This is a genomic window from Actinoplanes palleronii, from assembly GCF_016862315.1.
GTDB lineage: Bacteria > Actinomycetota > Actinomycetes > Mycobacteriales > Micromonosporaceae > Actinoplanes > Actinoplanes palleronii.
Genome location: NZ_BOMS01000015.1, coordinates 1 through 57,482, shown reverse-complemented (window position 1 = coordinate 57,482; position 57,482 = coordinate 1). Strand labels below are relative to the sequence as shown.

Below are 57,482 nucleotides of genomic sequence, written 5' to 3'. Positions count from 1 at the left end.
ACCCTGACCGAGCAGCAGGCGGTGGCCCGGGACTGGTGCCACTGGCTGCGGGTGGCCGGGATGGACCCGATCCGCAGCAAGATCGAGGTGGCGCCATGGGCCGACGGCGTGCCACAGCACGACCGGGACGCCCGCGACGAGCCGGACGACAGGTACTTCGAACACCACCTCAAGCTGCGGCTGCCGGCCGGGATGACCGACCTGATCACGGTCACCGACCTGGTCGAGCCGCACGGGGCCCGGCTCTCCCGCAACGCCCGGTCCCGGTCCGCCGACGGCGCCGAGACCCGCTTCGTCAACCAGCGCTGCCACCGGGTCGGCCGGTCCACCGCGTCGCTGCGGCTGGACCGGCTGGTCACCGCGCTGCGCGAGGCCGGCCACGAGGTGGTCTCGGTCGAGCAGGAGTACGTGGTGCAGGACACCAACCTGGGCCTCGACGCCGGCTGGCTGCCCGGTACGACGTTCGGTGTCGCCCGCCCGGCACGCCGTAAGGTCCAGCTGGCGCCGGCCACCCCGCGCGGCTACCCGGCCACCTACCGGCCGGTGCCCCAGCCGAAACGGACGCTGCGCCGCAGGTCACCGGACGTACGGCAGGAACTGGTCTTCGACCCGGCGCTCAAGCAGCACGCGAACGCCTACCGGGCGGGTGAGCCGGTGTTCGGCGACCCGGCGGCCGGCGAGCGCTGGCGGGCCGCCCGGCGGGCCGCACTCGACCACGTCTTGGCCCAGCTGACCGGCGAGTCCTGGAGCCGGCACCTGGTGCTGCGCGGCAGCGTCACCATGCCGGCCTGGGTCGGCGCCGCCGCCCGCGAGCCCGGCGACCTGGACTTCGTGGTCACGCCGGCGTCGGTGACCAGCGACGGCGAGGCGGGCCGCCGGCTGTTCGACCGGATCGTCCGGGCACTCGGCGAGCGGCCCGGCGCCGGGCTGCGGGCCGACCGGATCGAACAATCCGAGATCTGGACGTACGAGCGGGCCGACGGCCGCCGCCTGGTCATCCCGTTCGAGGTCGAGAACGTGCCGGGCGGCATCGTGCAGGTCGACGTGGTGTTCGGTGAGAACCTGCCGGTCGCGCCCGAGCCGATCACCCTGCCCGGGGTGACCGGCCCGGTCCTGGCCGCCACCGCCGGACTGTCGCTGGCCTGGAAACTCCAGTGGCTGGCCACCGACTGCTACCCGCAGGGCAAGGACCTCTACGACGCGGTGCTGCTGGCCGAGCGGGCCACCGCCGACCTCGCGCTGGTCCGGGAGCTGCTGCGGCCGGAGCTGGGCGCGACGGCCGACGACTTCACCGCCGAGACCGTGCTGAGCTGGACCGACGTCCAGTGGGACAACTTCGCCCGGGACTACCCCGGCCTGGTCACCGAGCCGCACGAGCACCCGTGGCTACGGCGGCTGGCCGTGGCCCTGGACCGCGCCTGGCGGGTGTGACGATCAGTGCTTGGACCACTCGCGGAGCTGGACGGCGACCTCGCGGTCGCCGTCGATCCGGACGTCCTCCAGCGGGATCCGGCGGTAGAGGTGCAGGAGCAGGTCGCTGGCGGTGCCGTGCACCCGGGTGACCGGCTCACCGCTGGCCGCCGGATCCGCGGTGGCGCCGCTCGGTGACAGGTCGAGCGTCCAGGACGGTCCCTCGATCGCCTGGAACTGCACCCGGGCCGGGCGGTGCGGCCAGGCCCCGAGCGAACCCATCACCACGGCGAAGAACTCGCTCATCCCATCGACGGCGACCGCGGCCGGCAGCGGTTCGGGTTTGCCGAGGGCCTCCATGGCGTCGTAGGCGTGCACCGCCGACTCCTGCACCTGGTGCCGGGCCACCGCGCCCGAGGTGTGCGGACCGGCCGACTCGGGCCACCAGGCCCAGCACGGGGTGTCCGGCCCGGCGGCGCGCAGGGCGGCGTCGAGCATCCGGGTCGACCCGGAGAACCACTCCAGCAGGTCGCTCTCCGGCAGGGTGCTGCCGTGCCGTTCCTTGGAGGGTGGGCCGGACGGGTCCGCCTCGGTCACCACGAGAGCCCAGAAGCGCTGCACCTCACCGAGGTGCGCGATCAGGTCCCGCAGCGACCAGTCGGGGCAGCCGGGAACCCGGGCGTCGAGGGCCGGCGCCAGCGCGGCGGCCTCCCGCAGTGCCGCGGAGCGCTCCTCGACCAGCGTGATCAGCTCGGGGAAGGGCGGAGTCGGTGTCATTCCCGGTTTCTACCATCCAAATACGACAAAGGGCGGCACGCTTGTCGCGCACCGCCCTTTGGAGACACTTATCAGACGTTGAAACCGAGCGCCCGGAGCTGCTCGCGTCCATCGTCCGTGATCTTGTCGGGGCCCCACGGCGGCAGCCACACCCAGTTGATCCGGAAGTCCTGCGTCAGGCCGCCACCGGGGCCGGTGGTCAGCGCCTGCCGGGTCTGGTCCTCGATCACGTCGGTCAGCGGGCAGGCCGCGGAGGTCAGCGTCATGTCCAGGGTGACGACGTTGTCGTCGTCCACGTGCACGCCGTAGACCAGGCCGAGATCGACGACGTTGATCCCGAGCTCGGGGTCGACGACGTCCTTCATGGCCTCTTCGACGTCGTCGGTGGACGCCTTCTTGACCGGTGCTTTTTCAGCGACCGGCTCTTCCTCCGCGACCTCAGCCGGGGCCGACAACTCGGTCTCCGGCACCTCGACCACGTCACCCGCGGCCTCGGCGGCGTCGCGCTCGGCGGCCAGCCAGGCCGGTACCTCGTCGGTCTTGTTGTCCGTCATGCCTTCACCTCCGGGCTCGCGCCCACGTCGACGCCCGCGCGAACGGCCGCGTCCTTGAATGCCATCCACGGGAGCAGGGCACACTTCACCCGGGCCGGGAACTTCGCCACCCCGGCGAAAGCGACCCCGTCACCGAGCACCTCTTCGTCCGGCTCGATCTGGCCGCGGCTCTGCATCAGCTCCACAAAAGCATGGTGGATCCGTGCGGCGTCGTGCCGGTCCTTGCCCTGCAGCAACTCGTGCAGGACCGAAGCCGAGGCCTGGCTGATCGAGCAGCCCAGGCCGTCGTACGAGATCTCCGACAGATCGGCGGAGACCCGCACGGTGATCTCGTCACCGCAGGTCGGGTTGACGTGGTGCGCCTCCCCGTCGTACGGGTCGCGCAGTCCACGCCCATGCGGGTGCTTGTAGTGATCCAGGATGATCTCCTGGTACAGCCCGTCGAGCATCATCAGCCGAACACCTTCCGCACCTGGTCGAGACCGCGCGCCAGGGCGTCGATCTCTTCCGTTGTCGTGTAGAGGTAGAACGAGGCCCGGGTCATCGCCGGCACCGCGAAGCGTACGCAGACCGGACGGGCACAGTGGTGGCCGACCCGCACCTCGACGCCGAGCGCGTCCAGGATCTGCCCGACGTCATGGGGGTGTACCCCGTTCACACCGAACGACACGGTACCGCCGCGGTTCTCGGACGACGTCGGGCCGAAGATCCGGACGTCCGGGACCCCGGCGAGCTGGTCCAGCGCGTACCGGGTGATCTCCTGCTCGTGCCGGTGGACCTCGTCCATGTCCAGCGCGGTCAGGTAGTCGACGGCCGCGCCGAGACCGATCGCCTCGGTGATCGGCGGGGTGCCGGCCTCGAACCGGGCCGGCGGCGGGGCGAACGTGGTCTTCGCCATCGACACCGTCTCGATCATCGACCCGCCGGCCAGGAACGGCGGCATCGCGGCCAGCAGCTCGAACTTGCCCCAGAGCACGCCGATACCGGTCGGGCCGAGCATCTTGTGCCCGGTGAACGCGATGAAGTCGACACCCAGCGCGCGCACGTCGACCGGGAAGTGCGGCACCGACTGCGAGCAGTCCAGCATGACCAGCGCGCCGACCTGACGGGCCCGCGCCACCAGCGCGGTCACGTCGTTGATCGTGCCGAGCACGTTGGACATGTGCACCACCGAGACCAGCTTGGTGCGCTCGTTGACCAGCTCGTCGAGCCGGGACTCGTCGAGCCGGCCCTCGTCGGTGATGCCGAACCAGCGCAGCGTGGCGCCGGTCCGCTCGCAGAGCAGCTGCCAGGGCACCAGGTTGGAGTGATGCTCCATCTCGGAGATCACGATCTCGTCGCCGGGCTTCAGGCCGAGGAACTGACCGGCCGAGTGCGCGACCAGGTTGATCGCCTCGGTGGAGTTCTTCGTGAAGATCACTTCATCGGGACTGCCCGCACCGATGAAGCTCGCCACCTTGGCCCGGGAGCCCTCGTACATCTCGGTCGACTCGGTGCCCAGAGTGTGCACCGAGCGCGACACGTTGCCGTTGTGCTTCTCCTGGTGCGCGCGCATGACGTCGAGCACCTGCACCGGCTTCTGCGAGGTGTTGGCGCTGTCCAGGTAGACCAGCGGGTGGCCGTTCACCTCCCGCTCGAAGATCGGGAAGTCCTTGCGCACCCGTGCGACGTCGAAGCTCATGACTCGTCCTCTCAGGCCTTGGTGAGGAACTTCTCGTAGCCCTCGGCCTCGAGGCGGTCGGCCAGCTCGGAGCCGCCCTCTTCGACGATCTTGCCGCCGACGAAGACGTGCACGAAGTCCGGCTTGATGTAGCGCAGGATCCGCACGTAGTGGGTGATCAGCAGGAAGCCGGTGTCGCCGTTCTCCCGGACCCGGTTGACACCCTCGCTGACGATCCGCAGCGCGTCGATGTCGAGGCCGGAGTCGGTCTCGTCGAGGATCGCCATCTTCGGCTTGAGCAGCTCGAGCTGCATGATCTCGTGCCGCTTCTTCTCACCGCCGGAGAAGCCCTCGTTGACGTTGCGCTGGGCGAACGCCGGGTCCATCTGCAGCTTCTCCATCGCGCCCCGCAGCTCGCCGGCCCAGGTGCGCAGCTTCGGCGCCTGGCCGTCGATCGCGGTCTTCGCGGTACGCAGGAAGTTGGCCACCGAGACGCCGGGGACCTCGACCGGGTACTGCATGGCCAGGAAGAGGCCGGCCCGGGCGCGCTCGTCCACGCTCAGCGCGAGCAGGTCCTGGCCGTCCAGGGTGACCGAGCCACCGGTGATCTGGTATTTCGGGTGACCGGCGATGGAGTAGGCCAGCGTCGACTTGCCGGAACCGTTCGGGCCCATGATGGCGTGGGTCTCGCCGGCTTTGATGGTGAGGTCGACCCCGGCCAGGATCGGCTTCAGCTCTCCATCGGGCAGCTTCACCGAAACCTGCAGGTCGCGGATCTCCAGGGTGCTCACGGCTCTACTCCATTGCTCGGTGTCGTCGAAACGTAGATGTCTCCGTCGCGAATCTCGACGGGGTAGACCGCCACCGGTTCGATGGCGGGCGGTCCGGAGGGCTCACCGGTGCGCAGGTCGAAACGGGAACCGTGCAGCCAGCATTCCAGCGTGCACCCGTCGACCTCGCCCTCGGAGAGCGCCACCGAGGCGTGACTGCACTCGTCGCGGACCGCGTAGAAGTTGTCGTCGTCGGCGTGCACGATCGCGATCTCGACACCGTCGACCTCCACCTGGAGCGCGGTGCCCTTGGCCACGTCGGCCACCGGGCCGACGTTCTCGAACGTCACTATGACCCGGCCTCCACCAGCCGAGCCTCGATGGCGTCGCCCAGGCGCTCGCGCAACTCCGCGACCGGGATCTTGTTGATCAGCTCGGCGAAGAAGCCGCGGACCACCAGCTTGCGCGCCTCCCCCTCGGGGATGCCGCGGGCCATCAGGTAGAACAGCTGCTCGTCGTCGAACCGGCCGGTCGCGCTGGCGTGCCCGGCGCCGGCGACCTCGCCGGTCTCGATCTCCAGGTTCGGGACCGAGTCGGCGCGGGCGCCGTCCGTCAGCACCAGGTTGCGATTGATCTCGTACGTGTCGGTGCCGGTCGCCGCCGCCCGGATCAGCACGTCGCCGACCCAGACGGTGTGCGCCGACGCGCCCTGCAGCGCCCCGCGGTAACCCACGTAGCTGCGGCAGTCCGGCACGCTGTGATCGACCAGCTGGCGGTGCTCGTGGTGCTGGCCGGCCGCCGCGAAGTACAGCCCGAACAGCTCGGCGTCGCCGCCCCGTCCGGTGTATTCCACACTGGTGAACTGGCGGACCAGGTCGCCACCGAGGGTCACCTGCACGTGCTGGATCCGGGCGTCCTTGCCGACCCGGATCTTCACGTGCTGGGCCTGCACCGCGTCACGGTCCCACTCGGCGAGCGTGACGAAGGTGAGCTGGGCGCTGTCGCCGAGCACCACCTCGATGTTGTCGGCCAGGGTGACCGAGCCGGTCTGGTGCAGCACCACGGTGGCCTTGGCGAAGTTGCCGACCTTCACCACGGTGCGCGCGGCAGCGGCGTCGCCGCCCTTGCCGACCAGACGGATCACGGCCGCCTCGGCCGGTACGGCCTCGGCCGCCACCTCGATCACGGTGACGCCCGCAGCCGAGCCGTAGGCCAGCGCGCTGACCCGGTCGAACGGGGTCAGCACCGGCTCGACGTCGTCGGCTGTCGACACCGTCACGCCGACCGGTAGGTCGGCGTACTCCACGGACGGGGCCGCCCCGGTCAGCGTCGTGGCCGTGACCAGGTCACGCAGGCGCTTGAGGGGGGTGAAACGCCACTCCTCCTCCAGGCCGTTGAGGGCCGGGAAGTCGGCGACGTCGAAGGAGCGCAGCACCTGCGACTTGGTGCGCGGCGGGGCGATGACCTCGGTTGTCATTTCTTCCTTTAATCCGCTTGTGATTGGGCCCGGGTGCTTAACCCACGGCCCCTTCCATCTGCAGCTCGATCAGCCGGTTCAGCTCCAGGGCGTACTCCATCGGGAGCTCCTTGGCGATCGGCTCGATGAAGCCACGCACGATCATGGCCATCGCCTCGTCCTCGGTCAGACCACGGCTCATCAGGTAGAAGAGCTGGTCCTCGCTGACCTTGGAGACGGTCGCCTCGTGCCCCATGTTCACGTCGTCCTCGCGGATGTCGACGTACGGGTACGTGTCCGAGCGGGAGATCGTGTCGACCAGCAGCGCGTCGCACTTGACCGTGCTCTTCGAGTGCGCGGCACCCTCGAGCACCTGGACCAGGCCGCGGTAGCTGGTGCGGCCACCGCCCCGGGCGATCGACTTGGAGATGATCGTCGAGGAGGTGTGCGGTGCGGCGTGCACCATCTTGGCGCCGGAGTCCTGGTGCTGGCCCGCGCCGGCCATGGCGATCGAGAGCACCTCGCCCTTGGCGTGCGCGCCAGTCATGTAGACCGCCGGGTACTTCATGGTGACCTTGGAGCCGATGTTGCCGTCGACCCACTCCATGGTCGCGCCCTCTTCGCAGGTGGCGCGCTTGGTGACCAGGTTGTAGACGTTGTTCGACCAGTTCTGGATGGTCGTGTACCGGACCCGCGCGTTCTTCTTCACGACGATCTCGACGACCGCGGAGTGCAGCGAGTCGGACGAGTAGATCGGCGCCGTGCAGCCCTCGACGTAGTGGATGTAGCTGCCCTCGTCGGCGATGATCAGGGTCCGCTCGAACTGGCCCATGTTCTCGGTGTTGATCCGGAAGTAGGCCTGCAGCGGGATGTCGACGTGCACACCCTTCGGCACGTAGATGAACGAGCCGCCGGACCAGGTCGCGGTGTTCAGCGCGGCGAACTTGTTGTCGCCGACCGGGATCACCGTGCCGAAGTACTCCCGGAAGAGCTCCTCGTGCTCGCGCAGGGCGGTGTCGGTGTCCAGGAACAGCACACCCTGCTGCTCCAGGTCCTCACGGATCGCGTGGTAGACGACCTCGGACTCGTACTGCGCGGCGACGCCGGAGACGAGGCGCTGCTTCTCGGCCTCCGGGATGCCCAGCTTGTCGTACGTGTTCTTGATGTCCGCGGGCAGGTCGTCCCAGGTGGCGGCCTGCTTCTCGGTGGAACGCACGAAGTACTTGATGTTCTGGAAGTCGATGCCGGTGAGGTCGGCGCCCCAGTTCGGCATCGGCTTGCGGCCGAACAGGCGCAGGCCCTTGAGCCGCAGGTCGAGCATCCACTGCGGCTCGCTCTTCAGAGCGGAGATGTTGCGAACCACGGCCTCGGACAGGCCACGCTGAGCGGTGGCACCGGCGGTGTCGGTGTCGGACCAGCCGTACTCGTACTTGCCAAGTGCGGCCAGGTGCTCTTCCTGAGTGACGATCTGGTCAGTCATGTATCTGTCCTAACCGTGGTGGTAGAAAGCATTTCGTCCGCTTTAGGGTGGCGGGCGGGGCGGTCGGATGGGGTGTGCGCAGGGCGGTGAGGGATGTGCGTGGTGCACACCCCGTCGCCGTGCGCGATGGTGGCGAGACGCTGCACGTGGGTGCCGATGAGGCGAGAGATGACTTCGGTCTCGGCGTCGCACAGCTGAGGGAACTCGGCGGCCACGTGGGCCACCGGACAGTGGTGCTGGCACAACTGTCCGCCGGACGCGATCGTGGTCGCGCTGGCAGCGTAGCCTTCCGCGGTCAGCGCATCGGCGAGCGCCTCCGCCCGGGCGATCGGATCGGTGCCGGCCTCTTCGAGAGCCGCACTGCAGCGGTCCTCGAGGGCCTGGATCTGCGAGGCGGCGAACGCGGTGACCGCCTGCGGGCCGTTGTTCTGCGCGATCCAGCGCAGCGCGGCGGCGGCGATGTTGTCGTAGTGGTGCGGGTTGAGATCCTCGCGGGCGGCGGCGGTGAGCACGAACGCCTTCGCCGGGCGGCCACGGCCACGCGGGCCGGTGCGCCGCACCTCGCGCGTCTCGACCAGGCAGTCGGCGAGCAGGGCGTCGAGGTGCTTGCGGATCGCGGCGGGGCTCAGGCCGAGCTGCGCGCCGAGCTCGGCGGCGGTGGCGGGGCCACGGCGCAGCAGCTGGGCGACCCGGTCACGGGTGCGGCCGTCCGACACGGCGGCTGACGCCTCCGCACCGTTGCCGACCAGCACCTCGTATTTCACTACGCCAACGTTACGTATTTCCTCGGGCACCTGCAAACCGGGTTCCGGTGATCCGTCACACCGGCATCCGGGGGACGCGATTTTCAAGATCAAATTCGAGCGTACGATCGTCCGCGTGAAGTCCTTCGAGCCGCTGTTCCGCCCGTTCACCGCCGTGCTGCGTCCACTGGCCCTCGCGTCCCTGGTCGCCAACGTCGCGCTGATCGTCACCGGTGCCGCGGTCCGGCTCACCGACTCCGGTCTGGGTTGCCCGACGTGGCCCAAGTGCACCGACGGGTCATATACGACGACGTCCGCGATGGGCGTGCACGGCGTGATCGAGTTCGGCAACCGGATGCTCACGTTCGTGCTCGTGGCTCTCGCGATCGCCTGCTTCCTCGGCGCGATGGGCCGGCCCCGCCGCCGGTCGCTGGTCCGGCTGTCGATCGCGGTCGGCCTCGGCATCCCGATGCAGGGCGTGATCGGCGGCATCACCGTGCTGACCCACCTCAACCCGTGGGTCGTCGGGCTGCACTTCCTGCTCTCGATCGCGCTGATCACGGTGGCCTACGCGTTCTGGCGCCGGATCGACGAGGGTGACGCCGCCCCGGTCCTCCTGGTGCCCGCTCCGCTCCGTGCCCTCGGCGCGCTCACCACGCTGGCCAGCCTCGCGGTCGTCGCGGTCGGCGTGGTGGTGACCGGCAGCGGCCCGCACTCCGGCGACCGCGGCGCCAAGCGCAACGGCCTCGACCCGGCCGCCATCTCCCAGGTCCACGCCGACCTGGTCTTCCTGCTGATCGGCCTGTCGGTGGCGCTGTGGTTCGCCCTCCGCGCGGTCCCGGCCCCCGCGGCCGCCGTCCGCGCCGCCGGGGTGCTGGTCATCGTGGAGCTGTCGCAGGGCCTGATCGGCTTCGTCCAGTACTTCACCCACCTCCCGGTGATCCTGGTCGCCGCCCACATGCTCGGCGCCGGCCTGGTGTGGTGGGCGACGCTCGGCGCCCTGTGGTCCTTGCGCGAACGCCCGGTGGTGGCGGACTCCACGCCCGCCGGCCAGACGCCGGCCCCGGCACCGTCGAAGGATCCCGTTCCGGCCGCTTGACCGCGCCGGCCCGGCGTCGCCGCCGCGCCCTGCCCCACTCACGCCCTGCCTCACTCGCGGCCTGCCTCACTCGCGGCCTGCCTCACTCGCGGCCTGCCTCACTCGCGGCCACGATGGACCGGGTCAGGGCGGGAGGGGTCGGCTGCGGGCTCGCTGGGGGTTGCTTCCCAGGCGAGGGACCTGGTGGTCACGGCCCGATACGCCGGTCACCGGTCGCGTTCGGGCACTGCCGTCCCCAGAGGTGGGTGCCCACTCCGGGCAGACGATCCGGTCCAGACCGCTGATCCCGTTCCACCTGCACGGGGTACGCCGTGGAGCCCGCGACGTTCCCGCTCCGGACCGCGCCGCAACGCGCGTCACGGCCCAGCTGGCCCTCACGGCCCTTTTCCGACCCTCATAAGGGCCGCCAGGGCCAGCCGGGCCCACGCGGCTGGACGCCACGGCCCGAATCCGGCACCCATAAAGGCCGCCAGGGCCAGCCAGGCACGCACGGCTGGACGCCACGGCCCGAATCCGGCGCTTATAAGGGCCGTTGGGGCCAGCCGGGTGGTGGGCGGGGCAGGTGCTTGGGTTGGTGGGGTGAGCGGGACCACCGGTACATCCGGGAGGCGCTGGGCGGTCCGGGGTGGACGGATGTCGCGGGGCGCCGCCACGAGACGGGCTGCTGCGGTTGGGGGCGGCCGTGCCCGTACAAGAAAAAGAAACGGACCGCGCCAAGAGGCGCGGTCCGCAGCAAGCAGGTGGGGTTAGAGGCGGGCCAGGATGCCGTCGGCCAGGCGGGTGGCGGCGGTGGGGGCTTCGCGGAGGAAGAGGGACGGCTCGGTGAGCTCCAGCTCGATCATCATGGGGCGGGCGTCGGGGCCGGGGATGACGTCGACCCGGGCGTAGAGCAGGCGCTTGGAGCCGCCGGGGATCGCGGCCAGGGCCTGGCGGGCGATCTCCAGCTCGGCGGCGGACGGGGTGCGTGGGGTGATGTCCTCGCTGCCCGGGTTGATCTCGTGCTCGCCGGTGCGCAGCAGCATCGGTCCCTTGCGGATCGCGTGGCTGAAGGTCAGCTCGCCGGTCGCGTCGGGCAGGCACAGCAGGGCGGTCTCGCCGGCGGTGGCGACGGCGGCCAGGTACGGCTGGACCATGGCGGTCCGGCCGGCGGCGGTGAGCCGGCTGACGTGCGCCTCGGCCTCCGCGCGCTGGCCGGGCAGGGCGTAGCGGGCGGTGTCCTGGCTGCCGGCCGAGACCGTGGGCTTGACCACCCACTCGCCGTCCGCCGGCGCGGACCAGGACTCGCCGGGGCCGACGAACGTGGTCGGGATGATCGGGACGCCGGCCGCGGCGAGTTCGCTGAGGTACCGCTTGTCGGTGTTCCAGGCGATGATGTCGGCCGGGTTGGCCAGCCGTGGCACGCTGCGCGCCCAGGCCACGAACTGGTCGTGGCGGGCGACGTAGTCCCACGGCGAACGGATCACGGTGAGGTCGTAGCGGGACCAGTCGGCGCCCGTGTCGTCCCAGCTCACCGCGTCGACGGCCACCCCGCGCGCGACGAGAGCGTCGCGCAGCGGGTGGTCGTCGTCCCACAGGTCGGGGAAAAGGTCGCAGGTGACCAGGGCGACCCGGGCGTCGGCGGGCATCAGCGCGCCATGCTCCGGCGCGCCATCGACCGCCACAGGTCGTTGCTGGGACGCATCTGCTCGAGGAGCTCGCGCTCCCACTCGTTCTCCACCTGGACGCCGGCGTGCTCACACGCCTGCCGGGCGACACCGGTGTCCTGGGCGAACTGGTCGGACCACTCGCCGTCCTCACCGACCAGGACGATGCGGGCGCCGCGCTTACCGACGTACTCGATGACCGCCTTCGCGCCGCCGTGACCGGCGGCGAAAGACTTGATCTCTGAGGTCAGCGTCATTACGGAACCTTCTGCCATGACTCGCAGCCTAAGCAGTCCGCGAGGGATCGTGGGGTACTCCGGAAGCCTTTTGTGACCGCTGTTACCAGCAGGTTTCCCCGCGCGAGGGATAGTTATGCACCAATTACGCCCGATTTGCCCGGTGACCAGAATCAGCCTAATGAGTGACGGACAGTAGTTGACACTGATCACAATCCGGGCATTGTGTGCGACTCACCCGTAACCAGATCACCGAGGGCGATCTCAGATGAGAGCGTCCACCGCGACCGCCAGGAACAGCAGCGTCAGGTACGTGATGGAGAGCTGGAACAGCCGCATCGGCTTCACCATCCCGCCGTTGCGGGTCTGGTAGACCAACCGGATCGACTCGCCCAGGAACAGCGCGCCGGTGACGACCGCGGAGACGGCGTAGATCCAGCCCAGCCCGAACTCGGCGCCGAGCGGCCACGCCACGACCGCCGAGGACACCACGGTGAGCACGGTGTAGAGCAGGATCTCGAAGTTCACCCGGGCGACGGAGCGCACCACCGGGAGCATCGGGATGCCGGCCCGCGCGTAGTCGTCCTTGTACTTGATGGCCAATGCGTAGAAATGCGGCATCTGCCAGAAGAAGACGACTGCGAACAGCGCCCAGCCCATCGGCGCGATCGATCCGGTCACCGCGGCCCAGCCGATGACCACCGGCGCGGCGCCGCAGACACCGCCCCAGAACGTGTTCGCCGGGGTGCGCCGCTTCAGCCAGAGCGTGTAGACCACGTCGTAGTAGAAGATCGAGAACGCGGTGAGCGCGGTCGCCAGCCAGTTGGTCAGCACCGCCATCAGCACCACCGACACCACCGCGAGGGTGAGCCCGAAGATCAGCACCGCGCGAGGGGTGATCTGGTGGGTCGGCAACGGACGCCGCTTGGTCCGCTTCATCAGCACGTCGATGTCGCGGTCGATGTAACAGTTCAGCGCGCTCGCCGCGCCACCCGCCAGTGCCCCGCCGACCAGCACCGCGAAGAAGGTGACCAGGTCCGGCCAACCTCCGGCCGCGAGCAACATCGTGGGCACCGTGGTCACCAGCAGCAACTCGACGATGGCCGGTTTGGTCAGTGCCACATAGCCGCGGACCACCGCCATCCGGTCACGTCGTGACTCGCGTGGCGCAGGCTCCGCCACGCCGGGCGACCGTCGCTGGACGGAACGCTCGGTGATCATGCTCACGGACAGCCACCTTCCGGCATTTGGACCAACTCGCAGCCGCGTGCCGGGTGTCCCATCGACCCGGCCAAGCCGCCCGGACAGCCTACGCGCCACCATCTCCGCTGCTCGGGGCACCCAGCACGGGTGGAGACCATCACACCCCTCAACCGTGTGTCCGCTCACAGCGTATGTGCCTACGGCGTTCGCTGCGCAGACGTTTAGCCCTACTGGATAGGGTCAAGCCGAAAAGGGTTCCACATTCCCTGCCCCGAGGAGCACAACAGACGTGGGTGCCACAGTTCCTGCTCTCAATTGGTCCGACCTCGACCGCAAGGCGGTCGACGCGGTTCGGGTGCTGGCCATGGATGCCGTCGAGAAGGCCGGCAACGGCCACCCCGGCACGGCCATGAGCCTGGCCCCGGCCGCCTACCTGCTGTTCAACCGCGTGATGCGGCACGACCCGACCGACCCCCACTGGGCGGGCCGCGACCGGTTCGTACTGTCCTGCGGTCACTCCAGCCTCACCCTCTACATTCAGCTCTTCCTCAGTGGTTACAGCCTGTCGCTGGATGACCTGAAGTCGCTGCGCCAGTGGGACTCGCTGACCCCGGGTCACCCGGAGTACGGCCACACCTCCGGCGTCGAGATCACCACCGGCCCGCTGGGTCAGGGCATCGGCAACGCGATCGGCATGGCCATGTCGGCCCGCCGCGAGCGCGGCCTGTTCGACCCGGACGCCGCACCCGGTGAGTCGCCGTTCGACCACCACATCTACTCGATCGCCTCGGACGGCGACATCGAGGAGGGCGTCAGCCACGAGTCGAGCGCCATCGCGTCGGTGCAGAAGCTCGGCAACCTCACGGTGATCTACGACGACAACCAGATCTCCATCGAGGACGACACCCGGATCGCCAAGAACGAGGACGTCGGCGCGCGGTACGCGGCGTACGGCTGGCACGTGCAGACGGTGAACTGGAGCGGCGCGGACCCGTACGTCGAGGACGTCGACGCGCTCTGGGACGCGATCCAGGCCGCCAAGGCGGTGACCGACAAGCCGTCGTTCATCGTGCTGAAGACGATCATCGGCTGGCCCGCGCCGAAGAAGAAGAACACCGGCAAGATCCACGGTTCCGCGCTGGGCGCCGACGAGATCGCCGCGACGAAGGAGATCCTCGGGTTCGCGCCCGAGCCGTTCGCCATCGACGACGACATCATCAAGTACGCACACCAGACCGTCGAGCGCGGCAAGGCGGCGCACGCCGAGTGGGACAAGGGCTTCCAGTCCTGGGCCGCCGGCAACGCCGAGCGCAAGGAGCTCTTCGACCGGCTGGCCGCCAAGAAGCTCCCGGAGGGCTGGCACAAGGCGCTCCCCGAGTTCCCGGCCGACGAGAAGGGCCTGGCCACCCGGGCCGCGTCCGGCAAGGTGCTGGAGGCGCTCGCGCCGGTGCTCCCCGAGCTCTGGGGCGGCTCCGCCGACCTGGCGGAGAGCAACAACACCACGATGAAGGGCGAGCCGTCCTTCATCCCGGCGGAGTACGCCACCAAGGAGTTCCCGGGTCACGAGTACGGCCGCACGCTGCACTTCGGCATCCGTGAGCACGGCATGGGCTCGATCCTCAACGGCATCGCGGTGCACGGCGGCACCCGGCCGTACGGCGGCACGTTCCTGGTCTTCAGCGACTACATGCGCGGCTCCGTCCGGCTGTCCGCGCTGATGAAGCTGCCGGTCATCTTCGTGTGGACGCACGACTCGATCGGTCTCGGCGAGGACGGCCCGACGCACCAGCCGATCGAGACGGTGACCGCGCTGCGCGCGATCGTCGGCCTCGACGTGGTCCGCCCGGCCGACGCCAACGAGACCGCGTGGGCCTGGCGTGGCGCGCTGGAGCACACCGACCGCCCGACCGCGCTCGCCCTGTCCCGGCAGAACCTGCCGACCCTGGACCGGACCAAGTACGCGTCGGCCGAGGGCACCCTCAAGGGCGGCTACGTGCTGTCCGAGGCGTCCGACAGCAACCCGAAGGTGATCCTGATCGCCAGCGGTTCCGAGGTCTCCATCGCGCTCACCGCGCAGGAGCGCCTCGAGGCGGAGGGCACCCCGACGCGGGTCGTCTCGATGCCCTGCCAGGAGTGGTTCTTCCAGCAGGACACCGCGTACCAGCAGGAGGTCCTGCCGAGCGGGGTCAAGGCCCGGGTCACGGTCGAGGCCGGCATCCGGATGAGCTGGGACCGCATCCTCGGCGACGCCGGCGAAGCGGTCAGCATCGAGCACTACGGCGCCAGCGCCCCCGCGAAGATCCTCTTCGAGCAGTTCGGTTTCACGCCTGACAACGTCGTTGCCAAGGCCAACGCCTCGCTGGCCCGGGCCGGCGAGATCACCGGTCACAAGACCGGCAACTGACAGGAGTTGAAGGTAATGACCGACAGACTGGCAGAGCTCTCCGCCGCGGGTGTCGCGGTGTGGCTCGACGACCTCAACCGGGTGCGCCTGACCAGCGGTTCGCTGGACAAGATGCGCCGCGATCAGCACATGGTCGGTGTGACCACCAACCCGAGCATCTTCCAGAAGGCGCTGTCCGACGCGGACGCGTACGACGTGCAGCTGCGTGACCTGGCCTCGCAGGGCGTGACGGTCGAGGAGGCCGTCCGCCTGATGACCGCCGCCGACGTACGGGCGGCGTGCGACGTGCTGCGCCCGGCGTACGACGCCTCCAACGGCGTCGACGGCCGGGTCTCCATCGAGGTGGACCCGCGCAAGGCGCACGAGACCGACCCGACCGTCGCCGAGGCGAAGACGCTGTGGTGGCTCGTCGACCGGCCGAACCTGTACATCAAGATCCCGGCGACGCTCGCCGGCCTGCCCGCGATCACCCAGGTGCTCGCGGCCGGCATCAGCGTCAACGTCACCCTGATCTTCTCGCTCGAGCGCTACCGGGCGGTCATGGACGCGTTCCTGGCCGGTCTGGAGCAGGCGAAGGCGAACGGCCACGACCTCGCCAAGATCGGTTCGGTCGCGTCGTTCTTCGTCTCCCGCGTGGACAGCGAGGTGGACAAGCGCCTCGACAAGATCGGCACCGACGAGGCCAAGGCGCTCAAGGGCAAGGCGGCGATCGCCAACGCCCGCCTGGCCTACGAGGCGTACACCGAGGTCTTCGGCACCGAGCGGTGGACGGCGCTGTCCGGCGCCGGCGCGCACCCGCAGCGGCCGCTGTGGGCCTCCACGTCCACGAAGAACCCCGACTTCCTCGACACGATCTACGTCGAGGAGCTGATCGCGGCCGGCACGGTCAACACCATGCCGGAGTCGGTGATCTTCGCGTACGAGGACCACGGCACCACCAAGGGTGACACCATCACCCCGAACATCGGGCACGCCAAGCAGGTCTTCGCCGACCTCGCGGCGGCCGGCATCGACTTCGACGACGCCGTCAAGGTCCTCGAGGAGGAGGGCGTCGAGAAGTTCGAGTCCGCCTGGAAGGAACTCCTCGTCGACGTGGACAAGTCGCTGAAGGCGGCCAGTGCCGGCGCGGCGAACCCGAGCGACGCGGCCAAGTAACGAGCAACAGGTAACAGGGTTGTGCGGCCTGTCGTGAACACTTCGCGACAGGCCGCTCCATTCGCGAAAAACTGGCAGGATGACAACGTGGGTAATCCGCTGCGTACCGCACAGGACCGACGGCTCCCGCGGATTCCGGAGCCCTGCGCTCTGGTGATCTTCGGGGTCACCGGTGACCTGTCCCGAAAGAAGCTCATCCCGGCCGTCTACGACCTGGCCAACCGCGGTCTGCTGCCACCAGGTTTCGTGGTGGTGGGCTTCGCCCGGGCTGACTGGGGCGACGGCGACTTCGAGTCGCTCGCCTACGCCGCCGCCAAGAAGGGCGCCCGGACACCGTGGCGTGAGGACGTCTGGCAACGGCTCTCGAGCCAGTTCCAGTTCGTACCCGGCTCGTTCGACGACGACGCCGACTTCGACAAACTCTCCGAGACCCTGGACCAGCTGCGTGAGCGCAACGGCATCCAGGGCAACACGGCCTTCTACTTCTCCATCCCGCCGGCCGCCTTCCCGCTGGTGCTCAACCAGCTGAACCGGACCGGTCTCGCGGACAACGCCAAGTCCGGCGGCTGGCGCCGGGTGGTGGTGGAGAAGCCGTTCGGCAACGACCTGGCCACCGCCATCTCGCTGAACCAGCTCGTCGACGACGTGTTCAACCCGGACGACGTCTACCGGATCGACCACTACCTGGGCAAGGAGACGGTCCAGAACATTCTGGCGCTGCGCTTCGCGAACAACCTGTTCGAGCCGGTGTGGAACTCCAAGTACGTCGACTCGGTGCAGATCACCATGGCCGAGGACGTCGGCATCGGCACCCGGGCGGCGTTCTACGACGCGTCCGGCGCCGCCCGCGACGTGCTGCAGAACCACCTGCTCCAGCTGCTCGCGCTGGTCGGCATGGAGGAACCGACGAGCTTCGACCCGCAGGAGGTGCGGGCCGAGAAGCTCAAGGTCCTCAAGGCGATCGCGCTGCCGGCGGACATCGCGGCCGGCTCGGTCCGCGGGCAGTACCTCCCCGGCTGGGTGGCCGGTGAACGCGCCGTGGGTTACCTCGAAGAGAAGAACATCCCGGCCGACTCGACGACCGAGACGTACGTCGCGGTCCGCCTCGGCATCCAGAACCGGCGCTGGGCGGGAGTCCCGTTCTACGTCCGGGTGGGCAAGCGGATGCCGCGCCGGGTCACCGAGATCGCGATCCTCTTCAAGCAGGCGCCGCACCTGCCGTTCGATCCGGCCGATGTGGAGATGCTGGGCAACAACCAGCTCGTCATCCGGGTGCAGCCGGACGAGGGCGTGGTGCTCAAGTTCGGTTCCAAGGTGCCGGGCACCTCGATGGAGGTCCGCGACATCGCGATGGACTTCCAGTACGGCGAGGCCTTCACCGAGTCCAGCCCGGAGGCGTACGAACGCCTGGTGCTGGACGTCCTGATCGGCGACCGGACGCTGTTCCCGGACGCGGCCGAGGTCGAGCAGTCCTGGCGGGTCATCGACCCGCTGGAGGCCGCCTGGGCGAGCACCGCACCGGAGCCGTACCGGGCCGGTGAGTGGGGCCCGCGAGCCTCGGACGAAATGCTGGAGAACGAGGGCCGCGCCTGGAGGCGAGCATGATCGGGCTGTGGGACACCACTGGTAACGAGGTCGTGAAGGCACTCGCCGCGGAACGCCGCAGTGCCGGGGGCGTGGCCTCCGGGCTCGCGCTGACCCTGATCGCCGTGGTCGAGGAGAAGAAGGTCCGGGAGGCCGAGGCGGCCGCCACGATAGCCGCCTCCGCGCACCCGTGCCGTCTGCTGATCGTGGTCCGCTCCGATCTGGACGGACGCAGCCGGCTGGACGCGGAGATCGTCGTCGGTGGCCGGCTGGGCCCGGCCGAGGCGGTCGTGATGCGGATGTACGGCCGGCTCGCGCTGCACGCCGAGTCGGTGGTCATGCCGCTGCTCGCCCCGGACGTCCCGGTGGTCTCCTGGTGGCACGAGGAGCCGCCGAACATGATCGCCAACGACTTCCTGGGTGTGGTGGCCGACCGCCGGATCACCGACAGCGCGCAGGCGCCCGACCCGGTGGCCGCGCTGCGCCAGCGGGCGATCGACTACGCGCCCGGTGACACCGACCTCACCTGGACCCGGATCACGCTCTGGCGGAGCCTGGTGGCCGGCGCGTTCGACGCCACCGAGGCCCGGGTGATCGGCGCCAAGATCGTGGCGCCGGCGAAGGACCCGACCGCCTGGCTGATGCTCGGCTGGCTCAAGGCCCGGCTCAACATCGAGCCGACGATGGAGCACACCGACCGCTCCCCGCGGCTGCACTCGGTCGAGCTGCAGTGCGAGAACGGCGACTACGTCCGGGTCACCCGGGAAGAGGGCACCGCCCTGTTCAGCCGGTCCGGTCAGGAGGATCGGTACATGCCGCTCCCCCGCCGGGCGGTCGGCGACGAGCTCGCCGAGGAGCTGCGCCGGCTCGACGCCGACCAGATCTACGCGGACGCGCTGGGTGCCATGGCCGGCGTCGCCGGTCTCGACCACCGGCTGCCGATGCGGGTGCACGTCTGGAAGGACCCGACCCTGGCAGCCCGGGCCGCCGCACCGACCGACGCGATGGCCGGCTAGTCCGACAACTACATGAGAAGGGCCGTCCGCCGATCGGTGGACGGCCCTTCCGTCGAAGGAGAACCCAAGTGAGTGAGACCGTGGTCGTGGTGGTTCCGGACGCCGACATCCTGGCGTCGACGGTGGCCGCGCGGCTCGTCATCCGGATCATCGACGCGCAGGCGGTGCACGGCACCGCCAGCGTGGTGCTGACCGGCGGCCGGGTGGCCGCCAAGGTGCTGCGCACGGTCCGGGAGCTACCGGCCGCCGCGGCGATCGACTGGTCCCGGGTGGACCTGTGGTGGGGCGACGAGCGTTTCCTGCCCTCCGGTGACCCGGACCGCAACGAGACCCAGGCCCGGGAGGCGCTGCTGGACGCGCTGCCGCTGGACCCGGCCCGGGTGCACGCGATGCCCGCCTCGGACGGCCCGGACGGTGACGACGCGACAGCGGCCGCCGCCCGGTACGCGGCCGAGCTGACCGCCGCCGGTGACGGCCGGGTGGCCCGCTTCGACGTACTGATGCTCGGGGTCGGCGAGGACGGGCACGTGGCGTCGCTGTTCCCGGGGCACCCGGTGCTCAAGGAGGAGGGTGCCGCGGTGGCCACCTTCGACAGCCCGAAGCCGCCGCCGACCCGGGTCACGCTGTCCCTGGCGACGATCCGCGGCGCCGACGAGGTGTGGCTGGTCGCCGCGGGTGCGGACAAGGCCGGGCCGATCGCGTCGGCGCTGGCCGGCGGGGATCTGCCGGCGGCTCGTGCTCAGGGCGTACGCAAAACGCTCTGGCTTCTGGATCAGGCTGCCGCGGCGAACCGCTGACCTCGAGCGGGGACATGGTCCGGGCGCGCAGCGCGCCCGGACCGGGCAGGTCAGGTCAGGTACGGGACGAGATCTGCTGAACCGCCCAGGCGTTGCCGTCCGGGTCGCTGAAGAAGACGAATCCGACGTTGTCCAGCGGATCCGGGGTCGGCGACGGGTTCTCCCCCAGCGTCGTCACGTCGCTGACCTGGACGCCGCGGGAGACCAGCTCGGCGTGCGCCGCCTTGATGTCCCGGACCACCAGTTGCAGGCCCTTGAGCGAGCCGGGCGGCATCTCCGGCACCGCGCCCTTGCCGAACACGATCGAGCAGCCGCTGCCCGGCGGGGTCAGCTGCACGATCCGCACCTGGTCGCCGAACACGGTGTCATGATCGACATGGAAGCCGAGTTGCTCGGCATAGAACCGTTTGGCCCGGTCGATGTCGCTGACCGGAACGATGACCACCTCGAGAGTCCAGTTCATGCCGCTCATGCTGCCATCCGTAGACTCCGGAAGGTGCCTGTTGCGATTCGCGCCTACCGATCGAGCGACCTCGACGCCATCTACGACATCTGCGTCCGGACCGGCGAGGCGGGCGGCGACGCACGCGGGAAGTACAGCTCGGACCGCCTGCTCGGGGACATCTGGGCGGCGCCCTACGTGATCCTGGAGCCGGAGCACGCGCACGTCCTGGACGACGGGACCGGCCGCCCGGTCGGCTACATCATCGGTACGGCGGACACCGCCACGTTCGTCGAGCGATACCGCGCGGAGTGGCTGCCGGCCACCGCGGACCGGCTGGTCGACGGCGACCCGCGCGACGAGGAGATGCTCGAGTTGCACCGGCACCCGGAGCGGATGCTGCTGCCCGAGCTGCACGACCACCCGGCACACCTGCACATCGACCTGCTGCCGGAATGGCAGGGCAAGGGGCAGGGACGCGGCTTGATGGCCGCGTTCCTGACCGGACTGCGCGCCGCCGGCGTGCCCCGGGTGCACCTCGGCATGGCGCCGGAGAACCACGGCGCGCACGCGTTCTATCAGCGGCTGGGGTTCCGGGACCTGCCGGTCCCGGATGCCGGTGCGCTCTTCCTGGGCCGCGACACCAGCCCGCTGTAACGAGGCTTACTCCCGGCCGCGGCGCTGCCGGACCTTGGCCAGCGCCTCGGCCAGGATCGCCGCGGCGTCCTCGTCCGAGCGGCGCTCCTTGACGTAGGCCAGGTGCGACTTGAACGGCTCGGTGCGGGACCGGCCCGGAGGCTGCTCCTGGTCGAGGCCGGCGGGCTGGCCGCAGCGCGGGCAGTCCCAGGTCTCCGGAGCCGGCGCCTCAGCGGCGAACCAGATCCGGCTGTTGTGACCGGCCGCACAGAAATAGCTGACCTGCCGGCGCGGTGCGGGTTCGGTGCGCTCGTCGGGGCGCATCGGGCTGGAGCCGACTCGGCTGCCGCGGATGGCGCTGCCACTGGACACGGACGTCACTCCTGATCAACTCGGGCTTACCCTGATCACTTTTTTGATCAAAAAGACAAACCGCGCGGCCGGATGAACCGGCCGCGCGGCAGAGTCTACGACGGTTGTCGCGGGTCAGGAACCCACCGCGAGCTTGAGCCAGAAGCCGAGACCGACGACGCAGGCGAACCAGATGATGCCGACCAGAACCGTGTACCGGTCGAGGTTCTTCTCCGCCACCGAGGAACCGGCCAGGCTGGAGGACACGCCGCCACCGAACATGCTGGACATGCCGCCACCCTTACCGCGGTGCAGCAGGATCAGCAGGGTCAGCAGGATGCTCGTGATGATCAGCAACACGATCAGCGTGTACGCGAATCCGATCGGCATGGTCGGGTTCATTCCTCTCGAAGGGCACTGCAGCGGTCCCACAATAGCGGGTGCCCGGCCGTTTCATCCGGCCGGGCACGCGCGATTCGTAGCTCAGGTCGTTACACACTTCTCAGCGAGCGACGTGCTCCTTGAAGCGCACGATGGAGGCGAACTCCTCGGCGTCCAGGGCAGCACCGCCGACCAGGGCACCGTCCACGTCCGGTTTGGCCATGATCGAAGCGATGTTCGCCGCCTTGACCGATCCACCGTACTGGATGCGGACCGCCTCGGCGACGTCGCTGCCGTACTTCTCGGCCAGCCGGGCCCGGATGGCGCCACAGACCTCCTGCGCGTCCTCCGGCGTCGCGGTCTTGCCGGTGCCGATCGCCCAGACCGGCTCGTACGCGATGACGATCTGCTTGATCTGGTCTTCCTTGAGCCCGTCGAGGCCCGCGTCGACCTGCGCCGTGCAGTGCGCCACGTGCCCGGAGGCCTCCCGGATCGACAGACCCTCGCCGACGCAGAAGATCGGGGTCAGGCCGGCCGTGAAGGCCGCCTTGATCTTCGCGTTGACCAGCTCGTCGGTCTCGTCGTGGTACTCGCGGCGCTCGGAGTGGCCGATCGCCACGTAGGTGCAGCCGAGCTTCGCCAGCATCGAGCCGGCGATCTCCCCGGTGTACGCACCCGACGCGTGCTTGGAGATGTCCTGGGCGCCGTACGCGATCGCGAGCTTGTCGCCCTCGATCGCGGTCTGCACCGTGCGCAGGTCGGTGAACGGCGGCAGCACGACCGTCTCGACGGCCTCCAGCTGCTCACCGGTCAGGCTCGCCGCCAGCTTCTGGATCAGCAGATTCGCCTCGTAGTGGTTGAGGTTCATCTTCCAGTTACCGGCGATGATCGGCTTGCGGGTCACGTCACCCATCACTTCTCCAACGCGGCGACGCCCGGCAGCGTCTTGCCTTCGAGGTACTCCAGGGACGCGCCCCCACCGGTGGAGATGTGGCCGAACGCGGTCTCGTCCAGGCCGAGCGTGCGGACCGCGGCGGCCGAGTCGCCACCGCCGACGACCGAGAAGCCGTCGATCTTCGTGATCGCCTCGGCGACGCCACGGGTACCCGCGGCGAACGGGGCGAGCTCGAAGACGCCCATCGGGCCGTTCCAGAAGACCGTCTTGGCACCGGCGATCGCCGACGCGAAGAGCTCCGTCGACTTGGGGCCGATGTCGAGGCCGAGCCGGTCGGCGGGAATCTCGGAAATATCGTAAACGGCATGGTCCGCGTCAGCTGAGAACGCGGTTGCCGCCACGACGTCCACCGGGAGCACGATCCGACCGTCAGCCTGCTCCAGGAGCGAGGCACAGGTGGAGATCATCTCGGCCTCGAGGAGGGACTTGCCCACCTCGTGACCCTGCGCCTTGAGGAACGTGAAGCACATGCCGCCGCCGACGAGGAGCTTGTCCACCTTCGGCAGCAGCGCCTGGATCACGGCGAGCTTGTCGGAGACCTTCGAGCCGCCGAGGACGACGACGTAGGGATTCTCCGGGGTCTCGGAGACCTTGCGGAGCACCTCGACCTCTTTGACGACCAGGCCACCCGCGTAGTGCGGCAGCCGGGCCGGCACGTCGTACACCGAGGCGTGCTTCCGGTGCACCGCGCCAAAAGCGTCATCGACGTAGAAGTCTGCGAATTTCGCGAGCTGGTCGGCGAAAGCTCCGCGTTCCGCATCGTCCTTCGACGTCTCGCCCTTGTTGAACCGCAGGTTCTCCAGGAGCAGGACCTCACCGTCGGCGAGCGCGCCGACCTTGGCCTGCGCGTCCTCCCCCACGGTGTCGGACGCGAAAACGACCGCGGAACCGAGCAGCTCACCGAGCCGCGTCGCCACCGGCGCCAGGGTGAAAGCAGGGTCCGGCGCGCCCTTCGGACGGCCCAGGTGGGACGCCACGATCACGCGGGCGCCGGCGTCGCGCAGGGCGATCAGCGTCGGCAGCACCGCGCGGGCGCGGCCGTCGTCACTGATGACCCCGGGGTTGGCCTTGTCGAACGGGACGTTCAGGTCGGCGCGCACGAAGACGCGCCGACCCGATACACCCTCGCCGAGCAGGTCGTCGAGAGTCTTCAAGATCAGGCTCCGACGAGCTTGACCAGGTCGACGAGGCGGTTCGAGTAGCCCCACTCGTTGTCGTACCAGCCGACGACCTTGACCTGGTTGCCGATGACCTTGGTGAGGCCGGCGTCGAAGATGCAGGACGCCGGGTCGGTCACGATGTCCGAGGACACGATCGGGTCCTCGGTGTAGACCAGGATGCCCTTGAGCGGGCCGTCCGCGGCCGCCTTGATCGCGGCGTTGACCTCGTCGACCGTGGTGTCACGGGAAGCGGTGAAGGTCAGGTCGGTGGCCGAGCCGGTCGGGATCGGCACACGCAGCGCGAAGCCGTCCAGCTTGCCCTTGAGCTCCGGCAGCACCAGGCTGACGGCCTTGGCGGCGCCGGTCGAGGTCGGCACGATGTTCAGCGCGGCGGCGCGGGCGCGACGCAGGTCGCTGTGCGGGCCGTCCTGCAGGTTCTGGTCCTGGGTGTACGCGTGGATCGTGGTCATCAGACCCTTGTCGATCCCGATCGTGTCGTTCAGGACCTTCGCCATCGGGGCGAGGCAGTTCGTGGTGCAGGACGCGTTCGAGATGATGGTGTGCTTCGCGCCGTCGTACAGACCGTCGTTCACGCCCATCACGATCGTGATGTCCTCGTTCTTGGCCGGAGCCGAGATGATGACCTTCTTGGCGCCCTGGTCGACGTGCGCCTTGGCCTTGCTGGCGTCGGTGAAGAAGCCGGTCGACTCGATCACGACGTCGACACCCAGGTCGCCCCAGGGCAGCTTGTTCGGGTCACGCTCGGCGAACGCCTTGAAGGTCTTGCCCGCGACGGTGATCTCGTCGGCGGTGGCCTTCACCTCGTGCGGCAGGCGGCCCAGGATGCTGTCGTACTTCAGCAGGTGGGCAAGAGTGGCGTTGTCGGTCAGGTCGTTCACACCGACGATCTCGATGTCGGCTCCGGAGGCGAGAACCGCCCGGAAGAAGTTACGACCGATACGGCCGAAGCCGTTGATGCCAACCCGGATGGTCACAGGTGGTCTCCTCGTTTCGGTCCGCCGGAATCTGCGACCGGCGGAGAGTCTCGTGCCGACCGGGTGAGGGTCGGTACTAGGGGCGTCCGGCCGCCGCGCCCGAAGGAGCGAAAACGCCGCGCCAACACACTGTGGCGGCGTTACAGCGGGGGTTCGGCCGAACTGCCGGCACCGTCGCCGTCACCAGTGACCCTATCCGAGCCCGCCCGCCCGGGAAGCAGCGGGGCGCGACCTGAACGTTACCTAAATCGGATCACCGCGACGTCGCCGTCGCCTCCTGAAGCCTCCCGCGGACACCGCCCGGTAATAAAGGTCCAAAGGTCCCGGAAACGTTCCGGCCGAGGCCCCTCACGACCGCTTCTTCTCGGGTACGAGGTGAAGGCGGGTGACCGAAATCACCCACCCCCTCAACACGCCATCATCTCCGGGGTCACAGCGGCTTCCGTGTCGGGGATGCCCAGGTCGCGGGCGCGCTTGTCGGCCAGCGCCAGCAGCCGGCGGATCCGTCCCGCGATGGCGTCCTTGGTCAGCGGCGGGTCGGCCAGCGCGCCCAGCTCCTCCAGCGACGCCTGCCGGTGCTCCAGCCGCAGTTGGCCGGCCGAGGTCAGATGGTTCGGCGCCTCCTCGGAGAGGATCTCCAGCGCCCGGGTGACCCGGGCCGCCGCGGCCACCGCCGCCCGGGCCGAACGCCGCAGGTTCGCGTCGTCGAAGTTCGCGAGGCGGTTGGCCGTGGCCCGCACCTCACGCCGGACCCGGCGCTCCTCCCAGGCCAGCACGCTGGAGTGCGCGCCGATCCGGGTGAGCAGCGCCGCGATCGCGTCCCCGTCCTTGATCACAACCCGGTCCACCCCGCGGACCTCGCGCTCCTTCGCCGTGATCCCTATCCGCCGGGCAGCGCCACGCAGGGCGAGCGCCGCCTCCGGTCCCGGACAGGTGATCTCCAGCGCGCTGGAGCGGCCCGGCTCGGTGAGCGAGCCGTGCGCCATGAACGCGCCGCGCCAGGCGGCCACCGCGCAACAGACGTTCGCCGACACCACGTGCGGCGGCAGGCCACGGACCGGCCGGCCGCGCACGTCGAGCAGCCCGGTCTGCCGGGCCAGCGCCTCACCGTCCTTGACGATCCGGACGATGTAATGGCTGCCCTTGCGCAGCCCGCCGGAGGCCAGCACGTGGACCTCGCTGGGATAGCCGTACACGTCGGCGATCTCCCGGCGCAGCCGGCGCGCCACCGCGCCGGTGTCCAGCTCGGCCTCGACGACCACCCGGCCGGAGACGATGTGCAAGCCACCGGCGAACCGGAGCAGGGATGCCATCTCCGCCCGCCGGCAACAGGGCTTGGGCACGTCGACCCGGCTCAGCTCGTCTTTGACCGCTGCGGTCATCGCCATCGTGAATGTCACCTCATGCGCCGGATCTTGGACATTGTGTGTCGCACTACGCCAGTAATTAACGAGCGGCGCCCAATACTGGCACCAGTGCAACACCCAGTGCCTCAGGATCATGCCGTGGGCTGCCGTCGGCAACGGCGACGGGTGCCAATACCAGGTCGGCGCCCATCCGGCGGGCGGCGACGCGTACCGGCTCCGGCTCGCCGGCCCATTTCAGGTCGGCGAGCACGGTGTCCACCCGCAGCTCCGGCAGGTATCGGTGCAGGGTCTCCAGGTGCCCGGCGGCGGACAGCCCGCGGGTCTCCTTGTCGGTGCCCAGGTTGAGGGTTACCAGCCTGCGGGCCGGGCTGGCGACGACCGCCCGGGCCAGTCCGGGCACCAGCAGGTGCGGCAGCACACTGGTGAACCAACTGCCCGGACCGAAGATCAGCCAGTCGGCGGCGAGCACCGCCTCGACGGCCTGCGGACAGGCCGGCGGATCGGCCGGTTCCAGCCGCAACGACTCCACCCGGCCGTCGGCGACCGCCACCGAATGCTGACCCCGGACGGTGACCGTGTCACCCGGACGTGCAGGGTCGGAGCCCACCACGTCGGCCTCGATACCGACCGCGTACCGCGCCATCGGCAGCACCCGGCCCTGCGCGCCGACCATCTCGGCGGCGTGATCGAGGGCCTCGACCGGGTCGCCGAGCATCTCCATCAGGCCGAGCAGCAGCAGGTTGCCGACGGTGTGCCCGGCCAAGGTGTCCTTGCTGCGGTCGGCCCGCCGCTCGAGCCGGGGCCCGCGGCCGGTTCGCGGCTCGCCGTCGCCCGGCTCGGACATCACCGCGAACCGGTGCTGCATCAACCGGGCGGTGAGCTGCGCGGTGGGCTGCTGATCGGCCAGCGCGGCCAGGGCCTGACGCAGGTCACCCGGCGGCAGCAGGGCGTCCCGCTCGACCCGCAGGCGGCCGCTGGAACCCCCGTCGTCGCCGACCGTGACGATCGCGGTGATGGCCAGCGGCACCTCCGCCGCGGCGTGCCGCAGCGCCCGGAGCGAGGCGCTCAGCCCGTGCCCGCCGCCGAACGCCACCACCCGGACCGGCCGGTCCACCCGGCCCTCGGCCGCGGCGGTCACTCCCGCCCCAGGTCACGATGCGAGGCGTGCGCCGACAGACGCATCCCGCTCAATCGTGAAGTCAACTCCTCGGTTATCGCCACGCTCCGGTGTTTGCCACCGGTGCACCCGATCGCGACCGTCAGGTATCGCTTGCCCTCGCGCTCGAAGCCCGGCGCGGTCGCCGCGATCAGGCCGGCGTACGTCGCCACGAAGTCGGTGGCGCCCTCCTGACCGAGCACGTAGCTGCTCACGCCCTCCTCGAGGCCGGTGTGCTCGCGCAGCTCCGGCACCCAGAACGGGTTGGGCAGGAACCGGGCGTCGAGCACGTAGTCGGCGTCCGGTGGCAGGCCGTACTTGAAACCGAACGAGAGGACGGTGATCCGCAGTTTGCGGGCGTCCTCGCCACCGAACAGTTCCTCCACCCGGCGCCGGAGCTGGTTCACGTTCAGGTGGCTGGTGTCGATGATCACGTCGGCGTGCTCACGGGCCTCGGCGAGCAGCTTGCGCTCGGCGGCGATCCCGTCGGCCAGCCGGCCGTCACCCTGCAGCGGGTGCGAGCGGCGCACCGACTCGAAGCGCCGGATCAGCACCTCGTCGTCGGCGTCCACGAACACCACCCGCGGCGAGAAACCGCGCTCCTTGAGGGCCCGCACCGCGCCCGCGAGGTCGGTGGAGAACGCGCGGCTGCGCACGTCCAGCACCATCGCGGTGCGCCGGGCCGCGCCGCCGGCGGCGAAGGCCAGCTCGGCCATCTCCAGCATCAGCGCCTGCGGCAGATTGTCGACCACATAGAACCCGACGTTCTCCAGGGCCCGGGCCACCGTGCTGCGGCCGCCACCGGAGAGCCCGGTGACCACCACCAGGTCAGTACCGGCTTCGTCCGGGTCGACCACGTCGCCGGGTCCGAACTCGGGCATCGCTTCCGTCACGCACGCCTCCCGCGTCGCTTCGCCCGCACCCGTCGGGCGGACACAACATGGTAGTCCGATGAGTACCGCCCGGACCGCCGGACAGGTTGTCCGCCGCCGGAACCCGGCCCGATCATCTGCTGTTCCTCCTCAGTTCGGCGCCGCCGCGGGATTCAGCGCGGCCAGCACCGCCTCGGCGGTCCGCCGGCCGATCCCCGGCACCTCGATGATCTCCTCCGGGGTGGCCGCGGCGAGGCGCTTCACCGATCCGAAGTGCCGCAGCAACGCCTTGCGCCGGGTCTCGCCCAGCCCGGCGACGCCGTCCAGCGCCGACTCGGTCATCCGTTTCGAGCGGCGCTGCCGGTGGAACGTGATGGCGAACCGGTGCGCCTCGTCCCGCACCCGTTGCAGCAGGTAGAGCGCCTCCGAGGTGCGCGGCAGGATGACCGGGAAGTCGTCGCCCGGCAGCCACACCTCCTCCAGGCGCTTGGCCAGCCCGCACAGCGCGACGTCGGTGACACCCATCTCGGCGAGCACGGTGGCGACCGCGTTCACCTGCGGCTGGCCGCCGTCCACCACGATCAGCTGAGGCGGGTACGCGAAGCGCCGCGGCTTGCCGGTCAGCGGATCGATGCCGGGCAGCTCCCCGGACGGCTCGGCGGCCGGGTCCGGCTCGGCGGCCGGGTCGGGCGCGTCCGCGACCGCCTGCGCCTTGTACCTCGCGAAGCGGCGCCGCATCACCTCGCTCATCGCGGCGAGGTCGTCCAGCCCGCTGCCGTCCGGGTTGCCCCGGACCGCGAACCGCCGGTACTCCGCCTTGCGGGCCAGGCCGTCCTCGAAGACCACCATCGAGGCCACCACGTCGGTGCCCTGGATGTGCGAGACGTCATAACACTCGATGCGCAGCGGAGCGGTGTCCAGCCCGAGCGCCTCGGCGATCTCCTCGAGGGCCTTGTTGCGGGTGGTCAGGTCACCGGCCCGGCGCAGCTTGTGCCGCTGCAGCGACTCGCCGGCGTTGCGGGCCACGGTCTCCATCAGCGAGCGCTTGTCGCCACGCTGCGGCACCCGCAGGCTGACCCGGCTGCCCCGGCGCTCGGAGAGCCAGTCGGCGAGCGCCTCGGCGTCGTCGGGCAGCTCCGGGACCAGCAGCTCGCGCGGGACGTCGGCCTCACCCTCGGACTCGCCGTACGTCTGGGTGCAGAAGTGGTGGACCAGGTCGCCGGCGGTGAGGTTCTCCACCTTCTCCACCACCCAGCCGCGCTGGCCGCGGATCCGGCCGTCGCGGACGTTGAAGACCTGCACGGCGGCCTCGAGCGGGTCTTCAGCGAACGCGACCACGTCGGCGTCGGTGCCGTCGCCGAGCACCACGGTCTGTTTCTCCATGGCCCGGCGCAGCGCCGCGATGTCGTCACGCAGCCGGGCCGCGCGCTCGAACTCCAGCTCCTCGGAGGCGTCCAGCATGTCGCGCTCGAGCCGCTTCACGAACGCGTCGGTCTTGCCGGCCATGAAGTCGCAGAAGTCGTCGACGATCGCGCGGTGCTGTTCGGCGCTGACCTGGCCGGTGCACGGGGCGGAGCACTTGCCGATGTAACCGAGCAGGCAGGGCCGGCCGATCTGGGCGGACCGTTTGAAGACGCCGGTCGAGCAGGTGCGGGCCGGGAAGACCCGGAGCAGCAGGTCGAGCGTCTCGCGGATGGCCCAGGCGTGCGAATACGGCCCGAAATAGCGGACGCCTTTTCGCTTGGCGCCCCGCATGACCTGCAGTCGCGGATATTCTTCGTTCAGGGTGACGGCGAGGAACGGGTACGACTTGTCGTCGCGGTACTTCACGTTGAAGCGCGGGTCGAACTCCTTGATCCAGGAGAACTCCAGCTGCAGCGCCTCGACCTCGGTGCCGACCGTCACCCAGTCGACGCCGGCGGCGGTGGTGACCATCTGCTGGGTCCGCGCGTGCAACGACCACAGGTCGGCGAAGTACGAATTGAGCCGGCTCCGCAGGCTCTTCGCCTTGCCGACATAGATCACCCGGCCGGCCGGATCGCGGAAACGGTAGACGCCCGGAGCGTCGGGAATGGTACCGGGCGCCGGACGATAAGTGGACGGGTCTGGCACAACCCCAACAGTAGTGCCTGGGACTGACATGATTGCCCGACCGGAGGTCCGGTGCCGCCGCCACGGCGCCGGATCTCCGGCCTGTGCTCAGAACCCCTCGGACACCTTGCTCACGCGGCGACGATGTTCTCGCCGTCGACCTTGACCTTGGTCTCGGCCAGCGGCTTGGGCGCCGGGCCACCGGCCACCGAGCCGTCCTTGATCGAGAACTTGGCGCCGTGGCACGGGCAGTTGATCGTGCCGTCCTTCACCTCGCTGACCTCGCAGCCCTGGTGGGTGCAGATCTTGGTGAACGCCTTGAAGGTGCCCTGGGTGGGCTGGGTGATGACGTAGTCACCCTGGATGATGCCGCCGCCCGAGGGCACGTCGGCGACCAGCGCGAGCGAGGCGCCGGCCGCGCCGCCGCCACTGTCGCCACCGGTGGTGCCGCCACCGGTCGTGGTGCCCTTGCTGCCGGCCGGGCCCGGCTCGGCCTCGAAGTCGGAGCCGTTCGGGTTGGTGCCGGTCGTGGCGGTGCCGCAGGCGGCCAGGACCGCGGCGGCGCCGAGACCGCCGGCGCCCAGCAGGACGCAACGGCGGGTCGACGCGGTGCCCGTCTGCGCCACCTCGGTCTCGACGTCGGCCCTCGTCTGCACGTCAGTCATGTGTCGCCCCTCCAAGTACCTGGTCCACGTCTGATCTCACGCGGAGTCGCCCCTGAGTACGGGGGCGCCACCACGATCGGTTCATGCGTGCGGCGAGATTAACCCGCGCTGTGCCGCGGCGGATTCCCCCGATTCGCACACATCCGGACGTCCTGTTTGCCGCACTTGCGGCACCGTTGTCGTCCGGGGTCGACCTTAAAAGACCCAGCCGCCGGACTGTCTATGAGTCCCCTAAGAAATTTCTAAAATCAAATTTCCCGCAGTGGCGCATCCCGCCCTCAATCCGGCCGGGGCAGCGGGCCACGCAGGACAGCCCCGGGCCGACGCCCGCGCAGGACAGCCCCGGGGAGACGCCCGCGCACAGTGCGCCGCCCCGGCTGGTCCTCACGGCCCTTTCCCGCCCGCGATAACGGCCGCCAGCACCAGCCGAGCCCAGCCAGCGAGCACTCACCGTGGTGTCCCGACCGTTTCCGCAACGCAGCCCTGCAGACCGGGAGGAAACACGACGGACCGGCCCGGGAAGCCCCGAGCCGGTCCGTCGACGGCGGATCTAGACCGCGGCCTTGGCCCGCGACCGGGTCGCCCGCGGCTTGGTCGCCACCGCCTTCTCCCCGTTCGCCTTGGCGCCCCGGGCGCTGGCGGCAGCCGCGCCGCCACCCTCACCCGTCAGGCCGAGCATGTGCCGCAGGTACTGACCGGTGTGGCTGGACGGCACCTCGGCCAGCTCCTCCGGCGTGCCGGTGGCCAGCACCAGACCGCCCTTGCTGCCGCCCTCCGGGCCCATGTCGATCAGCCAGTCGGCCGTCTTGATCACGTCGAGGTTGTGCTCGATCGTGATGACCGTGTTGCCCTTGTCGACCAGGCCGTTGAGCACGATCAGCAGCTTGCGGATGTCTTCGAAGTGCAGGCCGGTGGTCGGCTCGTCGAGCACGTAGACGGTCCGGCCGGTGGAGCGTTTCTGCAGCTCGGAGGCGAGCTTGACGCGCTGCGCCTCACCACCGGAGAGGGTGGTCGCGGGCTGGCCGAGACGCACGTATCCGAGGCCGACGTCGACCAGGGTGCGCAGGTGCCGGTGGATGGCCGGCAGCGCCGAGAAGAACTCGGCACCCTCCTCGATCGGCATCTCCAGCACCTCGGAGATGGTCTTGCCTTTGTAGTGCACCTCGAGGGTCTCCCGGTTGTACCGGGCGCCCTTGCAGACCTCGCAGGGGACGTACACGTCCGGCAGGAAGTTCATCTCGATCTTGATGGTGCCGTCGCCGGAGCAGTTCTCGCAGCGGCCGCCCTTGACGTTGAACGAGAACCGGCCCGGGCCATAACCCCGCACCTTGGCCTCGGCGGTCTCCGCGAACAGCTTGCGGACGTGGTCGAAGACGCCGGTGTACGTCGCCGGGTTGGACCGCGGGGTGCGGCCGATCGGCGACTGGTCCACGCCGACGACCTTGTCCACGTGCTCCAGGCCGGTGACCTTGGTGTGCCGGCCGGGCACCTGCCGGGCCTTGTTGATCTGGTTCGCCATCACGGTGTGCAGGATGTCGTTGACCAGGGTCGACTTGCCCGAGCCGCTGACACCGGTGACCGCGATGAACTGGCCGAGCGGGAACGGCACGGTCAGGTTGCGCAGGTTGTGCTCGCGCGCGCCGTGCACGACCACCTCGCGGCCCGCGGTCTGCGGGCGCCGGGCCTCCGGCAGCGGGATCGACTTGCGGCCGGAGAGATAGGCCCCGGTCGGCGACTTCTCGTTGGCCAGCAGCCCCTCGACCGAGCCGCTGTGCACGATGTGCCCGCCGTGCTCGCCGGCGCCCGGGCCGATGTCGACGATCCAGTCCGCGGTACGGATGGTGTCCTCGTCGTGCTCCACCACGATCAGGGTGTTGCCAAGGTCACGCAGCCGGACCAGGGTCTCGATCAGCCGGTGGTTGTCCCGCTGGTGCAGCCCGATGGACGGCTCGTCCAGCACGTACAGCACGCCGACCAGGCCGGAGCCGATCTGGGTGGCGAGCCGGATGCGCTGCGCCTCGCCGCCGGAGAGGGTGCCGGCGCCACGGTCCAGGGAGAGGTAGTCCAGGCCGACGTCGAGCAGGAAGCGCAGCCGGGCGTTGATCTCCTTGAGCACCCGCTCGGCGATCAGCTTCTGCCGGTCGTCGAGCTCGAGCGTGGAGAGCAGCTCGGAGCACTCGCCGATGGAGAGGTTGCACACCTCGGCGATGTTCTTGCCGGCCACGGTGACCGCGAGCACCTCGGGCTTGAGCCGGGCGCCGCCGCACACCGAGCAGGGCACGTCGCGCATGTACCCCTCATACTTGTCGCGCGACCAGTCGCTCTCGGTGTCGTTGTGCCGCCGCTCGATCCACTGCACCACGCCCTCGAAGCCGGTGTAGTAGGAGCGCTCCCGGCCGTACTTGTTGCGGTAGCGCACGTGGACCTGGTCTTCCGACCCGTACAGGATGGTTTTTTGTGCCTGGTTGGGCAGGGCCCGCCAGGGCACGTCGAGCTTGAAGCCCTCGGCCTTGGCCAACGCTTCCAGCAGGCGCAGGAAATACTCCTGGGTGGTGCCGCCGGCCCACGGCTGGATCGCGCCCTCGTTGAGGCTCTTCTCCTCGTCGGGCACGAGCAGTTCGGCGTCGACCTCCTTCTTGGTGCCGAGGCCGGAGCACTCCGGGCAGGCGCCGTAGGGAGCGTTGAACGAGAAGACCCGCGGTTCGAGGTCCTCGATCGCCAGGGGGTGGTCGTTCGGGCAGGCCAGGTGCTCGGAGAAGCGGCGCTCGCGCTCCGGGTCGTCCTCCGGCAGGTCGACGAAGTCGAGCAGCAGGATGCCGCCGGCCAGGCCCAGTGCGGACTCCACCGAGTCGGTCAGCCGCTGCTTGCTGCTCGCCTTGACGCTCAGCCGGTCGACCACCACCTCGATGGTGTGCTTCTCCTGCTTCTTCAGCTTCGGCGGCTCGGTGAGCGGGTGCACCACACCGTTGACCCGGGCCCGGGCATAGCCCTTGGCCTGGAGCTCGGCGAAAAGATCGACATACTCCCCCTTGCGGCCGCGGACCACCGGGGCGAGGACCATGAAGCGGGTGCCCTCGGGCATCGCGAGGACCCGGTCGACGATCTGCTGCGGGGTCTGCTTGCTGATCCGCTCTCCGCAGACCGGGCAGTGCGGGACGCCGGTGCGGGCGAACAGCAGGCGCAGGTAGTCGTAGACCTCGGTGATGGTGCCGACGGTCGAACGCGGGTTGCGCGAGGTCGATTTCTGGTCGATCGAGACGGCCGGGGACAGGCCCTCGATGAAGTCGACGTCCGGCTTGTCCATCTGGCCGAGGAACTGCCGCGCGTACGACGACAGGGACTCGACGTACCGCCGCTGCCCCTCGGCGAAGATCGTGTCGAACGCGAGGCTGGACTTGCCCGACCCGGACAGCCCGGTGAAGACGATCAGGGCGTCGCGGGGCAGGTCGAGGTTGACGTCGCGAAGGTTGTGCTCGCGAGCGCCACGAATAGTCAGTCGGTCGGCCACTGCCAGCCTCTCCGTACATGTGTATGAGTCGAGCAGACACTCTAGCGACGGGGTATGACATTTTTCGTCGGCCTAGACGGAGCGCCTCTCACATGACGGACATTCCCGCAGAACGGGCGGATGAACGTCACCCGCCGGAGGGATCCCGCAGAGCCCAGATCTCCACGCCGCCGACACTCTCCGGCTCGCCCAGCACGTCGACCAGGGTGGCCCGCAGCGCCACCGCGTTCGGGGTCTGCGGCACCAGCACCACCACCGCCGCCCGCCAGTACGCCAGGTCGGCCCGGACCCGGTCCCGCTCGACCGTGGTCAGGTACGGCCGCATCCCGGTCAGCTGCACCCGGATCAACAGCTGGGAGGTGAACCGGTCGGGCGCCTTCCACGACCCGGTGTCGTCGGCGGGCGGGTTCGCCGGGCCCATGAAGTAGCCGCGCGGCACCGCGAAGTCCAGGTTCTGCAGGGTGGCCCAGCGCTGCCCGGTCCGGCCCACTGTCACGTCCGGCAGCGGCACGGTGACCAGCGTCCGGCCCTCCGGCACATACTGCTTCCACAGCCCGGCGGTGAGGAACGCGGGCATCGGGTCGCCCTGCACCACCGGCACCGGCTTCGGGAAGAGCGGGACCAGGGCCAGGGCCATCCCGATCCAGAACCGCCGGCGGCGGGCCGGGGACGACTCGCGGATCCGGTCGGCGGCCAGCGCCAGCAGGATCCCGGCGATGGTGGCCGGCACCATGGCGAACCGGGTGACGCTCACCAGGTCGATCACCGGGATGTGGCTGACCAGCCCGAACGGCAGCGGGATGCCGGTACGCACGCCACCCGCCTGCAGGCGCGGCCCCATCGAGGCGAGCAGCAGCACCAGCCCGGCGATCGCCGCGGACCGGGCGGCCGCCGAGCGCCACAGCATCACCGTCGACACCACGATCATGATCAGGCCGAACGGCCCGAAGAACGTGTTGTCCTCGGTGGCGCTGACGCTCAGCCGGTCCATCGCCTCCGTCCCGGCGATCGACTGCCGCGGGAACGCCGCGATCGACCACAGGTCGGTGACGAAGTCGCTCGGCGCGAACGGCTGGCCGTGGTAGTTGCCCGGCGCGAAGAACTGGTACCAGAGCGGGTAGCCGGCCAGCACCAGCGCGACCCCCGCGGCGACGCCGAGCCCGGCCGTGAACCGCTTGGCCACCTCGTGGACCTCCCGCGGGCGCATCGCGGCGTAGGCGAGCACGAAGACCGCCAGGGTGAGCGCGAGGAAGAGCAGCGTCTCCTCGTTGATGAAGATCTGCACCACGATCAGCAGGCCCAGGACGATCCCGCCGCGCACCGCCCGGCCCGGCTCGCGCAGCCGCAGCACCTGCCACAGGATGATCGGGACGAGGTACTGATTGACGAAGTTCACGTGCCCGCTGGCGTGCGAGATCATCGTCGGCGCGAAGCCGCACCAGAGCGCACCGATCGCCGCCGCCACCCGGCTGCGCACCAGGTGCCGGGCGAAGAGCCAGTACCAGGCCGTCGCGGTGCCGGCCAGACCCAGCGTGAGCAGCAGCGCGACCGAGACGCCGCCGCCGAGGAAGTGGGTCACCGGTGCGAGCGGCAGGCTGAGCGCCAGGACCGCGGTGTTCGCCATCATGTTCACGCCGACCGGCGCGTTCAGGTGGCTCTCGAAGAACGGTGAGGCGCCGTCGAAGACCACCCGCTCGCCGTGCGCCAGCATGAACAGGAAGATGCCGTGGTCGTCGTCGTTGCGGTCGAGGATCCGGCCGTTCGGGTCGATCCAGAGCCGGATCAGCACGAACACCGCGAGCGCGAGGAAGCCCAGCACGACCCACAGATCGCTCCGCCGCCACCGGCGGAAACCGGCTCCGATCTGCTCGGATACCGGCACGACCTGTTTCTCGAGCAACTCCTCCGCCGCGCGCATCGGGCGGATTCTGCCAGAGCCACCTGACCATCCGGCAAACGCGGCGCAGCTGCGGGGCACGGTGTGAGGTGCGCTTACGCTTCCGCTGAGGTCCTTCTCACCCCTTTTCCGGTACGAGGTGAAAGCCGCCCGGTCACCCGCCCGGGCAGCTCTGCCCCTCGTACCGGAAAAAGGTCAGTGCGGCCGGCGGCGCGGAGCGGTCGCCAAGCGGACGGTCCGGCGCCGGCTCTCCACCGCGACCTCGCGCCGCAGCTTCCGCCAGCTGTCCAGGCGGCGAGGCGGCAGGACGCCGTCGGCGAGCGCGGCCTGCACGGCGCACCCGGGTTCGACCTCGTGCCCGCAGTCGTCGAAGCGGCAGTGCCCGGCCAGCTCGACCACGTCGGCGAACGCCCGTTCCAGGCCGGAGCCGGTGTCGAGCAGGCCGACCCCGCGGATGCCCGGGGTGTCCAGCACGCAGCCGCCACCCGGCACGGTGACCAGATTCCGGTACGCCGTGGTGTGCCGGCCCTTGCCGTCCGCGTCCCGGATCGCCTGCACCGGCATCACCGTCGTGCCGGCCAGCGCGTTGGCGAGCGTCGATTTACCGGCGCCGGACCTGCCGAGCAGGGCCAGGGTGCGGCCCGGTGCGACGAACTCGCGCAGCCGGTCCAGCCCGTCGCCACGGTGCACGCTGACCGGGACGACCGGGACGCCGGGGGCGAGCTCGGCGAGCTGCCGGGCCACCGCCTGCGGATCCGGCGCGGTGTCGCTCTTGGTGAGCACCAGGATCGGGTCGGCGCCGGACTCGAAGGCCAGCGCCAGCAGCCGTTCCACCCGGGCGTCGTTCGGCTCGGGGAAGATCGGCTCGACCACCGCGACGGTGTCCATGTTGGCGGCGAGCACCTGGCCGGAGGAGTCCTTGTCGGCGGTGCGCCGGATCAGCGCGGTCCGCCGGGGCAGCACCAGCTCCAGGGTGACCCGGCGGTCGGGCCAGTCGCGCAGCACCACCCAGTCACCGGCACAGGGCAGCCGGGACGGGTCGCGGGCCGTCTCGAGCAGCGCGTTGCCGCCCAGACTGGCCCGGGTCACGCCGGTCGCGGTGAGCACGGTGCTGACCCCACGGTCGGCGCGCAGCACCCGGCCGGGCACGGTGTCCTTGCGGTCGAAAGGACGGTAGGAGGAGAGGAAGGTCTCGTCCCAGCCGAGCTGGGACAGGTCGAACGACATGGGAACCCTTTACGGTCGAGTAGGGGCGAAGGCCCCCGGGTGAAGGGACGCGAGATCAGCGGACAACACGTGCCTCACCTCCTCCGCGGGTTCGTTGTGAGCGACGCGTCTCGGGATCGACGGTACGGTCACGGTCATCACCGCGAAAGCGAATTCCGCGGTGCGGCGCACAGCGCTCGGGCAAGCGCCCGGAACCGGCTAGGGTCGGTCCCGTGACGATCGACCCACTGGTCCTGATGACCGACGTCGAGCAGGCCACCGAGACGCTGCTGCGGACCGCCGAGGGCCTCGACGACTCGGTGATCGGGACGCCGTCCGCGCTGCCCGGCTGGACCGTCGGGCACGTCCTGACCCACGTGGCCCGCAACGCCGACGCCTATACGAACCTGCTGACCTGGGCGCGCACCGGGGTGGAGACCCCGGCCTACGCCACGGCGGACGCGCGGGAGGCGGGCATCACGGCCGGCGCCGCCCGGCCGCTCGCCGAGCAGGTCGCCGACATCCGCGCCGCGCACGAGCGGTTCGCCGACGCGGCCGCCGCGATGCCGGCCGCCGCCTGGACGTTCCACCTGCCGGCCATCAACCGGTCCGCGGCCGCGGTGCCCTGGGCCCGGCTGCGCGAGGTCGAGGTGCACCACGTCGACCTCGGCCTGGCGTATTCCCCGGCCGACTGGTCGGAGGCGTTCGCGCTGCGGCTGCTCCGGGAGATCGCCGGCGACCTGCCGGCCTCGGCGCCGGCCATGGTCCTGCACCCGGCCGCGGTCGACCACGCGATCGTGATCGGCTCGGCGGACGGCCCGGCGATCGGCGGACCGCTCCGCTCGATCGCCGGTTGGCTGTCCGGCCGCGCCGACGGCACCGACCTGACCGTCTCGCCCGACGGCGAACTCCCCCAGCCCGCTCGGTGGAAGTGAGATCCCGATGACCGACGATTACACCGGTACCGCGCCCGGCACCCGTGACCTCGGCGGCGGCCTGACCCTGCGCAAGGTGTCGGTCGGCCCGATGGACAACAACGCCTACCTGCTGACCGCCGGCACCGACCAGCTGCTCATCGACGCCGCGAACGACGCCGCCGACCTGCTGAAGCTGGCCGGCGACGCGGGCCTGCGCACGGTGGTCACCACCCACCAGCACCACGACCACTGGTACGCCCTGGCCGAGGTGGTCGCGGCCACCGGCGCGCAGTCGCTGGCCCACACGGCCGACGCCGGCGCCCTGCCGGTGGTCACCGGCACACTGCGCGACGGCGACGTCGTCGAGGTCGGCGCGCACACACTCGAAGTGATCCACGTGGTGGGCCACACGCCCGGCTCGATCGTGCTGGCCTACCAGGAACCGGACGGCGGCCGGGTGCACCTGTTCACCGGCGACAGCCTCTTCCCGGGCGGGGTCGGCAACACCCGCGGCGTGAAGGAGAACTTCACCTCACTGATCAACGACGTCGAGCACAAACTGTTCGACCGCTTCCCGGACGACACCTGGTTCTACCCGGGCCACGGCAAGGACTCGACGCTCGGCGCCGAGCGCCCCCACCTGGCCACCTGGCGTGCGCGGGGGTGGTAGACGTGTAAGCCGCCGGATCCGGGCGATTGGCGCGTCCGGATCCGGCGGCTTCGTCGGTACTACTCGGGTCAGCCCCGGCCCTGCTTGGCGTTCGGGTTGACGTGGATGCCCTCGGCGAACTCGACGATCTGGTCGGCGGACCAGCCGATGCCGTCCCAGACCTGGATCTGCAGGTTCACGCCGGACGGCTGCGCGACGTAGAGGGTCCGGCCGTCCTTGGCGCCCTCTTTCTTGACCAGGGTGGCCTTCTTGCCGCCGACCTTGACGGCCTCGCCGGCCGGCGTGCCCTGCTCGTCGAGCGACTGCAGCGTCACGACGACCTTGCCGACGAAGCTGTACGGGTCGGTGTCCGCCTCGTTGCCCTGCGGCTCCGCGCTGTTCCGCGGCTTGGCACCCTCCGGGGCCAGGGTCAGCAGGTTCTCGTCGAGTCCCTGGACCTCCCAGCCGGCCGGAACCTTGTCGATGGAGAAGCCGGCGGGCTGCTCCCCCTTGTAGGCCACCAGCGCGAACGCGGCGCTCGTGGTCACGCCGGTGGTGGCCGTGGCGGTCGTGGCGGCGGCCTGCGGGGTGCTGGGCGCCGGGGTGCTCGTGGTGGTGAACGCGACGGCCGCGGCGGCGACCACGATCGCGAACGCCGAGCCGGTGGCCGCCTGCAGCGCCCGGCGGCGGCGCAGCGCGCCCCGGCCGCGGGCCAGGTCGGCGTCGGTCTGTGCGGTGGTGGGAGCGGCCGGGGAACCGGCCAGGGCTTCGAACTGCTCACGCAGGTTCGTCATGGTGATCCTCTGCTCAGAGGTGGGCGAGTGACGGGTTCTGACCGATGACCGTCCGGAGCCGGTCGAGGGCCCGGGCGGTCTGGCTCTTCACCGTTCCCTCGGAACAACCGAGGGCGTCGGCGGTGTCAGCGACGTCGAGGTCGTAGAAGTAGCGGAAGACCAACGCCGCCCGCATCCGTGGTGGCAGCTGCTTCAGGGCCGCGCGCAGCCCGTCCGCCACCTCACCCTGTGCCACCTGTTCGGCGCCGGCCCGGTCGGGCACGTCTGCCATCGACTCCTCCCGGCGCCGCCACCAGCGCCGCCGCTCGTCGGTGAGCGCGTTGACCAGCACCCGGCGCAGATAACCGTCCGGGTTGTCGGCACGCTGGAACGCCGGCCACGCCACGTACAGCTTGGTCAGCGTCGACTGGACCAGATCCTCGGCCAGGTGCGCGTCACCCGCCGTGAGCAGAGTGGCCGTACGCACCAGGCCGGATCTCCGGGACACCACGAAGCGGTGGAATTGCTCGTCACGCTCGCTTCTCACAAGGCCTCCTTCGCTGTCACACCTCCCTGACGACTCCCGTTGCCGCCGGGTTGCACGCCGGTCAGAAATAGGTGGCCGTGCGCACCCGCCGGTCGCCGCCGGGGCTCAGGTGGAGCTCGCCGTGGAAGTAGTCCAGGTCCTGCTCGCCGGCGGTGAGCAGCTCGCCGGTGGCGACGTCCGAGACGTCGAGGCGGTTCCCGGCGGTCCGGCGGGGCCGGTGTGCAGCCGGAGCTGTCCTTGCCGGGCCGCGGTGGCGAGGTGCCGCCACGTTCCGGAGCCGATGTCCCAGCGGCCGACCCGGCCGGTGTCGTCAAGGGTCAGCCAGGAGCCGGGGGCGCCACCCGGCGCCAGGTCGAGCACGGTGCCGGCCTCGGCGGGCAGCGAGGACTCGATCATGTTCGTCAGCACCGCCGCATCGTCGCAGGGCGCCTCAACGCCTGCTGAACTCCGCGAGCAGGCCGGCGTACGCCTTGGCCGGCGGCGACGCGTACTCGTCCCGTTTCGAGGTGCGCAGGCCCAGCGTGACCAGGGACTGGACCAGCACGGTCGCGGCGGCGACGCCGTCCACGACCGGCACGCCCAGCTCGGCGGAGACGTCGGCGCAGAGCGTCGCCATCCCGGCGCAGCCGAGCACGATCACGTCGGAGCCGTCCCGGGCCAGCGCGGTGCGGGCCAGTTCCACGACCCGGGGCAGGACGGCCGGGTCGTGCTCCAGTCGCAGGACCGGGATGTCGCAGGCCCAGACCCCCTTGCAGGCGCCGGCCGGTGCGTAGCGGTGGGCGAGGTCGAGGGCTCTGCCCGTCGTACGGGAAAGGGTTGTCACCACGCTGAAACCGCGACCCAGCAGCGTGGCCGCATGCATCGCGGCCTCGGCGATGCCGACCACCGGCCCGGCGGCGATCTCCCGGGCCGCGTCCAGGCCGGGGTCGCCGAAGCAGGCGATCACGTAGCCGTCGGCGCCGGCCCGCTCCCCCGCGGCGACCTCGGCGAGCAGGCCGGGCACCGCGAGGGCCTCGTCGTAGTGACTCTCGATCGAGGCCGGGCCCATCGCCGGGGTGATCCCCTCGACGACGACGCCCGGGCCGGCGACGGCCCGGGCGCTCGCCTCGATCAACGCGGTCATCGACGCCGTGGTGTTGGGATTGATGACCCTGATCAGCATCAGACGGTCTTTTTAAGGAGTCCGAGATAGGTCACGAAGCCCAGGCCGCACCCGATGAACCAGCTGTACTGAGCGATGGTGTGCATGCCCGGCCCGCCGGTCCAGAGCACCGGGATCATCGCGATGACCGCGCCCACCGCGGTCGCGATGATCGCCGGCAGGTGGTAGCCGTTCTTGTAGAAGTACTTGCCCTCCGGCGCCATGGTGAACATCGCGTCCACGTCGACCTGCTGCTTGCGCACCAGGTAGTAGTCGGCGATCAGCACACCGAACAGCGGGCCGATGAAGGCGCCGAGCGTCTCCAGCGTGTAGTGGATGACGTCCGGGTTGTTGTAGAGGTTCCACGGGGTGATCAGCACCGAGCCGACCGCGGCGATCATGCCGCCGGCGCGCCAGCTGATCCGTTGCGGACTGACGTTGGAGAAGTCGAACGCCGGCGAGATGAAGTTCGCGACGATGTTGATGCCGATCGTGGCGATCGTGAAGGTCAGCGCGCCCAGGACGATCGCGAACGTGCTGTCGATCCGGGACACCGTCGCCACCGGGTCGGTGATCAGCTCGCCGAAGACCGGGAGGGTCAGGCTGGCCGTCACCACGGTCAGGATGCTGAACATCAGGAAGTTGATCGGCAGGCCGAGGAAGTTGCCCTTCTTGACCGCTGTGAACGACTTCCCGTATCGGGAGAAGTCGCCGAAGTTCAGCATCGGACCGGAGAAGTACGACACGACCAGCGCGATCGCACCCAGCATGATCGGCACGGCGTCGAGCCCGGTGTACTTCACCTCGCCCAGGTTCAGGTCGATCGCGCTCCACCCGGCCTTGTAGATCAGGTAGCCGGTCAGCGCGAACATCACCACGTAGACGGCCGGGCCGCAGAAGTCGATGAACCGGCGGATGGTCTCCATGCCGGTCCAGAACACCGCGGCCTGCAGCACCCAGAGGATCGCGTAGGTGCACCAGCCGAGCAGCGGCAGGCCCAGGAAGCCGTACTGGTTCACGTCGGCGTAGGGCAGCAGCGAGGGCCAGAGCTTCAGCACGACGACGTCCAGCGCCGCCGAGGCCAGGTACGTCTGGATGCCGTACCAGGCCACCGCGATCAGGCCCCGGATGATGGCCGGGACGTTCGCGCCGAGCACACCGAACGCCACCCGGTTGATCACCGGGTAGGGCACGCCGGTCGCCTGGCTCGGCTTGGCCACCAGGTTGCAGAAGAAGTAGACGATCGTGATGCCCACGACCAGCGAGACCAGCACCTGCCAGCTCGACAGGCCGAGCGCGAACAGCGAGCCGGCGGTGACGTACCCGCCGACGCTGTGCACGTCGGACATCCAGAACGCGAAGATGTTGTAGGAGCCCCAGGTCTGCTTGCGCAGCGGGGCCAGGTCCTCGTTGGTCAGGCGGGGGTCGTATCCGGGTTTGATGATGCCGCTGCCCGCCGGCATGCCGGCGGCTTCGACCAGGTCCTCGGGCTTGCTCGAGAGGGTGTCGGACATGCGAACACGCTAAGAACCAGGTGTTTCACAGCGATGAGCGGAAATGTATATCTTCGGCTACCCGCCCGGGCCGGGCGGCCACCCACCGGGCCGGGCGGCTGCCCACCGGGCCGGGCGGCTGCCCACCGGGCCGGGCGGCTGCCCACCGGGCCGGGCGGCTGCCCACCAGGCCGGGCGGCTGCCCACCAGGCCGGGCGGCTACCCGAGGATCCGGGCGGTGGCGCTGCCCTGCCACGGGATCGCCGGGCTCAGCTGCGGCACGGTGTCCAGCGCGATCGCCAGCTCGCCGGCGGACACCCCGACCGGCAGCCGGAACGTGAACCGGTGGGTGACGCTGCCACCCGCCGCGGGCGCGGCGACCGTCACGCTGAACGAGTCCGTTCCGCCGGTCACCCTGGGCCACCTGCCGGAGCGCTCCAGACCCTCCGGCGGGTAGAACGTCAGGGTGACCCGCTCGGGATGGGCGCCCCGGTGGTGGGTGACCGTCACGTCGACGCCGCCGGACCGGAATCCGCCGACCGGCCGGCCGAGGATCAGGTCGTCGGCGGTGAGCCGGGTCTCGGTCACCCGTGGGTTGAGCGGCATCCGGGTCGGCCCGCTGACCTGCGCGAACCGGCCGTCGCGCAGGGCGTACCCGCGGGTCTGCCAGCTCTGCGGGGTCCGGTCGGCGCAGCAGCGCTGATAGTCGGCGACCCGCGCGGTCACCACGCCGGACCCGTCGACCCGGACGCCGGTGTTGCTGAGGTCGCGGACCTCGCCGGTGGTCGCGGCGACCTGCCCGCGGGAGACGATGCGGCCGTCGGCGTCCCGGTCGTAGGCGACGATCTGCTTGCTGCCGCCCTCGATCAGGCAGCCCAGCACGACGAGGGTCTCGTCGGTGCCGTCGTGGTCGATGTCGCCGTAGCTGACCGACAGGATCACGATCGACTGCCCGTAGGGCGGGCGGCCGTCCGGCACGGTCCTCGGCGCGACCGTCACCTCGCCGTGGTGGAAGCGCAGCGGGCCGGACGGGCCCTGGACGTTGTCGGCGGGCCAGGCCGGCACGTCCAGGGTGGCCTCCCGGAGCGCCGCGAGGGAGATCCGGCCGCCGTCCGGTGCGGGCGGCGCGGCGTGGGCGGGCACCGCGACCGGGAGGACGGCGGCGAGGGCGACCAGGGTGGTGAGCACGGAAGATTTCATCGTGGGGACATTCTGGGCCAAAGTCGTCCTACCGGGCACCATTACCGGCCGGAATTCACCCGTTCCAGGTCTCAGTAGGTCCATTTCTGGTTGTCGGCGCCGGAGCACTCCCAGATCTGCGCGGTCACCCCGTTCGCGGTGTTGGCGTCCGGCACGTCCAGGCACTTGTAGCCCCAGCCGCTCGTCAGGTCACTCGCCGCGTTGTAGTTGAACTGCTGCGCGGTCCCGCCGGTGCAGCCGGCCAGCCGCAGCTGAGTGCCGTTGGCGGTGCTGGAGATCTGCGCGCACTGCCCGCGCACCCGCATGGTGCCGTCGGCCGGGAAGCTGAACATCTGCGTCGCCGCGCCGGTGCAGGCCCACAGCTTGAGCAGGCCGGTGGTGCTCGGCGCGTAGAGGCAGGTGCCGGTGCCGTGGTTGCGGATCTGCCGCCCGACCGGCGCCGGTTCGGTCGTGGTGGCGGCGGTCGTCGCGGTGGGTTTGGCGGTGCTGGGGGTCACCGTCACGGTCACGGTTCCGGCCGGCGGCTTCGTGGGTTGCGCGGGCTTGCCGGTGGTGGCTCCGGGGCGCGCGGAGGGCGCGTTGGCGCGGGTCGGGCGCGCGGAGGGCACTGCCGCCGGGGCGCCGGCGGGCGTGAGGGCCGGTCCGGAGGACACCGCGATCACGCCGGGGGACTGTGTCTCGGCCGCGCCCTCGGGTGCGCTGAGCATCTGCTGCGCGCCGACACCGGCCACGATCAACAGGATCGCTCCGGCCACCAGGCTGCGGCGTCGCCACCGCGGCCTTCCGGCCGGCGCGGGGGCAGGTCGTTCCGGCGCCAGGTCCGCGGTGGCCGATGTCGACCCCTTTGTGGGTACGACCGGAGCCGGGCCGGCGGCGGCAGCCGTGGTCGCGCTGCTGTCCGCCGACGTCACTCCCTTGCCGGGCGGCGTCGCGGCCGGGGTCGCCCCGTTGACCGGAGTCACTTCCTTGGACGGCGGCGCCGCGGCCGGGGTCGCCCCGTTGACCGGAGTCGCTTCCGCGGCGGCGGGCGGGGTCGCTCCGCTGGCCGGCGCGGCGGCGGGCGGGGTCGCTCCGTCGGCCGGCGCAGCGGCGGGCGCGGCGAGAGGCGGTGTCGCGAACGGCTGCTCGTTGAAGCGGGCCTGCGCGGCCGCCGGACCGTCCTGCTCCGCCGCGGCCATCAGCAACCGGTAGGCCGTCTCGGCGTCCGCGCGCTGTGCCGGGTCCCGCTGGAGCAGCGCGACGAGCGCCGGCCGCAGCGCACCGGCCCGGGCCGGCGGGGCCGGAAGCTCGGTGGCCAGCGCCGCCAGGGTCGCCATCGGCGACGACTTCGCGTACGGCGGCCGCCCCTCGACGGCCGCGTACAGGGTCGCCCCCAGCGACCACAGATCCGCCGCCGGCCCGATCTCGGCGTCCAGCGCACGCTCCGGCGCCAGGTAGGACGGCGAACCGAGCACCACACCGGTGCTGGTCATGCTGGAGTCCCCGGCCAGGGTGGCCAGTCCGAAATCGGTCAGCACCACCCGGCCGTCGTGCGCGAGCAGCACGTTGCCCGGCTTCACGTCCCGGTGCAGCAGCCCGGCCCGGTGCGCGGCCCGCAGCGCGGCGAGCACGCCCAGCCCGACCCGGGCCACCTGGTCCGGCGCCATCGGCCCCTCGGCCTGGAGCACGTCGTAGAGCGACCGGGACGGCACCAGCTCCATCACGATCCACGGGTCACCGGAGTCGAACACCACGTCGAAGACCCGGACCACGTTCGCCTGGTCCACCTGGGCGATGGCGCGCGCCTCCCGGATGGACCGCTCACGGAGCCCGCGCAGGGCGTCCTCGGTCAGCCCGGCCGGTGGCACCAATTCCTTGATCGCCACATCCCGGCCGAGCAGTTCGTCGCGGGCCGCCCAGACCCGGCCCATGCCACCTTGGCCCAAGGGTCCTACCAGGCGGTAACGTTCAGCGATCAGCACTGGCGGCACGGTACCGGCAGTGATCGGTTCCGGTTGTCAGGCACGCGACGCGGACCACTCCGTCCATCCGTCGTCAATGATCTGTCGAACCCTCGCCGATCCGCACGATCGGCAGGTCAGGAGCGCTCCCATCGCGGCGCCCCGGTCCCGCGAACCGGCCTCGGCTCCCACACTGTGGACGATGTGAAATCAGTCACCCTCGGCGAAAAGTCCGGTGTGCTGGGGCAGCGCGGAGATGAAGCCCTGCAGCCGGTGATGGTGGTCGGCGCAGGCCCGGGCGAGCCCCTCCGGGTCCCGGCGCAGGAACGCGGCGAGCATCCCGGCGTGGTCCGAGTGCAGCAGCTCCCGGTCGCCGGCGGTCAGATGGGACATCGGGCGCAACGGCTCGGTCATGTTCCACGCCGCCTCGAGCATGTGCAGCAGGCGGCGCATCCGGCACGGACCGATCAGCGCCAGGTGGAACCGCCGGCTCTCCCGGTGGTACGACGTACCCCCGTCGTCGGCCTCGCTCGCCGCGTCCAGCGACCGAAGAGCGGACCGTGCCTGCCGATCGTCCTCGGGGGTGGCCCCGGCCACCGCAGCGCGCAGCGCCGCCGACTCGAGCGCCTCCCGGACCAGGTAGATCTGACCGAACTCCCGGGCGGTCATCATGGCCACCCGGTAGCCGCCGTTCGGCCGGTGGTCGACGAGGCCCTCGCCGATCAGGGTCATCAGCGCCTCACGCACCGGGATCCGGCTGACCCCGAACGCGGCGGCGACCGCGTCGACCGGGATCGCCGAGCCGGGCGGTACCTCACCGTGCAGGATGATCGCCCGCAGGTCGTCCACGATCGCGCTCTGGGCGCTGCCCGCCGGCCGGTCCGCCAGGCGCGCCAGCAGCGCGGATCGGCGGCGAGGTCCGGACATGCCGGGACCCTAGCGGCTCACGGTTATCGGTACGTTTCCGATGTGCCCCAGGCGGCGCCGAGGCGAAAGACTCCCGCGTACGCTGGCGAAAGCCCACCGGTGAACGTGGAGGCGCTCCGTGAACCTCAGACATGATCCGTCGCGGTGGGGTTTCCCGCCGCACCAGCCGCAGCAGCCGTTCGACCTGCCGCCCGGCGGGCCGGCCTTCCCCGGCTGGCTCGAGGAACGACTCTTCGACCAGCGCATCGTGATGCTGCGCGGCCAGCTCACCAGCGACCTGGCGACCGGCATCTCGGCCGCGCTGCTCACCCTGGACGCGGCCGGTACGGCGCCGATCCAGGTGCACGTGGCCTGCCCGGGCGGTGATCTGAGCGCCGCGCTCGCGGTGGTCGACGTGATCGACGCGCTGGTCTCCCCGGTGCACTCGCTCGTCACCTCGGAGGCCGGCGGCGCCGCCCTGGCCGTGTTGTCGGCCACCGACCGCCGGGCCGCCTACCGGCACGCCCGGTTCCGGCTCACCGAGCCACGGGCCGCCGGGGTGACCGGCACCGCCGACGAGGTGGCCGCCGCGGCCGGGCAGCACCTGCGGGAGCTGGAGGAGATCGTGGTGCGGCTGGCCGAGCTGACCGGCCGGCCGCGCAGCCGGGTGGAGGACGACCTCTCCGCCGGGCGCACCCTGAGCGCCGCCGAGGCCCTGGAGTACGGCCTGCTCGACGAGGTCGTCACACCCAAGGCGCGGTGACCGGGACGTCCCGGAACGGGGAACGGCCCCGGACCGTCAGGTCCAGGGCCGTTCGCACGCATGAGAGGTCAGGAAGAAACCTTGACACCCATCGAACGCGCGGTGCCGCTGACGATCTGAATCGCGGCGTCCATGTCGTTCGCGTTGAGGTCGGGCATCTTGCGCTCCGCGATCTCCTTGACCTGCGTGACACTGAGCGTGCCGACGTGCTGGGTCAGCGGGTTGGACGCGCCCGACTGGATGCCCAGAGCCTTGCGGATCAGGAAGCTGGTCGGCGGCGTCTTGTAGACCAGCGTGTGGCTGCGGTCCTCGTAGACACTCACGATGACCGGGATGATCTCGCCCCGGTTCTTCGACGTGGCCTCGTCGTACTCGACCTTGACGGCGCGCATGTTGGCGCCGGTCGGGCCGAGCATCTTACCGAGGTCGACCATCGCGGCGTTACCCGCCTCAAGCGCGAGGGTTACCTCATGGGTCTTCTTCTTGGGAGGCATCGGGTAAGGCTCCTTAGGGTGAGCTGCGGGCCGAGACAACGCAGCTCGCCAGCATCAACGACACACGACAACCCCGAGACCTTACTACCGCGTTGACTACACGGTCAAAACGGCTGGTAAGCGGGGTCTCGGGTCCGGAACCAGTGTAGCTCGCAGCCCGGGACCGCCCCGGACCGCCCCGGGCTCAGTACCGGTCGCAGTCGCAGTCGCGCATGTTCGCCCGGATCAGGGCGACGTACTCGGGGTTGGACAACTTCTTGCCGTCCTTGAACGCCGTCTCGGTGGAACCGGCGCCCATGTTGTAGCCGTCGATCACCATGTTCAGCAGGCAGGGCGAGGCGTCCGTCTTGCACTTCGACGTGCTCAGGCTGTAGTCGTTCTTGAAGAAGTTCTCTCCGAAGTACTTGGTCAGCCAGGCCAGGTAGTTGGCGCCGAGGATGGCGTTCTGCCGGTAGTCGTCGGCGTCGTAGGACTTGGTGAACCGGCCGTTGATGAAGTCCTCGGTGTCCGGCATGACCTGCATGAGGCCGTACCCGCCGTCACAGTTCTGGATGTTCGACACCCAGCCGCTCTCGTGCCAGGCGACCACCCGGACCAGCTCGGCCGGCACCTTGAGTTTCGGTGCGTTGATCGGCCAGTAGACCTTCGCCGCGGCCGCGTTCAGCGCCGCCTTCGCCTTGGCGAAGGAGACCGCCTTGCCGACGTACTTGGCACAGTCCGGCAGCTGGCGGTTGAACGGATCCTCGGTCGGCGTGGCCTTCACCGTCGGCTTCTTCGACGTCGTGGTCTTCGACGGCTTCGGCTTCGGCGTGGGCGACTCCTCCTCGGTCTCCTCCGGAGCCGGCGACTCCTCCGGCTCCGGCGAGTCGGCCGCCGTCACCGCCACCGGCGCCGAGCCCGACGACGTGTCGTCATCACCACCGCCGAGGAGACCACATCCCGCGGTCACCATCAGCACTGCTGTCGCTACCGCGAGCAAACGAACCTTCATCGATGAAGCCCTTCCCCGTGCATATATCGATGAGGAACGCTAACAGCCGACGATCTCGCGGCAGTGACCGGCAAATCGCCCAAAAGAACCCAAGGTTCGGGACTTGACCCCGTGTCACGAACGGCAACCTGAACCGGGGACAATGGGGTTCATGCAGACCCGCACCGACCTCCGCAATGTCGCCATCATCGCTCACGTCGACCATGGCAAAACCACCCTGGTCGACGCCATGCTCCGACAGGGCGGTCAGTCCCACGCGCGTGGAGAGATGGCCGAACGTGCCATGGACTCCATGGACCTGGAGCGGGAAAAGGGCATCACCATTCTCGCCAAGAACACCGCGATCAGCTACAAGCCGGCCGAGGGCGAGCCGGTCGTCATCAACATCATCGACACCCCGGGCCACGCCGACTTCGGCGGCGAGGTGGAGCGCGGCCTGACCATGGTCGACGGCGTCGTGCTGCTGGTGGACGCGTCCGAGGGACCGCTGCCGCAGACCCGCTTCGTGCTCCGCAAGGCGCTGCACGCCAAGCTGCCGATCATCCTGGTGATCAACAAGGTGGACCGGCCGGACGCCCGGATCAAGGAGGTCGTGGACGAGACGTACGCGCTCTTCTTCGACCTGGACGCCGACGAGGAGCAGATCGAGTTCCCGATCATCTACGCCTGCGCCCGTGACGGCATCGCCACCCTGAACCAGCCGAAGGACGGCTCGGTCCCGGAAGACAGCGACGACCTCGAGCCGCTGTTCAGCACGATCCTCAACACCATCCCGGCCCCGACCTACACCGAGGGCGCCCCGCTCCAGGCGCACGTCGTCAACCTCGACGCGTCGCCGTTCCTCGGCCGCCTGGCGCTCTGCCGGGTGCGCGAGGGCTGGATCCGCAAGGGCCAGACCGTCGCCTGGTGCAAGACCGACGGCACGGTCTCCAACGTCCGTATCTCCGAGCTGCTGATCACCGAGGGCCTGGAGCGCAAGTCGGCCGAGAAGGCCGGCCCCGGCGACATCATGGCCGTCGCCGGCATCGCGGAGATCATGATCGGCGAGACCCTCGCCGACGCCGAGAACCCGGTCCCGCTGCCGCTGATCACTGTCGACGAGCCGGCCATCTCGATGGTCATCGGCACCAACACCTCGCCGCTGGTCGGCAAGGTCAAGGGCTCCAAGGTCACCGCCCGGATGGTCAAGGACCGTCTGGACAAGGAGCTGATCGGTAACGTCTCGCTCCGCGTCCTGAACACCGAGCGCCCGGACGCCTGGGAGGTGCAGGGCCGTGGTGAGCTGGCCCTCGCCATCCTGGTCGAGCAGATGCGCCGCGAGGCCTTCGAGCTGACCGTCGGCAAGCCCCAGGTGGTCACCAAGGTCATCGACGGCAAGATCCACGAGCCGGTCGAGCGGCTCACCATCGACTCGCCCGACGAGTACATGGGCGCCATCACCACCCTGCTGGCCACCCGCAAGGGCCGGATGGAGCAGCTGACCAACCACGGCACCGGCTGGCTCCGGATGGAGTGGCTGGTCCCGGCGCGTGGCCTGATCGGCTTCCGCACCGAGTTCCTCACCGAGACCCGCGGCACCGGCATCATGCACCACCTGTACGAGGACCACGAGCCGTGGTTCGGCGAGCTCCGCACCCGGCAGAACGGCTCCCTGGTCGCCGACCGGTCCGGTGTGGTCACCCCGTTCGCGATGATCAACCTGCAGGAGCGCGGTCAGCTCTTCGTCGAGCCGACCACCGAGGTGTACGAGGGCATGATCGTCGGCGAGAACTCTCGCGAGGACGACATGGACGTCAACATCACCAAGGAGAAGAAGCTCACGAACATGCGGGCGGCGAGCGCCGACAACACCGAGAAGGTGATCCCGCCGCGCCGGCTGTCGCTGGAGCAGTCCCTGGAGTTCTGCCGCGAGGACGAGTGCGTCGAGGTCACCGCCGCCACCGTCCGCATCCGCAAGGTCGTTCTCGACCAGAACGCCCGCGGGCGCGCCGCCTCGCGTCGTAAGAACCAGTAATCAGCGTCACCTGAACGCCCTCGCCGGGTCCGGCGGGGGCGTTCCGCTTTCCCGGGGCGCGGCCGCGGCCGGCTTTCCGGCGCCGGGGCGGGCCCGGGCCGCTGCTTCTGCTTTCCGGCGCTCAGCCGGGGCGGGGCGGCGGTGCGGGTGGTGGACAGGCAGCGGCCCGGGCGACATCGGTCGCCCGGGCCTGCGTGCTCACGTCGTACCCGAAAAGGGTTTTTATTGTCCTGCGGAGATCAGTTCTTTTTTGCGGTCCCGGGCGGATTTGGCCAGGCTGGCGACGGTGGCGATGCCGAGCGTGCCGAGGATCACCAGCAGCGACAGCCAGATCGGGATCTCCGGCGCCCAGTGCAGACCGTCACCGGCGTTGATGAACGACAGGTTGTTGGTGTGCAGCGCCTCGAGGAAGAGCTTCACGCCGATGAAGGCGAGCACGAAGGCGAGACCGATGTTCAGGTAGACCAGGCGTTCCAGCAGGCCGCCGAGCAGGAAGAAGAGCTGGCGCAGGCCCATCAGCGCGAAGACGTTCGCGGTGAAGACCAGGTACGGCTCCTTGGTGATGCCGAAGATCGCCGGGATCGAGTCGAGCGCGAAGATCAGGTCGGTGGTGCCGATCGCGATCATCACGATCAGCATCGGGGTGAAGAGCCGTTTGCCGGTCGAGGTGACCACCCGGAACTGGCCCTCGGCGAACGAGGAGGAGATCGGCAGCGCCCGCTTGGCCCAGCGGATCAGCAGGTTCTCCTTGAAGTCCTCCTCGTCGTTCTCCCCACCCTTGACCAGCGTGATCGCGGTGTAGACCAGGAACGCGCCGAAGATGTAGAAGACCCAGGAGAACTGCGTGATCAGTGCCGCGCCGGCCGCGATGAACGCGCCCCGCATGAGCAGCGCGAGCACGATGCCGATCAGCAACACCTTCTGCTGGAACCGGCGCGGGACCGCGAACCGGCCCATGATGATCACGAAGACGAAGAGGTTGTCGACACTCAACGAATATTCGGTGAGCCAGCCGGTGTAAAACTCCCCGGCATACTGCCCGCCGGCGACGGCCCAGACACCCACTCCGAAGAGCAGCGCGAGCCCGACGTAGAACGCGACCCAGCCGCCGGCTTCCTTCATGGTGGGCTCATGCGGCCGGCGCCCGATGATCAACAGATCGACGGCGAGCACGGCCACCAGCGCCACCAGTGTGGCGATCCAGACCCAGGCTGAGATGTTCACAATCATCCTCCGGCAGACACGAGTCGTCGCTGCGCCCTCGCGAGAGATCGAAAAGGAGCAGCGACGTGCGACTGTCGGAGGTCTCTTCCGCCGCGCACTGTGACGCGACCTCCGGCCCCGGGCTTCCCCAGCTGGTCACCCAGCCGAGTGTTCCGTGTTGACGACACCGGAGCGGGGGAATACTCCCCTCCCACGTCGCCCATTGTTGCGCATCCGGGCCCCGATCGACACATCGGGAGGCCAGGAGTGGCGGGGCTCGCTCTCCAAACCACTCAGTGGGGCGACTACCGGCACGTAACTCCTGCCGCCGCTTCCTCCGCCTTACACTCGCCGTTGCGCCATCTGGTGCGTATGGGACGCTTGCGGGCATGCTCCTCGAAGTGACGCTTATCGACGTCTTACCCGGCCGAGAGAACGACTTCATCTCCGCCTACCAGCTGGCCCGACCGGTCATCGCCGGCGCGCAGGGCTGCCACGGCGTCCGGCTCAAACGGTCCACCGACGTGTCGCCGCGGTATGCGCTGCTGGTCAGCTGGGAGTCGATGGAGGCACAGGAGCACAACTTCCGGCGTACCGAGCGGTTCGCCCAGTGGCGGGCGCTGATCGCCGGGGCCCTCGCTCAGCCGCCGGTGGCGGAGTTCTTCACCGACGTACCGGCCCCGGACGGCCGCCCGGACGCCGACCACGACTTCTTCGCCGCCTGATCCCGGCCGGGGTCCTCTCTGGTTGCTGGTGGTCGCTGTCCGCAGCCTCCTGCCGTCCGGCGGCCCCTCACCCAGCGGCCAGGCTGCCGTCCGGCGGCCGCTCACCAAGCGGCCCACCTGCCGAACAGCGGTCCCTCACCCAGTGGGCCTTCTGACTGCTTTTGCTCACTCCCGCAGCGCTCTTGCGGCCGCCCGGCAGTCGCTCCTGAACGACCTTTCGGCCGCTCTCTAGGCTGGCAGGATGACGTCCATCCATCCGCCGGGCGGCGGCTGGTCCGGCCAGGTGTGGGTCGGCGCGGGCCGGCTCGACGAGGGCGAACTCGTGGCGCTGGCGCATCGGTGCTGGGAGCACGACGGCGGCATGCCCCTCGCCGTGGATCCGGATTTCTTGCGAAGCCGCTGGTCAGCCGAGGGAGGGCAGCTTTTTGTCGCCCGTGACGGCGACGGCCGGCTGCTCGGAGCAGCGGCGGTGCGCCCCGCCGCGGACCGGGACACGAGAGCGATCGTCACCGGGCTCGTCGAACCGGCCGCGCGCGGCAGGGGCTGGGGCGGGCGCCTTCTGGATCTGGCGCTGGCCGCAGCGTCCGGCTCCTCCCCCAGCACCACCTCAGACGTCGGCATCGGTTTCAGCACCGGGTCCGACTCCGGCCCCGGTTCCTCCCCCAGCGCCAGCTCAGGCGTCGATGTCGGCTCCGGGTCCGCAGCCGGGGCCGGGGCCGCAGCCCGGGCCGGGGCCGCAGCCCGGGCCGGGGCCGGGGCCGGGGCCGGGGCCGGGGCCGGGGCCGATGAGCGTGGGCTGGTGAGTGTGGAGACCGAAGGGCTGACGCCGGGGGCCGCGGCGCTCTTCGCCTCGCGGGGGCTGCGGCAGATCTTCGCGGAGGAGGTGATGCGGGCCGACCTGTCCGCCGGCCCGCTGCCGCCTGCGGTGTGGCCGGCCGGGGTCTCGGTGCTGGAGTGGAGTTCGGCCACCGCGGGACGGTTCCACGCCGTCTATGCGGCCGCGTTCCGGGACCGCCCGGGCTTCCCCGGCTGGCCCGCGGAGCAGTGGATCGCCGAGACGGAGGAGGTCGGTTTCCGTCCCCGGTGGTCGCTGCTCGCCGTCCGGTCCGCGGCCGACGGGCTCGGCGCCGGCACCGATCTCGGGTTTGTGACGGCCGCGGAGGGCTGGATCGACCAGGTCGGAGTGGCACCCGGGGATCGGCGCACCGGCGTGGGCACGGCCCTGATACGGGAGTCGCTGACCCGGATGGCCGCCGACGGCCACCACGACGTCTGGCTCAACGTCAACGTCGACAATCCCACGGCAGCGGCGCTCTATCGACGACTGGGCTTCGCCCACCGCGGACGCCGAGCCCGCTTCCGCCCCGGCGCCGCCTGACCTCACCCCGGCGCCGGACCGGCGGCCGGACCGGCGGGCGGGCACATCCCGCGCCGTCCGGCGGGCAGCGGGCAGCAGGCGACCAGCACCCCCACGCCGGGCTGCCCGACCGACCCGGCCCCCACCCGGCCGGAGCCGGACCGCACCTCCCGGAGCCAGGCCGCACCGCCGGAGCCGGACCGACCTCTGGAGCCGGACCGCACCTCCCGGAGCCAGGCCGCACCGCCGGGCGGTTACTTCACGCCGGTCATGTCCATTCCTCGTAGTTCCTTCTTCAGTTCCTTGACCTCGTCGCGGATCCGGGCGGCCAGCTCGAACTGGAGCTCGCGCGCCGCGCCCAGCATCTGGTCGCTGAGGTCCTGGATGAGCTGGGCCAGCTCGGCGCGGGCCATGCCCTCGCGGGCCGGGCCGGCCGAACCGCGGGCCTTCGAGCGGGTCTCCGGGACCGGGGCCTTGCCGCGGGACATCTGGCGGCCGCCGCCGCCGACCATCGAGCCGGAGACCGTCGAGTCGGTGTCCTCGGCCTCGCGGTAGATGTCGTCGAGGATGTCGTGGATCTTCTTGCGCAGCGCCTGGGGCTGGATGCCGTTCGCCTCGTTGTGGGCGATCTGCTTCTCGCGGCGGCGGTCCGTCTCGTCGATGGCCAGGCGCATCGACGGGGTGATCTTGTCGGCGTACATGTGGACCTCGCCGGAGACGTTACGGGCGGCCCGGCCGATGGTCTGGATCAGCGATCGGCCACTGCGCAGGAAGCCCTCCTTGTCGGCGTCGAGGATGGCCACCAGCGACACCTCGGGCAGGTCGAGACCCTCCCGCAGCAGGTTGATGCCGACCAGGACGTCGTAGTCGCCCTTGCGCAGTTCCTTGAGCAGCTCGACCCGGCGCAACGTGTCCACCTCGGAGTGCAGATAGCGCACCCGGATGCCGTTCTCCAGCAGGTAGTCGGTGAGGTCCTCGGACATCTTCTTGGTCAGCGTGGTGACCAGGACGCGCTCGTCCTTGTCGGTCCGGAGCTTGATCTCATACATCAGGTCGTCGATCTGGCCCTTTGTCGGCTTGACCACCACCTGCGGGTCGACCAGGCCGGTCGGCCGGATCACCTGCTCGACGAACTCGCCCTGCGCCTGCTCCATCTCCCAGTTGCCCGGCGTCGCGGAGAGGAAGACCATCTGGCCGACCCGGTCCAGGAACTCGTCGAACCGCAGCGGCCGGTTGTCGGCGGCGCTCGGCAACCGGAAGCCGTGCTCGATGAGGATGCGCTTGCGGGAGGCGTCGCCCTCATACATCCCGCCGATCTGCGGGATCGTGACGTGCGACTCGTCGATGACCGTGACGAAGTCGTCCGGGAAGTAGTCGATCAGCGTGTACGCCGGATCGCCGGGCCCCCGCCCGTCCATGTGCATCGAATAGTTCTCGATGCCGTTGCAGAAGCCGACCTGGCGCATCATCTCGATGTCATACGTCGTCCGCATCCGCAGCCGCTGGGCCTCGAGCAGTTTGCCCTGCCGCTCCAGCTCGGCCAGCCGCTCAGCCAGCTCGGCCTCGATGTCGCGGATCGCCCGCTCCATCCGCTCCGGACCGGCCACGTAGTGCGTCGCCGGGAAGATGATCAGCTCGTCGACCTCGCGGACCACCTCGCCGGTGAGCGGGTGCAGGTAGTACAGCTTCTCCACCTCGTCGCCGAAGAGCTCGACCCGGACGGCCAACTCCTCGTACGCCGGGATGATCTCCAGGGTGTCGCCCCGGACCCGGAACGTGCCGCGCTGGAAGGCCACGTCGTTGCGGGTGTACTGGATGTCGACGAGCCGGCGCAGCAGCTTGTCCCGGTCGACCTCGCCGCCGACCTTCACCTTGACGGCGCGTTCGATGTACTCCTGCGGAGTCCCGAGGCCGTAGATGGCGCTGACCGTGGCGACCACGATCGTGTCGCGCCGGGTGAGCAGCGACATGGTCGCCGAGTGCCGCAGCCGCTCCACCTCCTCGTTGACCGAGGAGTCCTTCTCGATGTAGGTGTCGGTCTGGGCGATATAGGCCTCAGGCTGGTAATAGTCGTAGTAACTGACGAAGTATTCGACGGCGTTGTTCGGCAGCAGCTCGCGGAACTCCTTGGCGAGCTGGGCGCAGAGAGTCTTGTTCGGCGCGATCACCAGCGCGGGGCGTTGCAGCCGCTCGATCAGCCAGGCGGTGGTCGCGCTCTTGCCGGTGCCGGTGGCGCCGAGCAGGACCGTGTGCCGGTCGCCGGCACGGACCCGCCGCTCCAGCTCATCGATCGCCGCGGGCTGGTCACCGGCGGGCTGGTAGTCGCTGATGACCTCGAAGCGATTGTCGAGTCGTGGGATGTCGAGCGCCATGCCCACCACCGTACGTCGGGGGTCCGACAACTTTTCGCCGCGCTCGCCGAAGCCGCCGAGCCGGCCGTGCACCACCGCGTGCGGGTGGTGCACATTCGGCCCCGCCACGCGGCATTGTCGGGCCTTTCCCGGGCCACCTACCCTGGGCGGGTAGGCCGCTCGCGGCGGCCGATGAGCACGGCCAGAGGATCACCCATCGATCCAGCCGTGCCGCACCACGGTCGATGCGCCCCGGCACCCGGCGAGCGCACCCGAGGGGGTCGTGCGAGAGCCCGACCGGCCGCCGCGAGCGCCGCAAAAACCAAGCTGCGCGCGCCGCAAAACCAAG

General features: G+C 70.2%; 52 protein-coding genes (1 of these 52 running past the window's edge). 14 read left to right on the top strand and 38 right to left on the bottom strand.

The features are described from left to right. A protein-coding gene (locus tag Apa02nite_RS06095; RefSeq protein WP_239164150.1) for a nucleotidyl transferase AbiEii/AbiGii toxin family protein crosses the window boundary here: on the top strand, nt 1-1,431 show its 3' portion. Its footprint begins 165 nt before the window's first position; only the last 1,431 of its 1,596 coding nucleotides appear in the window; the start codon falls outside the window, past its left edge; the stop codon is at nt 1,429-1,431. A 3-nt stretch (nt 1,432-1,434) separates the two neighbouring features. Here the strand turns inward: Apa02nite_RS06095 and Apa02nite_RS06090 are convergent, their stop codons facing one another. From Apa02nite_RS06090 to Apa02nite_RS06050, 9 genes are all read right to left on the bottom strand, one after another. Next, a complete protein-coding gene (locus tag Apa02nite_RS06090) occupies nt 1,435-2,187 on the bottom strand; it encodes a maleylpyruvate isomerase family mycothiol-dependent enzyme (RefSeq protein WP_203824186.1) in 753 nt (250 codons plus the stop codon). A 71-nt stretch (nt 2,188-2,258) separates the two neighbouring features. Next, nucleotides 2,259-2,741: a metal-sulfur cluster assembly factor gene (locus Apa02nite_RS06085; RefSeq protein WP_203824185.1), complete on the bottom strand. Its 483-nt coding sequence runs from the start codon at nt 2,739-2,741 to the stop codon at nt 2,259-2,261. Beyond that, a complete protein-coding gene (sufU, locus tag Apa02nite_RS06080) occupies nt 2,738-3,193 on the bottom strand; it encodes a Fe-S cluster assembly sulfur transfer protein SufU (protein ID WP_203824184.1) in 456 nt (151 codons plus the stop codon). Before sufU ends, Apa02nite_RS06085 begins: the two co-directional genes overlap by 4 nt. Beyond that, nucleotides 3,193-4,422 (bottom strand): cysteine desulfurase, encoded by a 1,230-nt coding sequence (locus Apa02nite_RS06075; RefSeq protein ID WP_203824183.1) that lies wholly within the window; start codon nt 4,420-4,422, stop codon nt 3,193-3,195. The genes sufU and Apa02nite_RS06075 overlap by 1 nt, the downstream gene beginning before the upstream one ends. Nucleotides 4,423-4,433: 11 nt before the next feature. Continuing rightward, complete coding sequence (gene sufC / locus Apa02nite_RS06070) at nt 4,434-5,192, bottom strand: Fe-S cluster assembly ATPase SufC (protein ID WP_203824182.1); 759 nt, start codon at nt 5,190-5,192, stop codon at nt 4,434-4,436. After that, the gene (locus Apa02nite_RS06065; protein WP_083972425.1) at nt 5,189-5,521 is read right to left on the bottom strand and encodes a non-heme iron oxygenase ferredoxin subunit; all 333 of its coding nucleotides are present in this window, start codon (nt 5,519-5,521) and stop codon (nt 5,189-5,191) included. The genes sufC and Apa02nite_RS06065 overlap by 4 nt, the downstream gene beginning before the upstream one ends. Beyond that, nucleotides 5,521-6,648 (bottom strand): Fe-S cluster assembly protein SufD, encoded by a 1,128-nt coding sequence (sufD, locus tag Apa02nite_RS06060; protein ID WP_203824181.1) that lies wholly within the window; start codon nt 6,646-6,648, stop codon nt 5,521-5,523. The genes Apa02nite_RS06065 and sufD overlap by 1 nt, the downstream gene beginning before the upstream one ends. Before the next feature lie 37 nt (nt 6,649-6,685). Further along, nucleotides 6,686-8,107, bottom strand: a complete 1,422-nt coding sequence (sufB, locus tag Apa02nite_RS06055; RefSeq protein WP_067704173.1) for a Fe-S cluster assembly protein SufB — start codon at nt 8,105-8,107, stop codon at nt 6,686-6,688. Next, complete coding sequence (locus Apa02nite_RS06050) at nt 8,104-8,871, bottom strand: helix-turn-helix transcriptional regulator (RefSeq protein ID WP_203824180.1); 768 nt, start codon at nt 8,869-8,871, stop codon at nt 8,104-8,106. The genes sufB and Apa02nite_RS06050 overlap by 4 nt, the downstream gene beginning before the upstream one ends. Before the next feature lie 115 nt (nt 8,872-8,986). Between Apa02nite_RS06050 and Apa02nite_RS06045 the strand changes: the two genes are divergently transcribed. Then, complete coding sequence (locus tag Apa02nite_RS06045) at nt 8,987-9,949, top strand: COX15/CtaA family protein (RefSeq protein ID WP_239164149.1); 963 nt, start codon at nt 8,987-8,989, stop codon at nt 9,947-9,949. A 746-nt stretch (nt 9,950-10,695) separates the two neighbouring features. Here the strand turns inward: Apa02nite_RS06045 and Apa02nite_RS06040 are convergent. The 3 genes from Apa02nite_RS06040 to Apa02nite_RS06030 all read right to left on the bottom strand — a co-directional run bounded on the left by Apa02nite_RS06040 (nt 10,696) and on the right by Apa02nite_RS06030 (nt 13,049). Further along, nucleotides 10,696-11,574 (bottom strand): ATP-grasp domain-containing protein, encoded by an 879-nt coding sequence (locus Apa02nite_RS06040; RefSeq protein ID WP_203824205.1) that lies wholly within the window; start codon nt 11,572-11,574, stop codon nt 10,696-10,698. Beyond that, a complete protein-coding gene (locus Apa02nite_RS06035) occupies nt 11,574-11,867 on the bottom strand; it encodes a hypothetical protein (protein WP_067704179.1) in 294 nt (97 codons plus the stop codon). Before Apa02nite_RS06035 ends, Apa02nite_RS06040 begins: the two co-directional genes overlap by 1 nt. A 225-nt stretch (nt 11,868-12,092) precedes the next feature. Further along, entirely contained in the window at nt 12,093-13,049 is a 957-nt protein-coding gene (locus tag Apa02nite_RS06030; RefSeq protein WP_198171264.1) for a heme o synthase, read from the bottom strand. Between the two features lie 271 nt (nt 13,050-13,320). Here Apa02nite_RS06030 and tkt point away from each other — a divergent pair, with 271 nt between their 5' ends. The 5 genes from tkt (at nt 13,321) to pgl (ending at nt 19,987) form a co-directional block, all read left to right on the top strand. Then, on the top strand, nt 13,321-15,435 hold the full coding sequence (gene tkt / locus Apa02nite_RS06025) for a transketolase (RefSeq protein WP_203824179.1): 2,115 nt from the start codon (nt 13,321-13,323) through the stop codon (nt 15,433-15,435). 15 nt (nt 15,436-15,450) lie between these two features. Then, entirely contained in the window at nt 15,451-16,590 is a 1,140-nt protein-coding gene (gene tal, locus Apa02nite_RS06020; RefSeq protein WP_203824178.1) for a transaldolase, read from the top strand. Between the two features lie 87 nt (nt 16,591-16,677). Further along, complete coding sequence (gene zwf / locus Apa02nite_RS06015) at nt 16,678-18,195, top strand: glucose-6-phosphate dehydrogenase (RefSeq protein WP_203824177.1); 1,518 nt, start codon at nt 16,678-16,680, stop codon at nt 18,193-18,195. Continuing rightward, on the top strand, nt 18,192-19,190 hold the full coding sequence (locus tag Apa02nite_RS06010; protein WP_203824176.1) for a glucose-6-phosphate dehydrogenase assembly protein OpcA: 999 nt from the start codon (nt 18,192-18,194) through the stop codon (nt 19,188-19,190). Before zwf ends, Apa02nite_RS06010 begins: the two co-directional genes overlap by 4 nt. Before the next feature lie 68 nt (nt 19,191-19,258). Continuing rightward, complete coding sequence (pgl, locus tag Apa02nite_RS06005; protein ID WP_203824175.1) at nt 19,259-19,987, top strand: 6-phosphogluconolactonase; 729 nt, start codon at nt 19,259-19,261, stop codon at nt 19,985-19,987. Between the two features lie 55 nt (nt 19,988-20,042). On the opposite strand, the gene Apa02nite_RS06000 is transcribed toward pgl, so the two are convergent. After that, nucleotides 20,043-20,450, bottom strand: a complete 408-nt coding sequence (locus Apa02nite_RS06000; protein ID WP_203824174.1) for a VOC family protein — start codon at nt 20,448-20,450, stop codon at nt 20,043-20,045. Between the two features lie 33 nt (nt 20,451-20,483). On the opposite strand from Apa02nite_RS06000, the gene Apa02nite_RS05995 reads away from it, so the two are divergent. Then, nucleotides 20,484-21,086 carry a GNAT family N-acetyltransferase gene (locus tag Apa02nite_RS05995; RefSeq protein WP_203824173.1) on the top strand — a complete coding sequence of 201 codons (603 nt, stop codon included), beginning with the start codon at nt 20,484-20,486 and terminating at the stop codon, nt 21,084-21,086. Nucleotides 21,087-21,092: 6 nt separating this feature from the next. Here Apa02nite_RS05995 and Apa02nite_RS05990 read toward each other — a convergent pair whose 3' ends face one another. The 13 genes from Apa02nite_RS05990 to rsgA form a co-directional block, all read right to left on the bottom strand. Further along, on the bottom strand, nt 21,093-21,437 hold the full coding sequence (locus Apa02nite_RS05990; protein ID WP_067704872.1) for an RNA polymerase-binding protein RbpA: 345 nt from the start codon (nt 21,435-21,437) through the stop codon (nt 21,093-21,095). A gap of 114 nt (nt 21,438-21,551) precedes the next feature. Continuing rightward, nucleotides 21,552-21,806 (bottom strand): preprotein translocase subunit SecG, encoded by a 255-nt coding sequence (gene secG, locus Apa02nite_RS05985; protein WP_067704203.1) that lies wholly within the window; start codon nt 21,804-21,806, stop codon nt 21,552-21,554. Nucleotides 21,807-21,918: 112 nt separating this feature from the next. Further along, entirely contained in the window at nt 21,919-22,710 is a 792-nt protein-coding gene (gene tpiA, locus Apa02nite_RS05980; RefSeq protein WP_067704206.1) for a triose-phosphate isomerase, read from the bottom strand. After that, nucleotides 22,710-23,912 (bottom strand): phosphoglycerate kinase, encoded by a 1,203-nt coding sequence (locus Apa02nite_RS05975; protein WP_203824204.1) that lies wholly within the window; start codon nt 23,910-23,912, stop codon nt 22,710-22,712. The genes tpiA and Apa02nite_RS05975 overlap by 1 nt, the downstream gene beginning before the upstream one ends. Then, the gene (gap, locus tag Apa02nite_RS05970; RefSeq protein WP_203824172.1) at nt 23,909-24,907 is read right to left on the bottom strand and encodes a type I glyceraldehyde-3-phosphate dehydrogenase; all 999 of its coding nucleotides are present in this window, start codon (nt 24,905-24,907) and stop codon (nt 23,909-23,911) included. Before gap ends, Apa02nite_RS05975 begins: the two co-directional genes overlap by 4 nt. A gap of 407 nt (nt 24,908-25,314) precedes the next feature. Then, nucleotides 25,315-26,295 (bottom strand): DNA-binding protein WhiA, encoded by a 981-nt coding sequence (whiA, locus tag Apa02nite_RS05965; protein ID WP_067704212.1) that lies wholly within the window; start codon nt 26,293-26,295, stop codon nt 25,315-25,317. Between the two features lie 58 nt (nt 26,296-26,353). Continuing rightward, nucleotides 26,354-27,412 (bottom strand): gluconeogenesis factor YvcK family protein, encoded by a 1,059-nt coding sequence (locus Apa02nite_RS05960; protein WP_239164148.1) that lies wholly within the window; start codon nt 27,410-27,412, stop codon nt 26,354-26,356. Continuing rightward, nucleotides 27,409-28,311, bottom strand: a complete 903-nt coding sequence (gene rapZ / locus Apa02nite_RS05955; protein WP_067704218.1) for an RNase adapter RapZ — start codon at nt 28,309-28,311, stop codon at nt 27,409-27,411. The genes Apa02nite_RS05960 and rapZ overlap by 4 nt, the downstream gene beginning before the upstream one ends. Nucleotides 28,312-28,452: 141 nt before the next feature. Further along, nucleotides 28,453-30,414, bottom strand: coding sequence for an excinuclease ABC subunit UvrC (gene uvrC, locus Apa02nite_RS05950; RefSeq protein ID WP_203824171.1), 1,962 nt, complete (start codon nt 30,412-30,414; stop codon nt 28,453-28,455). Between the two features lie 110 nt (nt 30,415-30,524). Further along, entirely contained in the window at nt 30,525-31,058 is a 534-nt protein-coding gene (locus Apa02nite_RS05945) for a Rieske (2Fe-2S) protein (protein WP_083972428.1), read from the bottom strand. A gap of 550 nt (nt 31,059-31,608) precedes the next feature. Further along, nucleotides 31,609-34,566, bottom strand: coding sequence for an excinuclease ABC subunit UvrA (uvrA, locus tag Apa02nite_RS05940; protein WP_067704228.1), 2,958 nt, complete (start codon nt 34,564-34,566; stop codon nt 31,609-31,611). A 127-nt stretch (nt 34,567-34,693) separates the two neighbouring features. Further along, nucleotides 34,694-36,484, bottom strand: coding sequence for a hypothetical protein (locus Apa02nite_RS05935; protein WP_203824170.1), 1,791 nt, complete (start codon nt 36,482-36,484; stop codon nt 34,694-34,696). Nucleotides 36,485-36,658: 174 nt separating this feature from the next. Continuing rightward, the gene (gene rsgA, locus Apa02nite_RS05930) at nt 36,659-37,690 is read right to left on the bottom strand and encodes a ribosome small subunit-dependent GTPase A (RefSeq protein ID WP_203824169.1); all 1,032 of its coding nucleotides are present in this window, start codon (nt 37,688-37,690) and stop codon (nt 36,659-36,661) included. A 212-nt stretch (nt 37,691-37,902) separates the two neighbouring features. On the opposite strand from rsgA, the gene Apa02nite_RS05925 reads away from it, so the two are divergent. Both Apa02nite_RS05925 and Apa02nite_RS05920 read left to right on the top strand, forming a co-directional pair. Next, complete coding sequence (locus tag Apa02nite_RS05925) at nt 37,903-38,604, top strand: maleylpyruvate isomerase family mycothiol-dependent enzyme (protein WP_203824168.1); 702 nt, start codon at nt 37,903-37,905, stop codon at nt 38,602-38,604. Nucleotide 38,605: 1 nt separating this feature from the next. After that, complete coding sequence (locus Apa02nite_RS05920) at nt 38,606-39,256, top strand: MBL fold metallo-hydrolase (protein ID WP_373872848.1); 651 nt, start codon at nt 38,606-38,608, stop codon at nt 39,254-39,256. A 68-nt stretch (nt 39,257-39,324) separates the two neighbouring features. On the opposite strand, the gene Apa02nite_RS05915 is transcribed toward Apa02nite_RS05920, so the two are convergent. The 8 genes from Apa02nite_RS05915 to Apa02nite_RS05880 form a co-directional block, all read right to left on the bottom strand. Beyond that, entirely contained in the window at nt 39,325-40,029 is a 705-nt protein-coding gene (locus Apa02nite_RS05915; protein ID WP_203824166.1) for a hypothetical protein, read from the bottom strand. Between the two features lie 13 nt (nt 40,030-40,042). Next, complete coding sequence (locus tag Apa02nite_RS05910) at nt 40,043-40,555, bottom strand: SigE family RNA polymerase sigma factor (RefSeq protein WP_067704246.1); 513 nt, start codon at nt 40,553-40,555, stop codon at nt 40,043-40,045. A 105-nt stretch (nt 40,556-40,660) separates the two neighbouring features. Further along, nucleotides 40,661-40,963, bottom strand: coding sequence for a hypothetical protein (locus Apa02nite_RS05905; RefSeq protein ID WP_203824165.1), 303 nt, complete (start codon nt 40,961-40,963; stop codon nt 40,661-40,663). 22 nt (nt 40,964-40,985) lie between these two features. Beyond that, nucleotides 40,986-41,717: an aspartate/glutamate racemase family protein gene (locus tag Apa02nite_RS05900; RefSeq protein ID WP_203824164.1), complete on the bottom strand. Its 732-nt coding sequence runs from the start codon at nt 41,715-41,717 to the stop codon at nt 40,986-40,988. Next, a complete protein-coding gene (locus tag Apa02nite_RS05895) occupies nt 41,717-43,210 on the bottom strand; it encodes an NCS1 family nucleobase:cation symporter-1 (RefSeq protein WP_203824163.1) in 1,494 nt (497 codons plus the stop codon). The genes Apa02nite_RS05900 and Apa02nite_RS05895 overlap by 1 nt, the downstream gene beginning before the upstream one ends. A gap of 198 nt (nt 43,211-43,408) precedes the next feature. Further along, the gene (locus Apa02nite_RS05890) at nt 43,409-44,389 is read right to left on the bottom strand and encodes a hypothetical protein (RefSeq protein WP_203824162.1); all 981 of its coding nucleotides are present in this window, start codon (nt 44,387-44,389) and stop codon (nt 43,409-43,411) included. A 71-nt stretch (nt 44,390-44,460) separates the two neighbouring features. Next, on the bottom strand, nt 44,461-46,359 hold the full coding sequence (locus Apa02nite_RS05885) for a protein kinase domain-containing protein (protein ID WP_425548343.1): 1,899 nt from the start codon (nt 46,357-46,359) through the stop codon (nt 44,461-44,463). A 180-nt stretch (nt 46,360-46,539) separates the two neighbouring features. Then, nucleotides 46,540-47,256, bottom strand: a complete 717-nt coding sequence (locus Apa02nite_RS05880) for a GntR family transcriptional regulator (protein WP_203824160.1) — start codon at nt 47,254-47,256, stop codon at nt 46,540-46,542. 118 nt (nt 47,257-47,374) lie between these two features. On the opposite strand from Apa02nite_RS05880, the gene Apa02nite_RS05875 reads away from it, so the two are divergent. Next, the gene (locus Apa02nite_RS05875; RefSeq protein WP_067704268.1) at nt 47,375-47,998 is read left to right on the top strand and encodes an ATP-dependent Clp protease proteolytic subunit; all 624 of its coding nucleotides are present in this window, start codon (nt 47,375-47,377) and stop codon (nt 47,996-47,998) included. 68 nt (nt 47,999-48,066) lie between these two features. Here the strand turns inward: Apa02nite_RS05875 and Apa02nite_RS05870 are convergent, their stop codons facing one another. Both Apa02nite_RS05870 and Apa02nite_RS05865 read right to left on the bottom strand, forming a co-directional pair. Continuing rightward, nucleotides 48,067-48,492: an uL11 family ribosomal protein gene (locus tag Apa02nite_RS05870; RefSeq protein ID WP_067704271.1), complete on the bottom strand. Its 426-nt coding sequence runs from the start codon at nt 48,490-48,492 to the stop codon at nt 48,067-48,069. Between the two features lie 184 nt (nt 48,493-48,676). Then, a complete protein-coding gene (locus tag Apa02nite_RS05865; protein ID WP_203824159.1) occupies nt 48,677-49,483 on the bottom strand; it encodes a transglycosylase SLT domain-containing protein in 807 nt (268 codons plus the stop codon). A gap of 151 nt (nt 49,484-49,634) precedes the next feature. Here Apa02nite_RS05865 and typA point away from each other — a divergent pair, with 151 nt between their 5' ends. Next, the gene (typA, locus tag Apa02nite_RS05860) at nt 49,635-51,497 is read left to right on the top strand and encodes a translational GTPase TypA (RefSeq protein ID WP_067704884.1); all 1,863 of its coding nucleotides are present in this window, start codon (nt 49,635-49,637) and stop codon (nt 51,495-51,497) included. 222 nt (nt 51,498-51,719) lie between these two features. On the opposite strand, the gene Apa02nite_RS05855 is transcribed toward typA, so the two are convergent. Then, a complete protein-coding gene (locus tag Apa02nite_RS05855) occupies nt 51,720-52,715 on the bottom strand; it encodes a TerC family protein (protein ID WP_203824202.1) in 996 nt (331 codons plus the stop codon). A gap of 374 nt (nt 52,716-53,089) precedes the next feature. On the opposite strand from Apa02nite_RS05855, the gene Apa02nite_RS05850 reads away from it, so the two are divergent. Then, nucleotides 53,090-53,425 (top strand): antibiotic biosynthesis monooxygenase family protein, encoded by a 336-nt coding sequence (locus Apa02nite_RS05850; protein ID WP_203824158.1) that lies wholly within the window; start codon nt 53,090-53,092, stop codon nt 53,423-53,425. A 241-nt stretch (nt 53,426-53,666) separates the two neighbouring features. Then, nucleotides 53,667-54,803 (top strand): GNAT family N-acetyltransferase, encoded by a 1,137-nt coding sequence (locus tag Apa02nite_RS05845; protein WP_203824157.1) that lies wholly within the window; start codon nt 53,667-53,669, stop codon nt 54,801-54,803. Nucleotides 54,804-55,036: 233 nt separating this feature from the next. On the opposite strand, the gene uvrB is transcribed toward Apa02nite_RS05845, so the two are convergent. Beyond that, nucleotides 55,037-57,154, bottom strand: a complete 2,118-nt coding sequence (gene uvrB, locus Apa02nite_RS05840) for an excinuclease ABC subunit UvrB (RefSeq protein WP_067704886.1) — start codon at nt 57,152-57,154, stop codon at nt 55,037-55,039. Nucleotides 57,155-57,482 lie beyond the last annotated feature (328 nt).

Excerpts from the sequence above, each read along its gene's own strand:
- Apa02nite_RS06085 (WP_203824185.1), bottom strand. The coding sequence starts at position 2,741 with ATGACGGACAACAAGACCGACGAGGTACCGGCCTGGCTGGCCGCCGAG.
- tpiA (WP_067704206.1), bottom strand. The coding sequence starts at position 22,710 with ATGGGTGACGTGACCCGCAAGCCGATCATCGCCGGTAACTGGAAGATG.
- Apa02nite_RS06035 (WP_067704179.1), bottom strand. The coding sequence starts at position 11,867 with ATGGCAGAAGGTTCCGTAATGACGCTGACCTCAGAGATCAAGTCTTTC.
- rsgA (WP_203824169.1), bottom strand. The coding sequence starts at position 37,690 with ATGTCGTTCGACCTGTCCCAGCTCGGCTGGGACGAGACCTTCCTCTCC.
- Apa02nite_RS06040 (WP_203824205.1), bottom strand. The coding sequence starts at position 11,574 with ATGCCCGCCGACGCCCGGGTCGCCCTGGTCACCTGCGACCTTTTCCCC.
- Apa02nite_RS05935 (WP_203824170.1), bottom strand. The coding sequence starts at position 36,484 with ATGCGCGCGGCGGAGGAGTTGCTCGAGAAACAGGTCGTGCCGGTATCC.
- uvrB (WP_067704886.1), bottom strand. The coding sequence starts at position 57,154 with ATGGCGCTCGACATCCCACGACTCGACAATCGCTTCGAGGTCATCAGC.
- sufU (WP_203824184.1), bottom strand. The coding sequence starts at position 3,193 with ATGATGCTCGACGGGCTGTACCAGGAGATCATCCTGGATCACTACAAG.
- whiA (WP_067704212.1), bottom strand. The coding sequence starts at position 26,295 with ATGGCGATGACCGCAGCGGTCAAAGACGAGCTGAGCCGGGTCGACGTG.
- Apa02nite_RS05945 (WP_083972428.1), bottom strand. The coding sequence starts at position 31,058 with ATGACTGACGTGCAGACGAGGGCCGACGTCGAGACCGAGGTGGCGCAG.
- sufD (WP_203824181.1), bottom strand. The coding sequence starts at position 6,648 with ATGACAACCGAGGTCATCGCCCCGCCGCGCACCAAGTCGCAGGTGCTG.
- Apa02nite_RS06030 (WP_198171264.1), bottom strand. The coding sequence starts at position 13,049 with ATGATCACCGAGCGTTCCGTCCAGCGACGGTCGCCCGGCGTGGCGGAG.
- Apa02nite_RS05870 (WP_067704271.1), bottom strand. The coding sequence starts at position 48,492 with ATGCCTCCCAAGAAGAAGACCCATGAGGTAACCCTCGCGCTTGAGGCG.
- sufB (WP_067704173.1), bottom strand. The coding sequence starts at position 8,107 with ATGACTGACCAGATCGTCACTCAGGAAGAGCACCTGGCCGCACTTGGC.
- tal (WP_203824178.1), top strand. The coding sequence starts at position 15,451 with ATGACCGACAGACTGGCAGAGCTCTCCGCCGCGGGTGTCGCGGTGTGG.
- Apa02nite_RS06075 (WP_203824183.1), bottom strand. The coding sequence starts at position 4,422 with ATGAGCTTCGACGTCGCACGGGTGCGCAAGGACTTCCCGATCTTCGAG.
- Apa02nite_RS05865 (WP_203824159.1), bottom strand. The coding sequence starts at position 49,483 with ATGAAGGTTCGTTTGCTCGCGGTAGCGACAGCAGTGCTGATGGTGACC.
- typA (WP_067704884.1), top strand. The coding sequence starts at position 49,635 with ATGCAGACCCGCACCGACCTCCGCAATGTCGCCATCATCGCTCACGTC.
- Apa02nite_RS06000 (WP_203824174.1), bottom strand. The coding sequence starts at position 20,450 with ATGAACTGGACTCTCGAGGTGGTCATCGTTCCGGTCAGCGACATCGAC.
- rapZ (WP_067704218.1), bottom strand. The coding sequence starts at position 28,311 with ATGCCCGAGTTCGGACCCGGCGACGTGGTCGACCCGGACGAAGCCGGT.
- secG (WP_067704203.1), bottom strand. The coding sequence starts at position 21,806 with ATGCCGATCGGATTCGCGTACACGCTGATCGTGTTGCTGATCATCACG.
- Apa02nite_RS05845 (WP_203824157.1), top strand. The coding sequence starts at position 53,667 with ATGACGTCCATCCATCCGCCGGGCGGCGGCTGGTCCGGCCAGGTGTGG.
- Apa02nite_RS06010 (WP_203824176.1), top strand. The coding sequence starts at position 18,192 with ATGATCGGGCTGTGGGACACCACTGGTAACGAGGTCGTGAAGGCACTC.
- Apa02nite_RS05895 (WP_203824163.1), bottom strand. The coding sequence starts at position 43,210 with ATGTCCGACACCCTCTCGAGCAAGCCCGAGGACCTGGTCGAAGCCGCC.
- Apa02nite_RS05915 (WP_203824166.1), bottom strand. The coding sequence starts at position 40,029 with ATGACGAACCTGCGTGAGCAGTTCGAAGCCCTGGCCGGTTCCCCGGCC.
- Apa02nite_RS05900 (WP_203824164.1), bottom strand. The coding sequence starts at position 41,717 with ATGCTGATCAGGGTCATCAATCCCAACACCACGGCGTCGATGACCGCG.
- Apa02nite_RS05850 (WP_203824158.1), top strand. The coding sequence starts at position 53,090 with ATGCTCCTCGAAGTGACGCTTATCGACGTCTTACCCGGCCGAGAGAAC.
- Apa02nite_RS05890 (WP_203824162.1), bottom strand. The coding sequence starts at position 44,389 with ATGAAATCTTCCGTGCTCACCACCCTGGTCGCCCTCGCCGCCGTCCTC.
- Apa02nite_RS06090 (WP_203824186.1), bottom strand. The coding sequence starts at position 2,187 with ATGACACCGACTCCGCCCTTCCCCGAGCTGATCACGCTGGTCGAGGAG.
- Apa02nite_RS05880 (WP_203824160.1), bottom strand. The coding sequence starts at position 47,256 with ATGTCCGGACCTCGCCGCCGATCCGCGCTGCTGGCGCGCCTGGCGGAC.